Source organism: Longimycelium tulufanense (genome assembly GCF_014645795.1).
Taxonomy (GTDB): Bacteria; Actinomycetota; Actinomycetes; order Mycobacteriales; family Pseudonocardiaceae; genus Longimycelium; species Longimycelium tulufanense.
The window spans coordinates 1-45,395 of sequence record NZ_BMMK01000041.1 but is presented as its reverse complement, the minus strand read 5'-3'; the positions used below and the strand labels follow the sequence as shown (position 1 = coordinate 45,395).

Sequence of the window (45,395 nt, the reverse complement as noted above, 5' to 3'; positions counted from 1 at the left end):
ACATAGCGTCCCAAGGTTGATGCCTCCCTCTGGCTGAGCTTGCTCGCCCCGCTCCAGTTGCCAGGATTGCTTAGTTGCAACTTGGTGGCAACTGTACGCCTGGGGTGGGAGGGTGTGATGATCAGCGCACACCGGAGCCCACGGCCTGGTCACAGCGCTGGTCCCGTGACCAGCGGTGGATCAGAGGTTCGTCCTCGTTGTCCAGGATGGTGATGCCGCCGAAGTCGGGGGTCTCGTTGAGCTGATAGCTCCCGAGGACCTCGCAGAGATGGACGGCCGCTCGGCGGTTGTCTGGGTTGTTGGCCCAGTCGGTGCGGGCGGTGGTCATTCCGTTCGACGCGGTGTGGACGGTGCGGAGGTGGGGGTACCACTCCAGTGCGCTGAGGGTGTCCAGATGAGCCTTGAGCTTGGTGTCTTCCGGTCCGTACTCGGCTGTCTTGAGGGGAGTCAGTTCACCTGGGCTGTCGGGCCACAGGGCATACAGCAGAACCCCCGCCGCCAGGAGGGCAACGGGGGTGAGGATGGCGATGCGCTCGGTGCGGTTGAGTCGTCTCACGCTCTACATCTTGATCGACTGCTCTCCTGTGGGCACCGTCGTTGTCGAGCCGGTTGTTATGTACTTTACAATACCTTGCGCAAGTGATCGATTCCCTGCCTGCGCGCGTAGCGGACCTGGTCACGGGAGAGCCCGAGGTGGTCCTGGATCTGGCGGTCGGTGGCGGGTTCGTCGCGGTCGATGCCGTACCAGGCGGCGATGACCTCGCGGGAGCGTTCGGGGAGGTCGTTGAGCGCGGTACGCAGTGCGTGGATGTCGTCGGCGGTGGCGGTCTGGGCCGGCATCGCGACCATCAGTGCCTCGGGGTGGGGTGCGTCCTCGCTGGCCGGGAGGTCGGAGGTGGGTTGGGTGAGGAGCTGGACGAGTGTGGTCGCCTTGTTCTGGCTGACGCGCCCCTTCCGGCGGTCAACGACAGCGTCGGCGTGGGTCTGGACGTCACCGTCGGGGTTGTGGCGCAGGGTTTCGGCGGCCTTGCGGAGATCTTCGCCGGGCGCGGTGACGGGGATGGAGGCGCGCAGGGATGCCTTGGCCACGGCCTGGTAGAGGTCGTGGCGCAGGCGGTGTCCGATCGCGCCGGGGACGGTGATGGCGGCGGGGTCGAGTTTGGCGAGCTTGCGGAGGAAGGTGATACGGGCCTCCGATACGCCGTCGTCGATGTCCCAGGCGGCCGAGCGGGGGCGCATCTGCCGGCGCGCTACGGCCTGGAACAGCGGGGTGTAGCGGCGCAGCAGCTCGGCGGTGGCGGCCCGGTCGCCGGCCTGGTGACGCGTCAGCAGCGTGCCCTCGTCTAACTCGGCCAGGGTGCTCACGGTCTGAGGTCTCTCCTTCGTGTCGATTGCTGTGGTGATCAGGAAATGGGGTGGGCGGCCACGGGTTGGGGAAAGATCAGCTTTGTGAGCTGCCCCACCGGGTGATCGCGTCCGTGGTGTGGGTGCGGAGCTGCGCCACGATCACGCGAATGTGGGGGAGAAGGTGCTTGGCCTGGGTGATGACCTGCCGCAGGGCCAGTCGTCCTTCGTGGGTGGCGGTGTCCCCGGTGGGGTCGGTGTGGTGTCCCATCGGGCGCCGGCCCTCCTCGCTGCTGTTCGGCTGGCGGGAGGGCGGTCGCTCCCACTGAACGTCCTCCGCTGTTGAGAGGGCGTCAGCGAGATCGGCGGCTTCGGTGGCGATCTGGGCTGCCAGATCAGTCAGTGGGGTCGATGACGTCCGGTTCACGGAACTCCTCCTCGGAGATTTCGGTGTGGTGGAGCAGGGGATGGTTGGGGGCGTGGATCCGCAGCGCTCGTTCGAGATCGGCGATGCGTTGTTCCAGCGCCCGTCGGGCGTGCATGTCGATGGCGTTGTGGACATGGGTGCTGGCCTGGAGGTGATGGGGATTGATGCAGGACGGGACGCCACAGCGGTGGTGCACCGCGTCCGCGGGATCGAGATCGCCACGGGTGAGGACATAGGCCAGGCGGTGGGCGCCGACCATGCGGCCGGCGTGGCGGACGTAGGGGTAGCCCTTGGTGTTGCGGGCTCCCGTCCACAACAGACAGCCGCCGGGGCCGGGCACGGTGCGCGTCAGCAGTCCCTCAAGGACTGTAAAGTTCATTACAACGGCGCGCCGTAGCCATGGCCCCAGGAGGGGCCGTAGACCTCTCCCTCGGCGTCGATGGGGATGCCGTGCAGGCTGGTGGACATCACCTTCCCAATCTCGTGAGCGACCTCCTCAGCCTGGTTCGTCGGGGCTTGGGCGATGACCTCGTCGTGGACGGGCAGCAGCAGGTAGTCACCGAGGCCAGTGTCTTCCAGGCGCAGCAGCGCTTCGGCGAGCAGGTCCCGGGCGGTGGACTGGATCACGTAGTTCAGTGCCGCGTACATCCGGTCGCCGTCCAGGGGCAGCCGCCGTCCGGTCGGCGTGACGACTGCCCGGTCTTCGCCGTAGAGGGCATTGATCTCCAGCGAGCGGGCGTAGCGCTTCACCCCGGGGTAGGCGGTGCGGAAGTCGCTGAGGAACGTGCTCGCCGTGCTGGGGTCGATGCCGGCGTTGCGGGCCAGGGTAGCCGCGCCGCCGCCGTAGACGGTAAGGAAGTTCCCTGCCTTGGCGATCTTGCGTTGGGCCTTGGTGAACTGCTCACCCCAGATCAGGCGCGCGGTGGTGTCGTGCAGGTCGTCTCCGCGCAGGATGGCCTCGGTCATGTTCCTCTCGCCGGACAGAGCGGCCAGGACGCGCAGCTCGACCTGGGAGTAGTCGGCGGCCACGATGATGTGCCCGGGATCGGCGACCACACAGCGTCGGATCGTCCAGTCCCCGGAGGGGAGTTGCTGGAGTGGCGGCCGAGCGACGGACATGCGGGCGGTGCGGGCCTGCAACCCGTTGAGCTTGGCGTGCACGCGGTCGTTGCTGTCGCGCAGATCGAGCATGGCCTGGGCGTAGGCGGTGGACCACTTCTCGGCCCGCTTGGCCTGCATGACGCCTCGGGCGAGCCGACCCGCCGCATCGTCGCGGTGTTCGAGAGTGGAAAGGACGGCCTTGTCGACCTGCCATGCACCCGAGGGCGTTCGCTCGGTCAGCTCCGCCCCCAATTCCTGAAGCGCCGCGGCGATTTGCCGGGTGGAGCCGATGTTCTCCACACCGTAGGTCGAGGCGATCCGGCGGCCCTCTGCGGCCTGCTCGGCGAGATTGCCGACCAGGTCCTGGGCGTAGGGCACGTCGAGCCGGAAGCCACGGCGTTCCAAACGCCCCAGCAGTCGCTGAACTTCGTGCTCGAAGGAACACAATCGCTCGAACCCCCGCCGGGTCATCTCCCGGGACAGCACCCGGTGGAGACGGCTGGTCAGGATCACATCGAGCCCGGCATATAACAGGTAGATGGGGTGGTCGAGGTCGATGCGGGCGAAGCCCTCGTCCACCTTGAGCCCTTCGGTCCGGAACACATCATGGAGATCCTTCTGTGTGTCCGGAGCCTCAGCATCCACATAAGACTCCGACAGTGGCTTAAGGCCGTGCCCCACACCGCCTTCGGACTGTGCCCGCGGGTCGAGCAGGTGCGCCGTGATCCGTGTGTCCACCACCTTTGGGACCAGCTCGTCGTAGTCGGCCATGCCTGCCCGATCCAGTGCCAGGACGTCGAAGGTGGCGTTGTGGCAGATGGCTTGGTGAGTCAGCCGCAGGGCTTCCTCGGCGACGTCACCGAAGCCACGCTCGACGGGGACCACGTAGGCGCGGTCAGTGTCGCCGAGCTGTACGAGCCGCACGCGGAAGTCCGGGTGGTAGATGTCCAGACCCGTGGTCTCGGTATCGATGGCCAGCCTCTCGCGGGAGGCCGCGAAGTGCAGCACCTCCGCGGTGTCGTCCCTCGACTCCAACACCCGCACCTGAACAGGCTGACCGGCGACGCGATGCGGAAGGACCTTCACGCTCGGCCCTCCCACTCCCGCACGAACTCAAGCGCCTGCGTGGCCGCGTAGGCGGCAAGATCCAGCTCGTGGGCGGATCGACCCTCGTACTCCACCGACTCGACCACGTTGATCACTGCCAACGTGTCGATGTCCAGATTGGACAGTTGTCGCGCCACTGGCTCGGTGTCGTTGATCTCTGACGCGGCCACTCCCAGTTCAGTCAGGATGTGTCCGGTGGCCGAGATCGGCGTACCGTTGGAGTCAAAGTGCTCCAGGTCGCCGACGGTGTTGCACTCGGCCTGGTGTTCCCGCTGTGCCAACCCGGTGATGACCTCGCGGATCGTCAGCGCGGCCCGCTCCGCTGTGCGGCGCGGTAGGGGCAGCGCGACGCCCTCTTCCCGGGTCGGTTCCTCTCTGGGCACGGCGGCGTCAGTGGTCACGAATTCCTCTCTTCAAAGATGACGCGAACATGGTCCTCGCTCCTCGAACTGGGTGCGGCTTGCCGGGGGATGTACGCACGCACCTCGTCATCGTGATCACGGTCACCGGTGGCACGGCCGGCGACGGCGTCGAGGTGACGGGCGGCGACCAGTTCGGGGTCGGCGGCCCAGCGCACGTCGAGGAAGTGGAACCCCGATGCGTCACGGGCTTCGGTCAGCCCACGTTCCCGCAGGCCCTCGAACAGGGTTTGCTTCCCCCAGGCGTCACGGCCACGGCCGGTGCTGTCCATCCATTCCCGATAACGGGTGTAGACCTCGGCGCGGCGAACCTTCGCTCGCGGTGTCGCGCGCGGCACGGGCTCCAGCACTCCCGGGAAGAACCCGTGGAGGTGGTCACTCTGCGCGCGGAACTCCCGGACAGCGTTGGTGACGGTGGCTGGTTCTCTCAACCCCTCTCGGTACCATTCCGTAGCTCCACGAACGCACCACGCTAGTATTCCGGGTGCTTCTGTGCGCAATCTTTCCGCGAGATGTTGATCACGCTCGTGAGGAGCGAAGTACCGCTGGAAGTACAGCAGCTTGACGCGGCGCCACAGGCCCTCGTCTTGGCCCCGGAACTTGGGCCGATAATTGGACGCCAGCCACAGCGTGAAGGTGGGCGTGAAGGAGAAGAACTCCTTACGCAGGAACCGCGCGGTGATCTTGTCCTGGCCGGTCAGTCGCTTGAGGACCGCCTCGTCCATGGCGCGCCCCGCCGTGCCCTCGGATGCGAGGACGAGCCGACTCCCGCGGAGCGCAGCAAGATCATTGGGGATGCCTCCTGACTGCCTGGCCTCGAACGTGCTGAACGGCGTCACCTGCGTGATAGAATCGAACACATGTTCGAGCGCGGACAGTAGCACCGACTTGCCGTTGGCGCCACGGCCCACGCAGCAGATGAAGCACTGCTCACTGGTCTCCCCGGTGATCGAGTAGCCGACCAGACGTTGCAGGTAGCCGGGCATCTCGGGCTGGTCGGGGAAGACCTCGGCGAGGAACTGTTCCCAGCGCGGGCAGGAGGCGTCGGGGTCGTAGTCGAGGTCCAGGGCCTGAGTCTGGCGGTAGCGCTGGTCGTGCGGCAGCAGCGCCCCGGTATGCAGGTCTACGACCCCGTTGCGAACGGCGAGCAGGTGCCGGTGGCGGTCCAAGTCCTCCACCGCACACCCGACCCCGGGCAGGACAGTCAACTCGCGCAGCATGGCGTCGATCCCCCGGGAGCCCTGCGAATACTGGGCGTGGCGCATCGCGCCCCGATCGCTGACGCGGTTGCCGTTGTCCAGGGTGATGGTGGCGGTGGCGGCCTCGACGGCGAGCTGGCGGCCCACCTCGTGCGCGGCTTGGCGCACCGTGGCGTCCGCTCCCGCCCGGTAGACCCGGCCGTCCCACAGATGCCAGCCGACATCACGGACATACAGCACGGTGCTGCCCAACTCGTCCCGCAACCGCTCAGCGTTGCCCAGGTCGGTGGGCGCGTACCGGTGCGGCGTCACCGGCTCACCCGTGGCGGCCTCGATCGGCTCGGCCGCCTCCAGGGCGGCGTAGAACTCGGCGGCAAAGGATTCCGGGCGGGCTTCGTACCACCCGCTGACGTCGGCATCCGTCACGTCGGCGGGCACCCTCGCGCGGAACACCGCCAGGTCGTACTCCCGGAACGCCTCGCCCAGACGCTGCGCGAACGCGTCCCCGCTGGCGTCCCGATCGCCGAGCACCACCACGCGACGCTGGTGACGACGTAGCCACTCGACCAGCTCGCGCACGATCTCGGCGTTGCCCAGCGCGGCACCGCGAATCCCGACCGCGTCTACTCCGGCGCCGCAGACGGTGAGCGCATCCCCCGGCCCCTCGCAGAAGACGACGGTGTCCAGGCCCGTCTCCGCGGGAAACCATGCCCAGCGCTGCCACGCCGCGTCCTCCGGGTTGGCCGCGCCGCACCAGCGCACCGGATGCTCGTACAACGCCCGCCCCTGCACGCCCCGCGGAACCCCCGCCAGGTCTCGGAACGGCACCACCAAGCGGTGCACCGCCCGGTACGGGTCGGTGAGGTAGGGGAAGACCGCTGCGTCTCCGCCGGGGTCGACGCCGATCCCGAGTCGCCGCAGCGTGGCCTCGTCCAGCCCGAACCGGCGGGCCACATATGCCCGTGCTTGCCTTGCCTCGGGAGTGTCGGTGAACAGTCGCTCGGCGCACTCCTCCATGTAGAGGGCGAGCGCGATCTGGTCCGACACGCTCACCGGCCTAGTGGTCGTGTTCGCCGGGCGGACCGGAAGGTCACCGGGCTCCACATCGAACAGGTCCGACCACCGCAGACCAGCCGCGGCGAGGATGTCCTTCTTGGCGCAATCCTGGCTGCGGCACTTCAGCAGCACCGTGCCGCCCTCCCCGAGGGCGATCCGCAGCGACCGCCGCCCGCCCTCCTTGTCCGGATGGGCGGGGCAGAAGGCCAGGAAGCCATCGCCGGATGGCTCCGCGCCCTCGAACCGCGGCAGCAACTCGGCCAGCGTCACACATTCCTCCCTTCCGCTCGCACCATCGCGCACCGATCACAGGCCAGGGACGGCAGGACGTAGTCCCGATACAGCTCGGTGAACTGGTCAATCTGCATCGCCACCGCACCACGCGCCGCCGAGGCGTTGCGGCGCTTGACCCAGACCACCGCGAACGGGACACAGGCCCGCACGGCCTGGGAAGCGGCCTGGTCCAGGTAGGCCCACACCCGCATTCCCGCCTCGTTCTTCGCCTCGTTGGCCAACAGCGGCAGATTGCCCAGGTCTCCCACCCCCAGTTCGTTGCTCGTCCGCACCACCGGCAAGTCGAGCCGCTCGCGGAGGTAGAGCACGAGGTCACGCTCCCACCGCGACCCCTTGGCCTTGTTCGGGTTCGGCATCCGCGCGCTCACTCCTCTCGCTTGCCGGCAGGTGACGGGGACGGTGGTCTATCAAACCGCAAGGCCCCGACAATTTTCGACCACTTTCCTCCGCGTGTTGGCCTGGGCTCGGTGTTCACAATCCAGTGAACGTCCAGAACGGTGCCTGTTTGTGCTGAAATATGCGCCCCCGTCCGTCCAGTGCTGACCTGTCCACAGTTCTGTGCACCTTTTCTCCACAGGCTGTGGAAATCGTCACCGTCCCAATTCCGCCACGGCTGTGGCCATGACTTGGCGGCGACGCAGCGTCTGGGCGGCGAGTGCCAGCACGCCGGCCAGCCGCTCGGCCTCCTCGGCGCTCATGTGGGATTCGTGCACGGCCAGCTCGATCACGCTGTCGGCCACGGTGGGCGCGTACACGGTCGCCACCGCGTAGGCCAAGCCCTCGGAGTGGACGGTGGCCGACACGTACCGTGGCTCGGCCACCAACGACAGAGGCTGCGTCATCAGTTCCATCAGTTCTCGACCTCCTCGGCCGCGCCGAGCACCCGGATGCTGGTCTTGACGAACGAGCGGGTCTGCGTGCCGCCCTTCGGGGTCCACTCGATGCGCTCCAGCCCCAGTTCGGCCCACGCGGGCCCGTCGATCTCGGCGAGCGCGTCCATCACGTCCGGCAACTCACGCAGCAAGGTCCACGACCCGGACTGGTAGCGAAACAGGCCCAGTTCCGGCGCGTCCACGAGCCGGAACCCGATCGAGATGGCCGGCTCGCAGCCGGTACCCTCGCGAGCCGCCTCCTTGCGCTCCTCCAACTGCTGTGGACACGCGCACGGCTTGCCGTCGGTCTGCGCGGTGCCGTCGCAGGCGCGCAGCACACCGCGCCGCCCGAACAGCTTCATCTCACCCCGCACCCACTTCGGGCTGGGGATCACCACACGCAGGATGGCAGCCTGGGTCAGGACCTGGAGATCGTCCTCGCCGGTAGCGTCCCACTCCTCCACCGGGCCGCCGTACAAAGCGGCGATCCGACCCGCGACATCGGGGTCGCCAGTAGTGAACCGCCACTGCTCCAACGCCACCGGACGCCGGTTGACCATCATGCCACTCCGCAGGCGTCCCACGACGTCCACAGTGTCCCGTCGCTTCATCCGCTGGGTATCACCGAAGATGTCCCGCAGGGACAAGGAAAACTCCCCTCTTTCGGAGGCACGGACCGTGTCGTCCGCGCGCAACCAGGAGGTGGGTGCATCCCCGTCGGGGTGGGGAAGAAATCGAGCCCAGAAATACGAAAAGCACCCCACCATCAGGAAAGCCTGACGGCAGGGCGCAGGGAAGTAGGGTACGTCTTCAGGTGATTTTGCGGCCGCGTCGCAGCCGAGCGAGCGCGGCCGAGTTCACGGGTTCTCCCAGCACGGTCGCCTTGATGTCCTTGTCCCACTCGAAGACGCGGCGCAGTGTCAGGAAGACGTCGAACACGCTCTCGTCGACGCGCACGGGGACGAGCTGCCAGCGTGGCCGGCTTGGGTCGTCCTCATCGGGCCGCAGATGCACGACGGCTCCGGCTTCGATCTTCGGGATGGGGTCCTGGGTGCCGTCGGGGCGCAGGAAGTAGTCCGCGAAGGCGTAGGCAGTGAGCTGGAGCGCCACCTCCTCGTGCACACCGGAGCGCGTGGTCTTGTTGTCGCCGATGACGATCTCGTCACCGATCTTGGCGATCCAGTCACAGCTTCCGGCGTAGCGGTGGGTGTCCGACCAGAGGGTGGCTTCCAGTTCCAGGAACTCCGGCTGGAACTCGTCGAGGAATTCCTGGTAGCCGTCCACATAGGGGCGTAGGTCCGGGTGAACCCGGCCGATCCGGTCACCTCGGGATAGATGCTCGCACAGCTCGTGCACCTCGGTGCCGACATCCGCGGCGGCCTCGGTAAACCGGCGCGGGGCGCGCTTGAGCATGTCGACGGCGGCCTGCTTGTCGCGCAGCGCGATCCCCACCACCTCGCCGAGCAGGTCCACAGCCGTTTCGGCGGTGAGTTTGGCCGCCCACGCCGTCAGGAACGGCTTGGGCAACATCCCGATGATTGAGGTCACCCCGGGAACCCGGTCGGCCGAGGTGGGATGGATGTAGAAGCGGCTCCCGCCACGGGACACCGTGCGGATCTTGGGCGTGGTCATTCCATCCTCTCCGTTGAACGCTCGCATCGAGCGGCAACGGGGAGATGGGTGTGGTGGGGCGGCAGAGTGGGAAACGGCAGAAGGACGTCTCGGCCGAAGGTTAGTTCGGCCACGGCCGGCCACGCCGGCCAGGCGACTGCGTACGGGGGGCGTACGCTTGTCCACACACCGAGCACTGGACCGAGCCACGCTCGGCCGCCGCCTTCGACAGCCGCACGTTGAACTGGGGACCACACCCGCATTCCGCCACAACCTGGACCGTGCCGCGGGCCTTGCTCTGGTCAATCTCTGTGGCCAGCTCCGTCAGCGACGGTGTCAGATTCTGGAGCGCCCGCAACTCGGCGCGGAACTTGTTCCGGGTACCTCGTCCCAGGCCCATGCGCGCATATCCCGATGTCGTGTCCACCACAGTGGAGGGCAGCACAGCCAAGCCGACTTTCTCGGCGTACTCCTTGAACGTGCCACTGTGGTAGGTGCCCGTCGCGTTGGTGGTACGCACACCGTCACGATCTGCCAGTGCGTGTGCCGCGGCGTGGAGAAGGGACTGGAGGGCAAGCTCAGGACTCGTTTCGATACGAGGATCCAGGGTGAGGAGAACCTGTTCCTTATCTGTCCATTGAGGAGCGAGGCAGATGTGTCGCCGGCCGGAACGGCGTGTTCGACCCAGCGTGGCGGTCACGTGTGGAAGTCGCGGGTGCGCGTCGCGAAGTTTTCCCCAGGCAGCGGAGGCGATAGCGCTGATCCCGGTGGCGGTCGGGCTGGCAGACATGCGCCTAAGCTAACTACTTGTAATGTACCTTGCAACACGGAAGCCCGGACCCTGACGTTCGTCAGAGACCCGGGCCCCGATCTTGACGGGTACATGACCTACCGTCGTACCAGCGGGTACCGCTCCCGCGTCACCACATGGGTGCGGGGGACCCCCGCCTTGGTTCGACATTCCGGCACCGAGAACGTCGACCCTTCCGGCAGCGTGAGCACATGGACGACCACGTCGTGCTCACACGGTGAGGTACGAAGCTGCGGCATCACACACCCCCATTACGAACATCGATCACAGGTACTCCTCCAGCGCCACCCGCACCCGAGCGCGCAGCTGCTCCACATCACCGTCGTTGCGAATCACGACATCGTGCGGCACCAGACCGACAGCCTGCTCCGAGCGATGCGAGTTCGCCGGACCCACCCCGGGACGTACCACCCGCCAGACCACATCACACAAGGCTTCAGCCTCGTTCGGGAAGCGCACATCCGTGATTACCCAACGATCGTTCGGCCGCACGGTCATCCGGGCCGCGGCCCGCGCGATCCACACCCGCTCGCCCAGCAGGTCGCGCACGCAGTCGGTGCCCAGCCGCTGAAGTACCCGGCGCACCTCCGGGTAGCGCTCCTTCGCCCGGTCCCACCCGAGCTGAGCCACGACCTCACCGAGCCGGGCGGACGGACTCCCGGCGATAAGTGGGTCCAGCGCCAGCGCCATCTCCCGCACCGGATCCGCCAACGCCAAGGGCTGGTAGCCGAACTCCTCAACCAGGACCCGGGCGACCGTGTCCTTCCCGGACCGCGCATAGCCAGTCAGCCCGACCGCAACAGGCACAGTGCTCATGCCCTGGAAGTGGGTGTGGTTCCGATGAAATGGGTAACGTTTCGCGCCCGTTGGGCGTCGTGTTGAGCAGCCGTGCGGATGCGAGAGGCGCGGCGCAACCACATCGTACGACCATCCGAAGGAATTGGTTATTTCGAGTGAACGCCACAAGGACCACTTCCTCTTTGCCTCAGCCCTACGGTTAGGTGACGCTGGGGAGGGAAGACAGGGGGAGGAAGTCGATGTGCCCGAAAAAGTGTTCCCTTCCTGTGTCTACGGTCTATAAAGGAAGGGTGTCGTGCGAAGAGCAGTTTTGCTTATTCTTGCTGTCGTCGTAAGTCTTGTGATTGCACCGACGGCCCACGCTTCGACTGGTCAGGATGCCGAGTTTCCCGATGAGGTCAGAGTTGCCTTGGAGCACTTACGCGACACGGGGACACTGACCCCTGAGCAGAAGCAGACCATCCTGAAATATCCCAAGATCGCCGCGATGGTTCCCGATCCTGACGCCCCGGCCGAGGTCTTCGGGTACTCGCTTCCGGCCGGAGGCAACGACCAGGCGGCCGGGCCCACCACGTTGGAGTCGGCCAGTGGCGTGCACCACAACGGGCGCGGCTGCTGGATCACCCACCAGGGCGTCCGCAAGCCCTCCACGCTCGGCTTCACCCTCTACATCTACATGGCGCGGGTGGACTACTGCGTCGATGGTTCACGTGTTACCAGCGTCCACCAGAAGTACCACTACCTCCAGGACCCGGACGTGGTCGTCTACCTGCGGGGTTACACAGGTGGCACCCCGCGGGACAGTGGTACCGGGGGCTGGCGGTCCGACGTGGCGATTCATGGTCACATCGAGCTGTGCGCCGTGAAAATCGCCTGCTACGCCTCCCTTTACCCGAGGGTGGACATGGTAATCTACGGAAGCGGCCGTGCCGAGTGGAGCGCGGTGACGTGACGAGGTGAGGGGGCATGTCGTGCGTGCCGGTGTCCTCCTCGCGATTCGTATTCTTGTTGTCTGGGTGTTGACCGCTGTTCTGATCGTCGGCCTGGCCGGCGGTGTCCTGGGCTTTGGCTCGGTCGAGGTTTCCCTGTCGATCGTGCTCGCCTTGGTGGTGTCGGTTGCACTCAACTGGAAGCGAGTCAAGGCGATTCGCGGGGCGTCAACGACCTGAGTTCCCCGAAAGTGAGAGCCGTGGGGGTGGGCGCAGTGCCCGCCCCCACCTTTTCGTTTCCAGGTATGCCGGTTACCTGCTCGGTGCTGTACCTCTCCGATTCGTCGGCGAAGTCCGCCATGAGTGAGTGCCGTGGAATCAGTCGCGGCTCGATGCCGAGACGGTTTCGACCAGGCTCGGGCTGCCGGGGTCACCGACCTGGCCGGACGAGGCAACCGAGCTGAGAATCGACAGAAGGGCCGCCATGCCGGCGGCGGACAGGGCTGCGCCCCAGGGGGCGTTGAGGAGTCCGATGCCGTCGACGCCGAGGACGGCGACAAGGGTCTGGGCGGTGGTCTTGAGGGCGCGCTCGGTGGTGGCGCGCCAGAAGAGCAGGGTCGTCAGGGTTTGCTCCAGGAGGATTGTTCAGGTAGCCGGCCGAGTGCTGCTCAGCTCGCGGTGCTGCTGAGCCGGCTACTGATGGCGGTGACGATCTGGTCGGCGAGGTCGGCGTTGTCCTCGCCGAGCACTTCCCGCACGATGGCGGCCACGTCTGGGCGGAGCGCGTCGGCGATGGCCTTGGGGTCGACCAGGTCACCGAGCTTGTCCTCGATGCGCTGAAGGCGGGTATCCACGTTACGCCGCCAGGGTTGGAGGCCAGCGGTGTCCCAGTTGGTCCACTGCAGGAACTCGCGCATGGTGACCCTGTTCTCCGTGTCGTGAGAATCCGGGTATGCCGCCTTGATGGGGGCGGTTTCGTCCCAACTCAAATCGGGCTCCTTCCCAACGATCTCGTTCAGTGGCCGCAGGGCCTGGTTCATGTCCACGCCCCCGCTGATACCGGGCACTCGCCCGGAACTCGTGTACTGGTGCATGACCACCCGGGGTGTCCGGTGGCCAGGCTGGCCGGGTGCCCGTCCGTAGTGCGCCACCCACCACAGAACGTCGTGGGTGTTGGCCCAGTCCTCGCCGAGGTGGGTCTGGATGAAGTTGGTGGAGGCGTACACCAGTACGGCGTGGGTGCCGAGGCGGTCGCGCAGGCGCCGGACGAACGTCCCGCACCAGGACCGTAGGTCGGAGCCCGTGACTTCGATATCCAGGCAGGGCGGCAGGGAGCTGGGGCTGTGCGCACCGAGGCGCAAGAGTTGGTCGGCGAACGTGTCGGCTTCTGCGGTGGGCGGGTTGCCGGTATCAGGCCGGGCGAAGTGATACAGGCCGGCAGCGAGTCCGCCGTCACGGGCGCCGTGGTACTGGGAGTCCAGGGTCGGGGAGACCCAGCCGACACCCTCGGTGGCCTTGATGTAGGCGTAATCGATGCTGGCCGCACGGACGGCGGGCCAGTCGGGCCGGCCTTGGTGACTGGAGACGTCGATGCCGAGGCTTATCGTGGTGCTCCTTCGTTGCGAGGTTCATCGAGGCGTGCCCGCAGCGCTGCTACCTCGGCGACCAGTCGCTGGTTCTCGGCACGGACTTCGGCTAGCTCGGCCTTCACAGCGGCGAGTTCGGCGACGAGGTCATGGGTGAGTGCGGCACGCTCGTCGAGCAGGGAGCGGTAGCCGGCGGTGAGGGCTTCGAGTGCTTCCTGGTTGGCTGCGTGCCGGGCCGAGCGTAGGGCGCGCCCTGCCCCGACCAGGCCGCCGAGCACACCGGAAAGGGCCGGCAGCAGCGCAGCGATCGCGGTGAGCCATTGTGGGGTCAGCAGGGCGATTCCTCCACTCCCAGAGCCCGGAGGGTGGTGCGATCCGGCTCACCGGTGACGGGCAGGTTGTGGTGGCGCTGAACCCGACGCAGGGCGATGGTGGTGATGGGGCCGAGGACACCGTCGACGGGCACGCGGGTGAGGCCGGTGAGATTGATAGCGACTTGCAGGTGGCGAATCAGGTGAGGGCCCGTCATCAGGTGGGCAGGCAGATGAGGGTGCGGTCGCGGATGGTGGCGGTGGCGTCGGTGCCGGTGACGCGGCAGCGGGCACGGACCTGGTAGGTGCCGCTGGCCAGGCCGGTGTGGATGTGGGCGTAGGCCGTGCGCAGGACGGTGCCGTTGCCGGTGGTGTCGACGACGAGGAGCCCGCGGTGCTCGTCGGGTTCGGCGTGGGTGGGGCCAGTGAGGTCCCAGGAGAGCGCAGCGCGGGCGTTGGTACCGGTGACGGCGATCTCGGCACAAACGATCACAAGCAGGCGGGTGGACACCGAGATCTGGGTCTCGGGTCCGGCGTTGGTCCAGCCGTGGTCGGGCGTGAGGGTGAGGGTGGTGCTGTTGGCCGCCGTGGCCAGGCCGAAGGCGAGCCGAGACAGGGAGGAGCGCTTGCCGCTGGCGGGCTCCACGATCTCCAGGCCGTAGGGATCGGGCCCGGTCTCGGTGGCACCGATGCGGACGCGTTCCTGGCTGGTGAGGCTTCCTGCGTCGGGGTCGAAGAACTTCAGGACCGCTTTGCCGGTTTCGTCGGACTCCAGAACGGCGGTGGTACGGCCGGCACCCGTTTCTACCCGGAGACCGCCCGTGCCGCGCAGGACGATCTCGCCGTCAACGACGAGCCGCCCGGACAGCGAGGTGCTGCCGCCGCCGACGGCGTTGCGGCGTTTGAGGTCCTCGATGTCGCGCCGCAGCGCGGCGATCTCGGCGGCAAGGCTGGGAGGCAGGCGCGGATCGACGGGCACAGCTGCTCCTCATGAGACGGTGGGGATATCGGTGGCGAGGGAGACCTGGACGTCTTCTCCGGTCTCGCTGACGGTGAGTCGGATCTCGGAGACGAGGTAGGCGGCGTCGATGTCCAGCAGTCCGAGTTGGGCCACGAATCGGCCACTGTGTCCGGTGCCGTAGCTGCCCAGTCGCGGGTCAGCGTCCGGGTCGACGGTGAGGGTAGGGACGATGACGGATTCGGCGCCGCGCAGGAGCAGGGCTTCGGCCTTGCCGCGCAGGGTGGTGCGTTCGGTGATCGAGTAGTAGGACTCCACGCGGTCCAGCAGGGGGAGTCGGCCTCGGTGGGGGTTGACCGCGGTCTCGATCAGCATCTCGTCACCGTTGCCGTCGCCGGTCGCGTCGGCTCGGTTGGCCCGGAGCGTGCCGTCGCGGATGACCCGGCCCGCCAGGGCGCAGTTGCGGGCGAGGTCGAACACAAGCTCGTTGGGGCCAACTCCCGGCGGGATGATTTCGATGTGGGTGCTGATCCGGCTGCGGGCCGCGTCCCATCGGGAGACGTAGCGGAAGCAGAAACCGTACTGGTCGTCGGTCAGCAGCTCGATGAGGTGGCCGTAGGTTTTGCGTTCGTAGCCGAGGTAGTTGCGCTCGGAGGTGGCACCGAGAGGGCGGATGAGGTCGGTGCGGATACCGATGTCGCCGCCGTCCTGGGCTTGGGCGTGGTCCAGCAGGGTCTTGAGAATCAGCGCCCGGTCGCTGGTGGGAGGGAAGGATAGGTTGGTGCGCAGCAGCCGGCGGCGGAAGTAGCTGTGGAAGCCCTCGCCGCGCAGGATGACGTCCTGTCCGCCCAAAGTGATCTCGGTGGACCAGAGGATGCAGCCCGGTTGCAGGATGACGCCGTCCCTCTCGACGTAGAGGGTGGTCGCACCCTCTTCCAAGTCGTGTTCCGACAGTCCCGGCAGGAGAGCCGGATTGTTGGGGATGGTGACCTCGATAGAGCCGGGGGCGTTGATGACCTCCGTAAGCTGGAGGGCGGTGGCCGGCAGCTCACCGAGAAGATGCCCAGAGGTCAAGTCCCCGTACAAGACACGGTAGTCCGTCAGAGGTGCATTTCTCCTAGGGTGCAGGGAAAATCCGGGCTTGGAACAGTCCGTTGTAGGGAGTAGTCGTCAAGCCGCCGGTGCCGTAGATCCGACTGGCCCGCAGAATCAGCGTGTGCGGGCCGGTCAGGACGTGGCTGCTCTGGGTGGCCGCCACCGCGGTACGAACATCACCGGTGGGCCCTTGGCCCACGTAGACGTTGACGACTGCTCCCTGGGAGAGGTTGTCCACCACGACGTGACCGTCATAGCGCGTGCCGCCAGGAGCCCCGTACTCGTAACGGAAGCTGGTGTCGACCACATAGGGGTAGCCCGGGTCCGGAATGGACAGTCGGGCCAGTTCCAGCCGATCAACGGCGGTGTTGTTGTACACCCTGATGTTCGTGGTCTGGTAGACCGTCGAGGTGATGCCCCGCCAGCGGCCGGAGTGGAAGACCTGGACCGGTGAGATCCCGTGCGTGGGGATGTAGCGGAGTTGACCGAGGAAGCCCGGGTGGTCGAACTCGCTCTGGACGGTGTACTGGATGCCACCCTGCGCCGCGGTGAACGTGCGCAGGTCGTGGACCTGGTCCCGGGTGATGACCGAGGTCTTGGCCGGGACAACAACCTCGGCCAACGGCAGGAACGTGACGTCGGGGTCCGGTGTCGGTCTTTCCGGGTTCGCCGCGGGTGCACCAGCAAGGACGACGATTTCGGCCGTCGAGTCTCCCGCGGTGTAGTCGCCATCCCGCACCGCCAACCCGACCAGATCAATCCGATCGTTGACCGTGCTGGCCGGGCCGATCGGGACCGTCTCCACAGCGTCGTTGATCAGCAGGTAGGAGCCCTGCTCGGTGTCCTGGCTGCCCGCCAGCACCGCGATACCCCGCCCCACCCGCACCGACATGTCCGGTGTCGGCTGAGGCACCACCCCAAAGGACGGCAGCTCCGTACCCGACCCGACCAGCACGCCGGAGCGGCGACCGAACATGGTGTGCAGAAGCTGGCGGAAACTGGCGGCCGGATACTCGACATCTGAGAGGAACGGCACCGGCGTCCGAAGAGCCAAAACAGAAAACTCCTGACATTCACAGCGTGGCTGAACGCCACGTGATCTGCATGTGGGACGACCGCCCCGGCTGGTAGCCCACCGCCGCGCGATAGCCCAGGCGGGTCGGCTGGCCCGGCTCCAACTCCCACCACGCTGGCCGGGACAACAGCGACGCATACCGTGAGGCGGTGCCGTTCAACAGCACCGTCCGCGTACCGAAGTCCACGTCCAGGAAGTCGTTCTCGCCCAGGTTCAGGTCCAACGCCAGGACCTGGCCGGTGGTGTAGTTGATGATCCGCGGGCTGGGCACCGGGCCGACCAGCCGTACCTGCACATCGGTGGGGGCGTTGCCGGTGTTGAGCACCGTGGCCGCCCCGGAGGCACTGCGGCCGGTGGGAAACCGCACCGGGAACCGCAGCGGAAACCGCACACCCGGCGCGGGCTCCGGCGGACCCGCCACCGCGGTCTGCGGCGGGCTGAAGATCCGCGGCTCCGGGCACCACAGCTCCACCACACACTCGGCGCGCTGATACAGATAGTCTGGCACCCGCATCGGCACCGACCGGCGCCGCACCACCGCATCAACCTCCGACAACGCCCCACCCGCCACACCGGGAAACAGGAACCGAAAGGAACTCAACGGGCGGGCCGGGGTGAACGCCGCCACAAACGCGGTGAGCGCGGACTCGAACTCCCCCACGTCCCGACCCCAGACCTCGACCGTGAGAGTCACCGTCCGGCCGCCGACCACATCGCGGCCCAGGATCATCCCCGGTCGCTGCAACCGCGCCTTGTCCGCGGTGCGCACCTCGGGCGCATCCAGCAACCCGGCAATCTCAATCAGGTCATACGGAGTGCCCTCACCCAGCAGCAGTCCGTTGTAGCGGGCAGTCCAGTCCCGCCACGGCAACTCAACCTCAGCCAGGGCTCATCTCCCGATGGTCTTCACCGCAAACGCCACCGACCGGCCAATCTCATCCGGACTCGCAGTCGTCGTCGCATTGATCGTGATGTGGTAGTGGTTCGTCACCTGGGTGGCCGCGACCGCCCGGACACCCGCGTCACGGGCAAGCGGCTCTCCCATGCGGCGCGCGGTTTCCCGCAAGATCGCGAGGCTTCGAGCCTCACGATTGATGGGGATGTACGCCTCCGGGTCCCGGGGACGGTCGCCAATGACCCGCCACGTGTTGGGCTGCACCAACCGCGCGATACCGGCGGTCATGGCCCGGAGCTGGTGACCGGCGAACGTGCCACCCGCCGCGAAGGGCCAGATCGCGCCAGCCGCATTCGGGCCGAGCATCCGACCAACGATGTCCACCACCTTGCGGGCCGGACGCGAGAGGAAACTGTCCAGGGCCGAGTTCGCGGCGGTTGTGCTGGCCGTGATCTCGACCTTCTTGTTGGGCAGATCCCTGATCTTGAAGCCGAGGCGCTCCATCTCCTGCCGCTCGGGGATGGCGTTGGAGTCGACCACGATCTTCTTCTCGCCGGGGACCCGCTCGACGCTTCCCTTGAGGTTCTGAAGCTGCAGCAGCGCTTCGACCATGCCGGGCTGCAGAATTGCGGTGGCGATGTCGGAGGGCACCATCCCGTAGTGTTGGATGAGCCGGTCCACCTCGGCGGTGTTGCCGCCCGCGGCGATGGCCTGCTCGCGGTAGGAGGCGACCATCCGCTCACCCGCCTCACGAGCGGCGTTGGCCGCGGCGGTTTCGTCCTGCCCTTGGGCGCGTGCCTTGGCGTAGGTCGCCTGCATCACCTGATACAGAGACTGGGCGTACTGGTCGGTCTGGGTCAACAGCTCGCGACCTGCCGGGATGCGGGTGTTGAGCGCGCCCGTTTCGTCGATCAGGGCTTGGCCGTGCTCGCGGGCCTGGGCTGCTGCACGTGACCAGGCCCCGCCCATCTGGTCGACCAACTCTCGGGACCGGGCAACGGACTGTTCCAGCGACATTTGGTCGCCATTGAGCGTGTTGAGCGCCGTGCTCAGCGCGCGGGCTTTCTCTTCAGCTGAGGCGGTGGAGGACTTGAGCTGGTCGATTGCGTTCTTCAGGTTCAACGCGGAGGGCAGGGTGATGCCCATCGCCTGGGCTTCCCGCTGTGTGGCCTCCACGGCTCGTCGGCGAGCCTCGGCCAGCTCGTCGAGGGCCTTCTTGTTCCCGCGGATCGCCTCGGTGTTGCGGATGATGTCCAGACCCGCCATCCGCAGAGTCTTCTCGTTCGCTCCGGCGTAGGCGTTGCCCAGCTCGTCGAGCTTGTTGCGGAAACGGTCCAGCTCCGGGCCACCACTGAGCAACGCGCTCTTGATCTCATCGACGGACATGCCGACGTAGCGGGAGATCTCCGCCAGGTCTTTGCCGTGCTCGCGCGCGTCGAGCTGGACGCCGATGTACTCGCGCATCTTCGTCGTGACGATGTCCCAGGCACTCCGTTGGCCCAGAATCGCATCTACCAACACGCCGGAGTAGATCCCGTACTCCTGCGTGGCCTTGATCAGGCCCCGCTGTTCCAACTCATGGGTTGCAGCGGCACGGGTGGCGTCGGTGAGCGCACCGGTGGACTTGTCGAGCGTGGAGGCGAAGTTGGAGGTGGTAGTGACCAACTGGCGTTGCCGCGCGGCGGCCTCCTCCTGCTTGCTGGTCCACCAGGACAAGCCCGCGACTGCGGCAGCAATGGCCACGCCCCACGGCCCGCCGAGCGCACCGATCAAGCCGGTGACCGCGGACTGGAGTCCGACACGCACAGCGTTGGCCGTGCCGGCCGCGGCGGCGGTCACGGCCGTGAGTGCGGAGGGGATCCCGCGCAGCGGCTTGGCCGTGGCCGTGGTGGCGACCGCGGCGGCGTACTGCTCACCAGTCCAGGTGCGGATTGCGTTGGCCCCGCTGGTGTAGGCATCGGCGAGGCGTCCGACGATCGGGTACTTCTCCCGCAACACCTGGCCGGCGTAGGTGAGCTGGGCACGCAGCGCGGTCAACGCCCCGCCGTAGCGTCCCACCTCCTCCCCAGACATGCGGGCTAGGTGCTGCTGGAGGGCCAGGGCCTCGTTGAACCCCTTGATCGGGGTCGTGTTGCCCAGTGCCCGCATCCCGGTCCGGGCCGCCCGGCCGAAGGCCAGCCACGCCAGCGCAGCGGTTTGCAGCGGTGCCGGGAGCGCCGCCAGGATCCCGACCAACCCGGACAGCATGTCGAAAAGCGGCTTGAGCAGCACCACGGAACTGGCCGCCGCGCCCCCGAGACCGGTGAACAGGCTGATCGTGGTGCTCACGACGCCTCCGGCATCGCCGAGAGCGGTCACGATCACATCACGCAGGCTCCGCAGCAGGGGAGCGGCATACCCCACCACCTGCTTCACGGTGTGGCGTGCGCGCTCGAACCGGGTGATCACCGCGTCCAGGGCGCGACCGGCCGCCGTCCGGACCGCGCCGAAGACCGGACGCAGCTCACGGCCGAGCGCATCCCGCAGTGCCCGCACCTTGGCCAAGGTCCGATCGAGCAGGCGCGCCTGACGGGCCGATCGCAGGAAGTACACGAAGTTCTGCGCGCCGTTGGACAGCGCGGTGCCGGTACGACGAACCCAGTCGACCAGGTGCGGAAAGACAGCGGTAGCCAGCGGCTTTGCTGCCTGCGCCACCCCGAACAGGGCCATGCCCGCCTCGTCCTTGAGCCGGGTCCACATGCCCTTCCACGTCGTGGACAGCTTCTCAGCCGACCCGGCGAAGGCGATGTTGGCACTGGTGCCCTCGCGCAGACCCTCCAGGAGCATGGGGAGGTACTTGGAGGCGACCAGCTCGCCCTTCGCGCCCATCTTCTGCAGTTCTTCGACGGACTTGCCCGTCTTGGCGGCGAGAATGCCCCATCCGTTGATGCCCAGCTCGGAGAGCTGGCCCGTCATCTCCTCGGCGTAAAGTTTGCCCTTGGCCGACATCTGGGACAGGGCCTTGATGAACCGCTTGATCTCCTCCGGGCCCATGCCCAGTCCGGCGGAGACGTCGACGACGGTCTGCAGCGTGGGGATGATCTGATCGGCCGCCATCCCCAGGCCCAGCATCTGCTTCGCGCCATCGATCAGCGACTGGGTGTCGAACGGCGACTTGCGGGCCATCGCGACGACCTGGCCGTACATCTCGGCGCCGCGGCTGGCGTCGCCGAGCATGTTGGTCAGCGCAAGCTGGGATGCCTCCAGGTCGGCGACGAACTTGCCGCCGAAGTAGCCACCCACCGCGGCCACGGCGGCACCGACCTGCGCGGCCCGCCGCGACGCAGTCGCAGCAAAGGAACCGAGCTTCGAGGTCAGACCATCCAGGCCCTTGGCGGTCTGGGTGAGCGCACGTCGCACCGAGGAGGCATCACCAAGGATGGTGATCTTGACAGGCTGGCCCACTCAGCGTCCTTTGCGTGTCAGACCAAACGAGGAAGGCCGCCCTCCCGCGCTTCGCGCGTGTCGAGGACGGCCTGTTCCAAGGCAGTGATTTCGCAGATGCGCATGGCTCGCAGATCAGCGAGCGTCAAACCGGGGTAGTGCCCCAGCAGACGAGCCAACCTTACTGTCCGCTGGGCTCGGTAGGGCGCTCCACATCAGACAGATTCACCCGCAGATCGCGCGCCTGCTCAAAGGTGAAGTCAGGGTCGTTACGACGCTTGATGATCCACGCTGCGGCCCGCAGCATCTTCCCCTTCGGACCAGCAGGGTCGAACAAGACATCGAACGGGGTACCGGTGACCTCCTCGATGTCTTCCATCTCACCCACTGTGAGGTCGTTGACGTCAACGGTGACCAGCTCGGCCACGGATCTCCTCTCGGTAGTGGTCATCTGCTGTCGATGTTGCGCAGCACGCGGTAGACGGCGTCACGGAACGCCCGTCGGGTTTCCTCGTAGCGGCGTGCCATCGCGCGGTAGATGAAGCGGTTGGGCTTGATGTTCTTGGGGTTTTTCGCACGGGTGGCGGGAGCACCGAAGTGCACCGGACCCGCATACGGCACCCGCTTGCCGGTACCGGCCTGCACGACCGCCTTCGTCTCGGTGGCCGTGCCCTTCACCGTCGAGGCGAGGCGTCCGGACTTCCGAGGTGCCTCACGGGTAGCTTGGCCTGACACCAGGTGGGCCACTTCGATGTGCACACCCCGCATCGCCCGGCGCATCCCATTGCGGTCGCTCAGCCGTTGCAACTCCCGTCGCAGCTCCCGCGCCCCCTCAACTCGGACACGGAACTTCATGGCGCGGTGTCGGTGGTCACGTAGGTGAGCCGTACTGCGGGCGTGCCGTCGCCTGCGTCGAGGACCTTGAAGGGGAGTGGCTGCTGGGTGAGGTCGTCCAGGCTCATCTCGGGGGATTCACCGGAGAACTGGATGGTGGGCAGTTCGACCTTGACGAGGTGGTGGATGCCGGGGGCGATTAGGGCGCCGATCCAGGTGGCGGTGAGGCCGAGAAGGCTGCCCTTGATGTATGCCTCGTACAGCGCGACGTCCTCGAAGTCCACGGCCAGTGAACCCTCGTAGGCCGGGACCTGGCTCCGGAACGGCCTGGTCTTGCGTCCGCCGTTGGCGAGGCGGTAGCGGTCGGTCTTGAGGCCGAGGTCGCCGTTGAGTTCGAACTTGCTCGGGGCGAACTCGGTGGTGGTGACGCCGGTGAGGGCGATCTGGCACTCCGACCAGGCGAAGGGCACTGCCTCGGCCGGGTAGGCGGGGGTGCCTGCGGGCTGGGTGAGCAGGACGTCCTGGAAGTCGAAGCCAGCCTTGAAGGTAAGGTTCTGGTCGACTTCCTGGGAGAGCGTGAACTCCTTGGCCACGACTCCGGTGTGGGTGAAGGCGACGGTGCCACCAGAGGCGCGGGGCCGCAGGACCTGGACCGTGAGGGCCTTGGGGGACTCGCGCACGTCGGTGGCAAAGGTGAACTCGGTGGCAACGGGGTCCTTGCCCTCCTCGGGGACGAGAGGCTTCGATGTGACCGTGGTGAACACCGAGGCGAGGAGCAGCCCGGCGCCGGAGGTGAGCAGGTCCAGCTCGATCTCGCCTTCACCGCCCTTGTGCATAGGACGCCGTCGGTCGGAGCGGAGGGTGTGCATTCCCGGGCGGAAGCCTTGGGACTCCTGATACTCGGTCTGACGCTTCCAGGAGTCGGCCTTGCCCTCGTAACCGCGGGTGGGGGTGGCGGGCGTGCCGTAGGTGGTTTCCTCACCGAGGAGGATCGCGCCTTCCAGGACGCTCACTCAGTGCTCTCCTTGGGGGTCTTCGGCCGGCGTACCCGCCTCAAGTCGGGGTGGTCGGCGAGTGCGGCGGCCTCGTCGGGGGTCAGCTCGACCGGCGTGCCGCGCTCGACCCGCAGGGAGCGCGTGGGCAGGGTGAGGTCGACGAGGCGGAACGGGCCGGTGTACGTGTAGGTGTGGGTGCTCATGCCAGGGATGCCTTCACACGCAGGCCCAGCTCGGCGTGGGCGATGGGGCCGGTGTCGGTTTCGTTGGTGTTGAGCCGGAGGCTGGACATGGTCACCGACTTCACCCCGGGCACGGCGTGACCGAGCGTGGGGTCGGCGGCGAGGGCTTCCTCAATGCGGCCGACGATCTCGATGCAGCGACGCTCGGTACGTTCGACATCGTTGCCCAGAACCTCGGCGTGAACGTGGACGATGTAGTCCTCGTTGCGGCGAACGCGGGCGCCGCCGCGGAAGGCGGTGGGTTCGGAGTCGGACAGCTCGGTCGCGCCGAGCCAGACCGAGGCGCGTTTGCGGTCGACGCGGTCGCCGTACAGGACCTGCACGTCTGGCAGTTCTAGGTCGCGAATCTTTTTGTGGAGGGCGGATTTGACCGCGGCGATGGTGGTCCACATCAGGCGGTTCCAGGGGCGCGGTGGCTGTGGCGCAGCAGGATTGCGTCGACGTCCGGCAGGCCGGTGGGGCGGCGGTGGGAGGCGGTGGCGAAGATGATCTGTCCGTATTCGCTTTGGGCGCTGACGGCGCGTTCGGGGACGCGGGAGTTGAGGTTGGTCAGCCAGTGGCGGGCCAGCACGGTGGTGGCGAAGGCAATGTCCTCGGGAGGCGTGTCGGTCTCACCGGCCAGGCCAGCGACCAGCCATTCGCCGGTGCGCACGGTGGGGAGATAGACCCGGCTGGTGTGGGGGTTCAGTCGCCACCCGGAGACGTCCACGGGGGAGCCGGTGCGGAGGTCGACGGCGTGGTGGAGCTGTTGGGGGAAGAGCACGTCCAGCCACAGCTCGGCTGAGTGGAAGCAGACGGCTCGGACCTCGAAAGGTTTGTGTTCCCAAGAGGTCACGGTGATGTGATCGACGACGGCCTCGGCCCAGGTGAGCGCGGAGGACACCAGCTCGTCGGGGTAGTCGTGGGTGTCGAACCCATCGGCTTCGCGCACCCGGTCGATCGAGGAGTAGGGCACCCCTACGACCCCCGGGTGCGCCGAGCAGGCTTACGCGTCGGGGTCGGCTCCGCGGCCGGCTCGGCGAGGCCGGCGGCGACCAGGCGCTGGGCGACCTTGTCGTCGAACTCGACTGTCTCGCCTGCGGCGTGGTTGATCTCAGGTCCGCCGATCGCGGTGAGCATGGTGACCTTCATCCGGTCAGCTCCTTCCACAAGAACCGGAGAGCACCCCGTGCGGGGTGCTCTCCGTAGGCGGGTGGGGATCAGGCGTCGGCGGCCTGGACGAGGCGGATGGCGCGGTCGTCGGTGACGATGCCGTCCATGCGCTGGAGGAACCGCCAGGCGACGATGTCCTTGTCGAAGTCGACGTGCTCGGACCGGTCGATCCGCAGCGGCCCGGCGAACCGGATCAGGTAGCCGCGGCTCAGGTCGGCGAAGGCGATGAACTTCGCACCCGTGCCGATCTGCGGCACCGCCGTGTCGGTGTAGACGGGCTTGCCGAGCAGCATGTCCGGCTGGCCGACCTGGAGAGAGGGCTGCCACAGGTAGCGGCCGTCGTTGTCCTTGAGTTTGCGCAGGATCGCGGCGGTCAGGTCGTGCATCAGCCACGAGGCGCCGGCCCGGTACTGCGACTGCATCGAGTGGTAGGCATCGATCAGCTCATCGGCGGTGATCGCGGTGGACGCGGCAAGGGTCTTGCCCACCTGGCCGTGGCTGAACAGGCCCTGCGGCTCGTTCTCGGCGTTGCCCTTGCCGGTCAGGAACAGCCGGTTGAACCCGTCGGCGAAACCGGGGCCCGCCTGCCGCACCAGGAAACTTGCGAGATCGAAGTTGGCGTCGGCCAGGATCTCGTAGGTCGCACGGATGGTCAGACCGTACTTGCGGGCGCTGATCCGCACGTGCTGACCGAACTTAGGCTCGCTCGCCGGAATGGTCTGCCCCTCGCCCACCAATGCGGCGGCGCTGTAAGCGGTGACCTTCGGCCAGTAGTAGTCCTCACCCGACTCGGTCCGCAGGATTTCTGCGCCCGCCGTCATCACGCTGGACAGGTCACGGATGTACTCGAACAGCCGGCCGTAGACGTCGCGCTTCTTGACGTCGGGGTCCTCGGTGCGGTTGAGGTTCCGACTCTCAGCCAGCGTGAACTCCGCGGAACGGACCTCGCCGTCCAACAGGCCACACAGCCGCTCATCCATCTGGGACGTCAGCCCACGATCCTCACCAGCCGGGCCGGCCGGGTGGGCGCGGTCAGCCACCTCCGCGGCGGCCTGGGCACGCTGGCCCTCGGCCAACAGCTCCCGGATCTGGGCGTCCCCGTCCGCAATGGCCTTCGTGAGGCGCTGCTCAACCTGGGTCTCATACGCGGTCGGCTCCCGGCCCTCGGTGGCCCCGGCCAGTGCCCGCAGCTCCTCCACAGCTCGGCCGCGCTCCTCGTGGACACGGGCCAGCCGCTCAAACAGACTCATATTTCCTTTCACAAACGCCCGAGGGCGTGAGACGGCGGCCCCGCGCAGACGGCGGGGCTCAAGCGGTCAGACAGAAGGGGAGGGCGTTAGGCGACGCCGAGAATGCGACGGTGCCGGCGCGGAGCCGGGCCGGCCGGCGGGGCGTGCTGGGCGCGGAAGTGCGCCAGCGAGCGCAGGGCGGCCTCGGTGTCCGGGTAGGCCGGGGTGGTTACCGGGCCGACGTCCATGACGGTGAAGCGGTGCAAGGTGCGCTCTAGGTGGCCGTCGCGCTCCTCCCACGAGTCGCCCCCGCTGGGGGTGGCGAAGCGGAACGAGGAGCCACGCAGGTCCCCGCGGCGCAGTAGCTCGGCCACGTCGCGACCGGCGTTGGTGTTCGGCAGGTCGATCTCGTACCGCCCGCCCCGGGTATCCGTGGACAGGCGCAGCGTGCCCGAGGAGAGGCGGCCGAGAAGCTGATCGGCGCTGTGGTTGAACGCGGCGATGACGTCCCCGTTCCACGGCTCCCACCGCGCTGTCGGCTCGATGCGTTCGACGAACCCGCCCAGGTCGTGGGACCAGGAGTCGTAGACCCAGGCGTAGCCGACCAGCGTCAGTCCACCGTCGTCACGCTCGGCCCACTCCACAGGCACATCGACGCTGCGGGATTCGAGGTTCAAGCGGCGGCGTCTCCTTGTCCTCGTCGTAGGGCGGGTATTCCGGGTCCGGTTTCTCGTCGACCTCGTCCATCGCCTCGGGTGAGCCGGCCGCTGCGGCCTGCTGCGCGAGGATCAGCGCTTCCAGACGGGCGATCTCGGCCTTCCATTCCTGCTCGGCGGCTTGGCCCTCGGCACGCTCGTTGTTGGAGCCGAGCGGCCCCATGTTCAGCGGCACGTAGGGCACCGAGCCGATCCCCTCGGGATGCGGGGGCAGATCGTCCTCGGCGCGGATCTCGTCCGGAGTGCGGATGCCGTACTGCACGAGCTGGATCGCTGCCTGGGAGCGTTCGGTGGGGGAGCCGCGCAGCAGGTCGCCCATCTGCAACCGGATCTCGAAGTCCCGGGTGCGGTCGGGCTCGGACCGGGCCAGTCGGGTCATAGCCGCTTCCAGACGCGAGACCCAAGGTCGAAGGCAATGTTGGGCGAAGCCGATGTTCTGCTCCGCCAAGCCGGAACCCCAGGAGGTCGAGCCGGTGGCGTCACCGATCAGGTGCGGAGGTACGAGGTACAGGCGGGCGATGTCGGCGACACCGAACTGGCGCACAGCCAGAAACTGGGCTTCCTCCGGGGAGAGGCTGATCCTCTTGAATGTCGCACCTTCCGACAGCACGGCGACACCACCGGTGTTGTCCCGGCCGTGTGCGGCGCGCCAGCGCTCCATCAGCTGCCGAGCAGCTTCAGTGGTGAGCCTGCCCTGGGCCTCGATGATCCCGGAGGGCATGGCGGAGTTGCCGAAGAACCGGGCACCGAAGCTCTGGGCCGCCAACGTGACCCCGATGGCCTGCGCCGCGGCCCGGATTGGGGACAGGCCGTAGTGCTCGCCGGGCATCGGGATGCCGACCAGGTGCTCCAGGTCCCAGGTCGGCCGCAGCGTCTCCCCCGCGATCCGATAGACCCGCTGGCCCTTCTGGGCGGACAACGACACCAGGCCGGGGTCCACTACGGTCATCGACTGGATAAGGCCGCGGCTGTTGCGCTGGATCAACCAGTAGGCGTTGCCGTGCAACAGCAACGACACCATCGTCTGGGCACGGAACTCGATCTGCCCCGAGGAAGCCAACGGCCCAAAGGGTTCCTCGACCCACATCGGCACCCGCTCGGCGCGACGCTGGTTGCTCGCATCACGCCGATGGGCAGTCGCCGGCAGGGTCGAGATCGTGGAGGAGATCAGATTGACGCACGCGTACACCGTCGAGAGCCGCAACGCCGTCTCCGGCGTAACCTTCATCCCGATCTGGGTGTCATAGGAGCCGACCAGGAGTGAGCGGATGGGCTCGGTGAACGAATCGAGGTCGATCTGCCGCTGCTCGGAGCGCACCCCGAGCAGCCGGGACAACCAGCTCATCGACCACCCGCCCCAGCGGCCGACTCGCGGGCCGCGTGCAGCACCACAACGCCGCCGACAATCCAGGTCAGCGGCGGCCAGATGAGCCACAGACCCACGAGGACACAGGCCACGCCCGAGAGGGCGAGCAGCGCGAGCAGAGCACGCACAGGGGACAAACTCCTTGCAGAATCAGAAGAACAGCTCCGGCGTACCGGGCTCGGCGTAGAACAGGGCGCGGTAGAAGGCGATCTCGGCGGCGATCGCTGCGTCGATGTAGCGCTTGGAGGACCGGTATTCCTTCGTTGGCCGGGCGCCGCGATGGTCTTCCTTGATCACGACGTTGCGGACGTGCCGCTCCAGTACCGGGTCGCCGTTGTGGCTGAGCCGCTTGTCTTGGGCGGCCCGGGTGAACTCGGTGTGCGCGGGGATGATCCGAGCCAGGCTGGCCGTGGGGAACTCGACGATCGGCAGGCCGGCGTCGGACAGCTCTTGGAGCGTCATCTCCAGGCGGTAGGGGTCGGCGGCGACCTCGGCCACCCGGTAGGTGCGGCACGCCTCGTCGAGCACGTGGGCCAGCTCGGCGTGGGGCAGCCGCCACTCGGCATCGCCCTCGGGTGCCTCCCACACCCGGACCGGTGCCAGGTGCAGGTCCCGGATGCGGCAGGCGACGATAGCGGTCGCATCGCCGGACCAGGACCCGTCCAGGCCCAACACGACCTCGTCCCCGGGCTGGAGCGGGTCATCGGTCTTGGCCAGGCTGGGCCAGAGCGCGGACACGTTCCAGCTCGTGCCGCCCCGGACCCACTGGTTGATCCGGTAGGTGCGCCACTGGAACTCCGAGGTGGACTTGCTGGGGGCGTGGAACTCGGCCTCGCTCAGCAGCTCCCACGCCGGGTTGTAGCGGCGCCAGACCTGCGGGTCGTAGGGGTCGACACTCTCCTCCGGGGCCGGCCCCCACCACCACATGGTGAAGCTCGGGTCGTCGACCTCGCCCGAAAGGACCCTGCGGCCGTACTCGTACAGCTCGAAGTACGGGTAGCCATCCAGGTATGGGCCGGCGGTGGAGATCGCGATTGTCAGCGGCTGTTGCCGGGCCGCCGAGCCTAGGCGCATCGCCGCCCACAGGTCATCCGTGCGCGCCTGCGCCAACTCGTCGTAGATGACGGTGGTGGGTGACAGGCCCTGGGCGGTGCCCGCGTCGGCGGACAGCACACGGTACTCGCCGCCGGTGCGGTGGCAGTGGATGACGTCCCGGTGGATCGTGCACACCCGCGACAGCCCCGGGCTCGCGCGGATCATCCGCTTGGCCTCGTCGAAACACAGCCGGGCCTGCTGCCGATCGTTGGCGACCGAGTAGACACGAGGGTTGGGGTCGCCCTGGTCGGCAATCAGGCCATACACCGCCAGCGCCGCACCAAGCTGGGTCTTGCCGTTCTTACGCGGCATCCCGATGACCGCGGTGCGGCGGAGGCGCCGACCAGCAGGGTCCTCGGCGTAGACGTCGCGGATGATGTCCTTCTGGAACTCCAGCAGCCGGAACGGTTGGCCGGCGTAGGAGCCGCCGAGCGTGCAGAACCGTTCGATGAACTGGATGACGCGCTCGGCCTGGGGGAGCCGAGACACGCGTCACTCCTTGTCAGGCACACAAGAAACCCCGCCCAAGATCGGGCGGGGTCACGGGGAAGCGTTTGGGTCAGAGTGTCGCGAGGGCACCGAGGACCGAGCGCAGCCACTCTAGGCCCTTCGGGGTCACATAGGTGGTGTAGGCGGTGAACCGGCGACCATGGGCGTCCCAGGTCGGGTAGGTCTTGAGCACGAACCGGCCGGCGTCGATGTGCCTCTGCTGCGGCACGTTGCACCGCCCACCCAACTCGTTGGTCACATACATCAGCACGCCCAGCTCCCGCAGCCGCGCGGTGAACCGGTTCGGCCCATGCCCGAGTACCTTGGCCGCCGCATTCAGCGGGTGACAGCCCGCGGCCGACATCGCAGCATCGAACGCTTCCACCTTCGGGGCATCAGCGGTGATCTTCGCGGCCTGCTCTCGATTCAGGGCGATCATCTGTTCCAACGCCTGCGTGGTCTGCTTGAGCAGCGCGGGCAGCTCCACCCCACGCTCCACCGCCGCCTCGGCCACGTCGTAGCGGCCGGTCCGGCGAAGCTGGGGCAGGACATCACCGGCGAGCCAGTTCTGGAACGTCACCGCCTGCGGCTTGTTCGACCGCATGATCAGCCGGTAGGCGCCGGACTCGTTGACCACGGACAGCCGCTGGGGGCCGCCAGGGGTGTAGACGGTTTCTACCCCCTTCCACTCCGCCGGGACCTGCTTGGCTAGGGCGTCGCTGGGGTTGGTGATCCCCAGAGCCCAGCAGATGTCGCGGCCCACAAACCACGGTTCCCCGTCCCGCAGGACGGCACGCACCTCGGTGCCGCCGAACTGGAAGGTTTGGGTGTCGTTCACGTGAAAGCTCCTCTCCCACACGGGCGTGTCCCGTGTACTGGCGAGGAGGTGGGTGAGGCGATCTCCAGGTGGGGACGAAGTGTGAGTGAGGTCATGCCGTCTGGCGCGGACGGGTAGGCACGAGCCCTTCGGGTCGCCAGATCTCCTGTGGACGGCTTTCCCAGGTTCGCGCTCAGCGCGAAGGATTCGCGCTCCCGGACCTCACGGGCGGAACCGCAAAGGTGTCACCCTGCGCAGGTTTGGCACAGCGGCCCGGAGCGGACGCGTCGCCGGTTACGGGAAGCGCCCCAGCCCCACCGACAGCGTTCTGGTGGCACCCCGGACTGCCGTGCCTCCGCTGCCAGGTTCTCGATCTCGGCGGCCACGTCGGGGAACCAGAATCGGATCTCGTCCAGCTCGCCGGGTTTGGCGAAGGCCCCGCACAGACACTCACCACTCATGTGCAGCAGGTCAGCCACCGGGTTGGTGGGAACCTCGAACATGCGGCGGTAGGTGTTGAGATCCACCTTGGTCCACAGCGCCAACGGCGAGGCCCAAATCACCGAGCCTTCCCGCTCGTGCAACGGGATCTCCTGGCGTCGCCGGGACTCCTCCCGGCGGCGACCTGCGAGGAAGACCACGCGCTGTCGGCGCCCGTTGTCCACCAGCTCGGCGCGGGCCTGGCGCAGGCCGCGTTCCTTGAGCCGCTGGTACATCTTGAAGTGATGCGCCGGGCCGGGAAATCCCTGATCCAGTACCAGGTCGCGATACCTGCTGCCCGTAGGCGGACGCTTCTCGATCAGCGGCAGGCCCCAGGCGCGGCAGGTGTCCCGGACGAACTGCCGGGTCTGCTCGATCCCGATGCCGGTGTTGGCGTGAATGGCGTGGGTGGCCCGCTGGCGCATCAGGTGGGTCAGGACGGTGGAATCGTTGCCGCCGCTGAACAGCACGCACACCCCCGCCAGGTGCCTACCACCAAGGTGGTGATCGAGCGCGTCATCCACGATGACGTGCGCGCACTCCATCAGCTTCCGGACACGGTGTTCGCGATCCGGACGCGGTAGCGAGGCGATGTCCTCCGCAGGACAGGAGAGCGACTGTTCGAGCGCGGCGAGATCAGCTCGCACACGAGTCATTGAGAAAGAAAGTCGTCCAATTCAGAACGCAGCTCGGCCGCACCGAGGCCAAGCCGGATACGGGAGTCAGGGTTGAGGCCGAGCCGGTCTTCGAGCGCGAGCATTCGGGACTCCACGTCAGCGAGCAGCTTGGCCGCGGGATGGGCCACGAGCTGGCCGGTGGAGCCGGTGGTCACGTGGCCCTCCTCGCGCAACAAGGCGAGGTAGAGGGCGCGCCGGTCGGCCAGCGAGCAGTAGCGCTCGATGGTCAGCGCGTCGGTGGCGGTGTAGACGGACTCCCCCCGCCGCCACAGCTCTGACCACAGCTCGCGCCCGGTGATATCGAGGGTGGCGGGCGGTTCCGGGATGATCGTCGAGCCAGTGGAGGCGGCGGGGAGAGGGTTGGTGCGCTGCTTGGCCGTGCGGGGCCGTCCCAGCCGGTTCTCTGGGGCCTTGGCTCGGCTCACAGCGGGTCCTCTCAGGTGGATCAGGTCAACTCGGCGCACTCCCAAGCGATTCGGGGCAGACAGGGGGACCCGCGCGGTGGCCTGCGACCGGACCAGCGCCCTGGAGAGGAGGGCAGGAAGCTGCGGGAGGCCAACCGGCGGGCGATCACGGAACGTCACCGCAGGGTGACGAGAGTCAGAAAAAAAAGTTCGATGTTCAGGGCTCGCGGAAAACCCGGCGTCACTCAGCACGAATCTGCCGGCGGCGGCCCGGGGAAGGGAGGACACCCGGCTCGAACTTCACAACCGCACATGGGTGCATATGCAATATCTCGATGCCGTGTTATGTGCAGAACGTGACCAAGAGTGACGTGTATCACAATCTTGAGGTCAACGTGTGAAGGCCGAACGTCACGTCGCTGACCAGCGGGAACGGTGCGCGTCGGTGCGTCCGGGGAGCGTGCCGCGTCCCTGGCGGGCACGCTTGGCACGGCGTCGCTCGGCCCGTGCGCGAGCCTGGGCCGTCGTCACCGCGCGATGACACGAGCGGCACAACGCGCGGACGTTGTCGGCCGTGTCGGTCCCGCCGTCCGCTAATGGCCGGATGTGGTCGACGTCCAGGGCCGTCGCGGAGAACCCGTTACCGCATAGGGCGCACACCCCGGTCCCTGCCCGATTGAGTGCGCGCCGGAGGCAATCCCGGGCACCGTCGCCCGGGGTATCCGCTCGAACAGCAGCGGCCCGCCGGTAGCGAGGCCGGTCAATAGCGGGAGCGCAGGAGGGGCAACGGCTCCCGACACGGGTCGGCCGCTGACAGCCCAGGCAGGGCCGAGCAACACCCACCTACCCTCCCTGGGGATGCTGTTTCGTAGCGCGGCGCCGTAGCGGCCGAGTCGGGGCGTCTTCCGCTCTCACCTGAGATATGGGGGAGGGTGGGGAATCGTGAGCCTTGCTAACGATCCGGGTAGACGAGAAGACCCCCGGGCGCGCTTGCCCGGGGGTCGGTCTCGGATCGTGCTGTTCCGTTGTGGGTCGCTGGGTCCTACCGCGGGTCGCGGAGGATCTTCGCTACGACGTCAGCCATCGTGAGCGTGTCACCGTTGCGGTAGACCGTCGCCAACCAATCGTTGAGCTGACCATCCCACTTGATGTGTGCGGCGTAGACCTCCGCTGGCAGATGCGGAAGCTGGGACCGCACCCAGGTGAACGCACTCTCCAAGGAGTCGAAATCAGGGTGGTCTACCGCAAGCGGACCGGACACGGTCCGAAACTCGACCTTGAATCCTGGCACTAGTTTGCTCCCCTCACGTCACCGCAGCCATGTTCTGTGGCGTACCGCTTTACCGCGTCCGCGACGTTCCCGCCGCGCGTGACCTCGACCTGATCCCACTTCAGCCACGTTCCGCCCGTGACCGTCATGTAGATGTGGACCAACTCACCGAACAGATAAACCGCTTGGTACCGCTCGCCGTTGTGGCCGGACCATTCCCAGGCTAGGAACCTCACCGCGTCGCGCTCCGGTTCCACTCGCGCGGTTTCCGGCGATCAACGCGGGAGAGTTGGACAGCGGTTGCCTTGGCAGTGTCGGCCGCATCGCGGCACACCACGGTCACGGCGCCCGTGATCCAATGCTCTCCGGATTCGTCGTACCACCACACGGTCAACTGCTCCCCAAAGTCAGGAAGAACGTACATGGTTCCCCTCAGCCGTTTAGATTGAACACGTACACGCGGCCGGCGATCTCGCAGGAGTGCGTGTCCATCTCCAAATCGCGAGCGAATGCGTCAACATCAAAGGTGAAGTAGTTGGTTACATCAGTCAGTTTGTCCAAGACCTCGAAGTACCCAAACTCTCGCGCGAGGTCTTCCGCGTAGTCTCTAAAACTGTTCCACTCGCCACGTGCCCGATCCTCGAACTTGCTCAAGTCGTCGAGATCGATACGGGACACACCACCCGCGTTGTCGGACAACACATGCACGTATGCGGCGAACGCGGCACCATGTCGGGCGATACCCTGAGCGATCGCGCTGACGTGGTCGAGGCTCTCCCATTCGTCCAGCGACAGGCCATAGAAGCCGTCGTCGTCGTGAATGGCATACTCCTCTGCGTCCCGGAACCGGGAAGCCTTCAACATCCTCTCGATATCCGATCGGATGCTGTCTACGTCCTGGTCAGCGTCGATCCACTCGCCGTGCAAATAGCCGTTCGTGTAATCGGCGAGCGAAGCGACATAGATTTGGGGAGTATCCATTAATTCTCCCAGATCACCAAGTACGAAAAGTGGACACCCCTGGCCAGGGTGGCCAGCCCCGGGCAACCGGCCGACCCAGTCGACCGGGGCTGACCATCACGGCCCGGATGTAACGCGGTTACGCCTCTTCGAAGCTTCGAATGCCGAGCTTGCGCGTGTCCTGTCGCCAACGGGCGTAGTGCTCCCGGGCGTGCAACACGCACAAGGGCACACCGTCACCGATGCGCATAGCCATTACGTCGCAATAGTCACAGATCGGCCGACGCTGAACCCGAACAACCGCAGCCCTAGGCGCGCGTTCGAAGGCGAGAATCATGTGAACGGCAATATCCCGACTGGTCGCAGCGGTGGTAATCGTGATAAGGCCGTTGTCGTGCTGCAAGGTCACGGCGTAGTCGGTGCAAATTATCTCGCTCACTCGGCTTTCCTCTCAGTAGACGGTGAACCCGATTCGGGTAGAACCGCACTCCGGACAGTGCGGTACGTCTATTGAGTCGCCGCACGGCCACCCGTCCAGACACTCGTCACGGGTCAAGGTCGCCCAGTCAAACGATCCGCTCTCGCCGGTGTCGTGTTCCCAGTCGCACGACGCGCACCCGACGGCAGCGCACGACACGTCCGCCGTATCGAGGCACCGGTAAAACGCGTGCTCCCGGAAACCTTCGGCGTGGTCTGGATCATTGGACAGCCACACGATCCCGCGAGTACGGGATGCGTACTGACCCACCGAGATCACCGCATACACACCGGGCAACGCCGTGCGCAACCGACGCCACTTCCAACCGGTCTCAACCGTGACCCGCTTGGCGACAGCAACAATGTCGACCCGCACCGTGTCACTCACGTAGTCGTCAACGGCGGTTTCCCACCCGTCAAGGCGCGTCAGACACTCCGCATGGGACCAGTGGCGCCACTCCGCGGACAGGACACCGGCGAGACCTTCCGCGCGTGCTTCCGGATCGCGGTCCCGCGTGGGACGCTCGGCAAGCAAGGTCAACGCGTCGTACCATTCCTCCGCCAGCTCGTCAGCGTCGACCAGCGGACCGCAATACTTGTCAAAGCGTGCTATGTCAACCATGTAGACCCTCCGGTGGGTGCCCTCGACCTACTTTCGAACATGGGTTCGGAAGACGCCGAGTGGGGAAAGGAATTCAGTAGACGATCCCAGGACGCGGGATTTATCAGCCGTTCAGAACGAGTACCCGCCTACGTTCATCATCGGGACGTTCGCCCGTTCCGCGGTTTCGTCGCTGCGATCAGCGACGCGGCAAACGTTAGGCCGCGCCCCGGAAACAGCGCAACCGACCAAACCCGCCAGAAATGTCCAGGTTCACCGTGTACTCATGCCCAGATGTATATAGGTTGCGTTTCGCAATCATGAGGGCTGAGGTGACATCCTTTCCAGAGTCAAAAACCTTTCGTCAGCCCCGCGCGCGCACGCGGGAGGCTTCACCGAATCCCCTACATATGCGCGTGAGTGGTAGCGTGCGGGATCGTTGAAAAACAAATTGCGACGAAAGCTCCGTCAACAGTGCGGGGCGGATCAGCGGAAGCGGCACCGACCGTCGGTCCGGCGGAGGCAAGGTGCGGGGGCGAGGGCGTGGCGCTGTTGGCGAGGGGCGGGGTCAGGATGGTGGGCAGGCTTGTAGGAGTAAGGCCGGGGCAAGAAGGTGAACGTACTCCGTGGAAGGCGCGGCGCGGGCAGGTTGACGGATGCCAGCAGGACCCAGAGACGGTCGACGGCGAGACGGCCACGACCCAGGACGGGTGACGAAGTGACGGTCTTGGGACCTGGTTTTGGATTACTGTCCTTACTATGTAGGTAGGGGAACCAACTACAAACTCAAGACCATCACTCTGTCATTGCACCGGTGCCCCGACACCTCGAAAACATGGTCCGCGTCACCGATGAAGTGACAATCTGTAGAGACCCTACAAAGCGGCGACTCGCCGCCGGCTTCCTGAACCTCGCGCCGCCCATCCTCGGCGACACCGAGACCAGCCATTTTCAGAACCCCCTGGTTTTCAGGACCCCCTCGTTTCCGGGACCCCCTCATACCGGGAAGATCCCCTTACCGGGTTGGACCCCCATATCGGGTCCGCGAGGCTGTCCCGCTTTGCGATCACACCCGGGCATGTGGCCGGCTCGTGGGATGCTCGGAGTCGGCCGAGTTCCGCGGCGAGCTCTTCTGGGCCGAGGAGTGCTAGCGCCCATAGCGCGCTGACCTCGCGCGCGAACCGCCACACACTGGCGGACGAGGCGTCGGGCAGGTGGAAGGGCATCACCGCCACGCGGTGCGTAGCGAAAGGTTCGGTCTCCAGGTAGCGGAGTCCGCCAGTGCCGCACAGGTAAGTCGTGCTTCCAGTGACGGCAGCAAGGCTGGCCAGACGTTGCGACCGGCCTGGACGGGAGGGGAGAACACTGCTGTGCAGAACTTCCCCGCTCCATCTCACTGACGAAAGTAGGGCGCGAACCGAGACCTCGGCGATGTCGGCCGTGCGGTCTGTGGTGGTGAAGCGTTCGAGGACAGGGGCGAGGACGTCCTGCACGGCTTTCCAGCGTCGGCTCCGGCCGTAGAACTGCCGGACGAGACCCGCCACACGGCGCCGGCACTGTACCGGTTCGGCAAGTTGGGCGTCGCGGATCAACGTTGAGCGACCACGAGGCAGGTGCGTGGCCACCGACAGCCACTGCTGCCGGTGTGGGTCGTCCAGCATCGCCAGCCGGGCACGGTGCTGGTAGTCCCGCCGTGCGAACTGCACGTCGTCGAGAACGATCCACCGGTCGGCCGCGTACAGCTTGGCCAGAGTCGATAATCGGGGGAACACGTTGGGCTGATGGATTGCGACCGTGCCGCCCACGGAGGTTCCTTTACGATGTGAGGAGGCGGGAATCGAACCCGGCGTGCACCAACCGTTCGTAGGCGGCCTGCACGCCAACCGGGACATCCTGGGGGATGGCGTAACCGATCTTCGGGTATTCCAGGATACGCTGGAGATCTCCAACGAGATCGTCGATCACTAGCTTTTCGTTCCCGATTGTCGCCACGTACTCCTGGTAGCTGAGTGGCGCCGAGGCGCAGATGATGGAAACCTCGGGCCACCGTTTGGCGCAGGTGGCGTAGGCCCGGCGCTCCATGTACCTCATGGTGATCAACATGACGGAATCGGCCGCGATCCCGGCCTCTTGGAGCACCTTCCGGGACAGCTCAATGTTCTGGCCGGTGTTGGTAGCGCTCGGTTCGGTGAAGATCGCGGCCTCCGGCACACCCAGCTCCAGCGCCCGCTCCTTGAACGCGGAGGCTTCTCCTTGCGGGAAACGGTTGGCGCTGACCACGCTGTTCGCGCCAGTGAACACCACCACGGGGAACATGCCCTCGTGGTAGAGCCTGGCGGCGTGCGCGGCAACGCCGAGGTCGTAGCAGCCCAGGGCGATGGCCGCAGAGCAGGGACGCAGCTCGTGCCCCACTTGGTGGTAGGACCAGATGAGTTCAGCGTCACGGCGGTGGGCGTCGGTGACGACGTTGTCCACGCTGGGTGCCACGAAGATGCTCCTTGTTCCTCGGCGTTGGTCTTCCTGTTCGGCGGACTGCCTGATGCTGATGATGCTTGCGGCCTGGTGCATGAGGCCATGCTGCTCCGCCAACTGGAGCGAACGTTCCAGAGTCGTGAACCCTTCATCACGGGTTGCAGGGTCGCTGAGCAATAGGTGCGCGTGAGCGGTGTCTCGTCGGACCTGCTGCATCGGCGAGTCGCCGCAGGGGTGGTCCAAGGCGACGTCCATGTATTGGGTGGCTCGGGTGAGATCGCCGAGACCCCGGTGCGCCAAGGCTAGCTTCTGGTGTGCCAGGGACCAGTCCTCGGCTTCATCCAGGCGGACGAATTTACCGAGCGCGGAGGTCATCATTGGCACGGCCTCGTCGTTCGCGCCAGCTTTGCTCAAGGCGGTACCGACCCAGAGCTGGGCTCGCGCCCGGTCGCGAGGGCTTAACCGCGGATCGTCCGCGAGCATTCGGTACCGGCGGGCTGCGTCGTAGAGATGGCCGGACATCTCGATGACCACCGCGAGAAGGAGCTGCACTTGGGCAACGCGGCGCTGGTTCTGAAGTTGGGTGAACACCTGAAGGGCTCGCCCGTAGTCGGCTTGCGCGGACCGTGGACCGCGAAGGATTCCCTGGTCGGACCGGAGATGCCCGAGCAGGACGAGGGAACGGCCGTAGAGGTACAACCCGTGGTGGTCCAAGGATTGCGGGTCGCACTGAGCGAGCCACCGGTTGGCCAACTTCATTCCCAGAGGAAAAGCCTGACGGCTCAAGCACATTAGGACGCGGTCTAGATCTTCTTCCCAGGTTTCATAGTCCATGCTGCCGGTGGCAAGCAGGGGAAGTGAGTCTCGGCTGCCTGCCGTACTTGCTGGTGAGCCGTACAGCAGCTCGATCAGTTCGTCCAGAGTGACGCCCAGCAGCTTGGCCATCTTCGGACGGAGGTGGGGCTGCGGCTCGTGGTTGCCGCTTTCCCACCGGACCACGGTGGAGGCCGCGACCTCCAGTGCTGCTGCGAACTTCTCCTGTGTGTATCCGGCTGTCTTGCGGGCGTGGATGAGACCTGCTCGCCGCGCCATACACACCATCCTCCCCACGAAAGTGCGAGTGGCCGAACAGTAGCGGAGCGTGGTTCCCCCAGTTCAAGGCCGGCAGTGCCAGGTTTGTGCATGGAAAGTGCGCAGAGCCCCGCTCTGGAGTCTGGCCTCGTGAGCGACTGTGCTTACTCACCGTCAGTGCGTGACTACAACCACGTCGGGTTTGGTTCTCCGCCCACCCCGAAGGGCGTTCGAGGACCGACCTGACACCACGGGGCGGTGGGGCCAGGTCTCTGGTCCTTCACCTGGTCTCACCGTCCCCTGAAAGCGGCGGTGGCGTCGGGTGCGCTCCTCCGACGTCGTCCACAGCCTCGGCGCCACCGCCTTCCACCAGTCGGAGGGGTTGCTCGTGTCGGCGGTAGTTGAGACCTCGTTCTGGTTCACGCCTACCCAGCAGGAAAGGGACGTCGAGTGCACGGTGGTTCTCCCTCGGGTCGGTCGGCACCGGCGGCGCAGAGAGGTCGGCCGTTCCGGCGCGATCCGCCGGGTGATGCGGTTGGACGACCACCTGCTGTGCTGGAAGCGGATCGATGGGAGGCGACGGTGACGTCCCTGCTCATCCTCGCCGTGGCACTACTGCTGGTGTTGTGGGCGCTCTGGGACTTCGCGGACGGCCCGCACCGAGACGGAGGCGGTCAACGGTGAGCCTGGATCTGATCCCACTGTCGTGGCAGCCGCACGACGGTCGCCGTCACGCCTATCCCGGCAGCCCGCGCGTTGAGGGGGTGGCGGTGACGAGCCTGTGCCAGGTACCGCTGATCGTTCGCTGGTACCCGCCGCAGTCGGAGGAGTGGCTGTGGCCGGAGTGCGATGCCTGCCATGTCGCCGCGCAGGCCAGGGCAGAACAAGCCCAACTAGACCGGCTGCGCCCGATCGAGATCTCGCTGCCAAGTTTCGGCACTTGACCTGACAAGGACGTCGCTGTGGCCAATTCGAGAAGTGACACAGACGTTGACGGGCGGAGGTCGGTTCTCGCTGACGCTGGCCAGGTCATCTGGCGTGAAGCGGAAGCCATCGCCTCCGTCACCCTCGACGAGCGGTTTCTTGCCGCTCTCGACCTTGTTCTCCGTGCGCCAGGCCGGGTGATCACCGCCGGCTCCGGTACCTCCGGGTTCATCGCTCGACGGTGCGCACACCTGCTGTCCACCGCCGGCACTCCGACCCTGTTTGTCCACCCCGGTGACGCCTTGCACGGCGGGCTGGGTGCGGTCACCAACGGCGACGTGGTGCTCGCTGTCTCCAAGGGCGGCCAGACCGTGGAGCTGAACATCTTCGCGGCCAGGGCCAAGGAGCGGGGTGCGAGCGTGGTGGCGTTGACCTCGGCCCCGGACAGCCCGCTGGCCGCCCAAGCCGACCTGGTGATCGCGCTTCCCGCGACCGCCGGGGCCGATCCCGGCGGCGTGCTGGCAATGGGATCCAGCCTCGTCGCCGCTGCCTGGGGTGACGCCCTCGCATGGGCATTGATGAAGCTGCGCCGCTACCCGTGGGACCACGTTCTCCACTCCCACCCGGCCGGGGCGGTCGGTACTCGGCCGGTGCCCAGCCCAAACAAGGAGGAAAGCCCGTGATGAACTCTGTGGTGACGCGCTATTGGGTCAGGCCCCACCCCGACTACGGCCTCCGCACTGCTCTGGAACTGGTGGCCGAGGAGGCGGGTGTGGGCATCTGCTCGCTCGCGGGTGCGACGACCCTGCGGATTCTTCCCGGTTCCGACCGCATCCGAAGCTACCGCGACCGGGTGGGAGCCAGCTTCGAGGTCATCGACCAGGGCACCGACGACGACGGCGAGTGGGCCATCGTCGACCTTGCCGTGCCAGAGGAGACCCTGCTGCGCGCCGGCAACGCCATGGCGGCCTGGCTCACGGTGTTCGCCGGGGACATCTTCGGCCTGCGCTGCATCCGCCGGGCCACCGCACTGGGCACCACGCTCGCCCCGGCGGTGGCGGAGTCGTTGGGTGGCCCGCGCTGTGGCTGGCCCGGCCTCGCCCGGCTGCTGGGTCATGACCGTCAGGACCTGTCGGGGGTGATCCTCAAGCCGAACCTGGGCATGAGTCCGGAGGAGATCGCGGATCTGGTGGGGCGCCTGGCTGACTGCGGCATCGACTTCGTCAAAGACGACGAGCTGAACATGTGCCCTGTCGACGGAGAATTTGAGAAGCGCATTCGGCTGGCCCAGGAGGCGATCGGGGACCGGCCGACCCTGTACGCGGTCAACATCACCTCCCCGGTCACCTCGATCGTCGACAACGCGCACCGGGCTGTGGATGCCGGAGCGAGCGCAGTCATGGTCAACGGATTCATCGCGGGTCTACCTGTCCTGCATGAACTGGCCCGCGCGGACATCGGGGTCCCCATCCATGTCCACCGCGCGATGGGCGATCTCTTCCTTCCCCGCAGCGAACACGGCATCACCTTGCCGCTGCTCTCCCTGCTGGCCCGTCTCGCGGGAGCGGACCTGTACCACATCGGCACCCCAGTCGGTGCCTCCGCACCCGAGGAGATCCGGGAGGCGTTCCAGGCCCTCGTCACGCCGATCGGTGGCATCCCCCACCCCACCGTGCCAATCTCGACCCGCGCCAGCGTCTCCTCACGTCTTCGCACGCGCGACGCCCTCGGTGACGGGCCGTTGATGCACATGGCCTGCGGCGCCATCTGGCTGCCGCCCGTCGGGATCACTTCCGCCGCCACTGCGTTCGCCCGCGCGGTCCGTGGCCAGTGGGGCATCGAGGAGTCCCTACTGGCTGACTGGACCGAGAAGCGGGTGATGACCCGATGAACCACACCATGATTGAGGCCCGTGCCTGGATCAGTGATCTCGCTCGACTGATCCACGACCAGGTTGACGGCACCGTGATTCTGCTGGGCAGCCTGGCCAACCGGGAGTACGTCCCGGGGTACTCCGACATCGACCTGGAGTGGGTCTTTCCCGACAGACCATCGCCGGATGTGCTGAACCTGCTGCGTACCAGTGTGGCCAAGGTCGTCGACAACCAGCCTTACGTGCTGAACCTGCGGCCCATTCGCTCCTACGAGTTCCCTCGCTCCTACCCGCCGATCGGCAGCTACGACTTTGTGCGCCGCTTCGCGCTGAAGGAGGGCGAAGTGCTGGCGGGCGGTCCTGAAGTTCTCGATCAGATCACGCTCGCGACCCACGTACGCCGGGCGGAGCGGTTGATCAGCGTTGACCGCCTGGACTACTACCTGCGCCGACTGCGTCGTCTGGCGATCAACCCGACCGCCATCACCACCGTCACCACCGAGTCGGTGCGGTTGCTGCTCCAGCAAGCCACCGCCTACACGCTGCACGCCTGCCGTTATGCCAACGCCACGCTCTGCGGGACGGTCGCCTGCCCGCTGGCGGAGACAGCCCGCCTCGCCGTGACCCTGCCCCTCCCCGCCAGCTTCGCCGAACACGTCGAGGCGGCCGTGCGCGTCCGCAGCGCCTGGACCCTGACGGTGAACAGCACGGACCTTGACGGCGCCCGCGGCTACCTCCTCAACGCGATCAGCGCGGTCGAGACCGTCCGTGGCGCCGTCCCCGCCCACCTCGATGCCCCACCGATCGAGCTGGACTACCGAACAACAAGGAGCTAACCCTCTCGGTGTGGAGGCCGACCAGCCTGCCTAGGCTCGCCGCAAACAGGCTGGTCAGCCCCCGCACACGAGAAGGACCTCCGCGTGCTCCCGCACATCGCCCTGGTCGGCTCCGCCCGGAGCGGCAAGGACACCGTCGCCCAACATCTACTCACCCGGTACGGCTATGTCCGGGTCGCGCTCGCCGATCCCGTCCGCGACGCACTCCTGATCATCAACCCCCTCGTCGCCACCACCACGGGCGAGGTCGGCCGGCTCGCCGAACTCGTCGCCGCCCACGGCTGGGAGGAGGTCAAAACTCTGGTGCCGGAGGCCCGCCGGCTCATGCAGGTGCTGGGCACCGACGTGGTCCGCGCCCTGATCGACCCCGACGCCTGGGTACGGATCGCCATCAGGACCGCGGAGAAACACCACGCCGCAGGGCAGCCAGTCGTGGTGTCGGACGTGCGCTATCCCAACGAAGCCGACGCCTTCCGCACCCACGGCTACCTGCTGGTCCGCATCACCCGCCCCGGGCACCGCTCCGACGACGCCCACTCCTCCGAAACCACCCACCACACCATCGACTGCGACGTCGAACTCACCAACACCACGGTCACTGCCCTGACCGCCCAGGTCGATCAGCTCATCGCCCAACACGAACACGCCTGATCACCTGCCCGGCGGCCACCAGCAGATCCCAGCCACACGAAAGGTGAACCGCCGTGAGCACGATGCAGGAAGCTCTCGAACACCTTCTCGCCGCCAAGGAAGCCCTCCCCCAAGGCATGGCGCAGCAAAGCTTACAGGTCATGGAAGAGGCCATGGGCCGGTTAGCGCAGGCCGGCGTCGCCGACAACCTCGGCGGTCTGCTGGAACACACCCGCGGTGGGTTCGAGACTGCTCTGCAGGGCTGCGCCCAACTCGCCCAGGAACTCGACCAACGCATCGCCCACCTCCAGGCCGCCATGGGCGGCGGTGGATTTCGCTAGTAGCGGTCCACCCAGCCACACCCCGAGAGCGCGGCCGACGCCGACGCGGGCACGACCACCCGTCGATCCAGGCTGGGGTGAGCGGGCCCGAGCCGCCCTCCCGGTGCGTGTCGGCGGCAAAGGCCCCACCCACGGCCGCTACATCGATCCCGACGGGGTCGACCACCCCGTCCGTTCGGGAGCGGAGGATGACGGACTCGATCGCGAGCTGGCGAAGTTCATGGTCGAACGAGGTCTGGTTCCACCACAGATGACGAACCCCGGTGGTGCGACACACGTCGAGCTCAAGGTGGCTTACCGGATGCGGTCCAGCAACACCCCGTATGCCGAGCTGGCCATCAACAACAAGATCGACCGTGAACGTTGGGGTTGCCATGAGCTACTGCCCAAGGTTCTGCTCCCCGGGCAGACTCTGGTCATTCACGACAGCACCGGCACCCACACCTACCGAGGAAAGCCACAGTCATGACATTCACGCTGGAGCTCTACCTGCAATCCGAGGTCGAGGACGTCCTGCCGATGACCGCACGCACCGCCGAGGAGGTCGACACGGCGATCGACCGGATCATCGCCGCTGCTGCGACGTTCAACCACAACCCCACCGCCTACGTGGTCGAAGGACCGAAGTGGAACGACATGCCTGGGCACGGCCTGAAGTTCGATATCAACCCTGATGCCAAGGTCGCCGCCCTGGCCTACTTCGGCCCCGACTTCGACGGGCCTTCGGTGACACTGTCCGAGCCGGCACCCGAGGGTGCTCCCACCCTCTACCGTGACATCGACTCCGCCACCCCGTTCCCGACCAACTCCGCCATCACCCTCGACCAACTCCGAGCCGCCGTACACGAGTTCCACCAACGTGGCGGGGCACGACCCGAGTGCGTGAACTGGCAACCGGCAGACTCCTGGTGACGACGATGACGAGCTTGCCCGCTAATTAGTAGGGAGAACCGGGCTTAGATCATCAGGTCGCTTCGGTGTCTGCTTAAGTGTCGGCAGCCAGCAAAGTTTGGTGATCGTTCTGTATTGAGTCGAGGCGAGGTCGGAAAGTGACGAGGGCGGTCTACGAGCCGCGTTTCGCCATGTTGGCACGCCCCCGCCCAATTCTGTCTGGTGGCCCATCCACGAGTTTATGGAGACCGGCCACGCCACCCCCGCTGGGTGCAGTAACAGGACTGGGCCGGTCCTGTCTTCTAGGATTCTTAACCCCCAGATTCCCGTAGGCGGTGGAATAGGTTACGAGATCCTCCCGAGCGGCATATATCACCGGGTATCGGTGTACCCTTCGCGGTCGCTATCTCCCGAACCTTCTCGTCGACGCTCTCTGCCCAACGAAGTATGTTGAGTAGTGATACTCCCTCGAACGAGATATCCTTCTTGGTGTACTCAATTCGACCAGGGGCGATGTCTGGTATGCTTTTTCGAAGCTCTCTAGCGGCTTTTCCTCCCGGGTTTTCCCAGTGGTCCTCCAGGTCTCGCAAGAGTCGCATTAGTTTCGCGTCCTTGAAACGTGGGAGGTTGTCTCTGGGGAGTAGGTCGATAAACTTGAGTAGTTGGCGGGCGGCGAGTAGAAAGAAGTACTTGTCGGCAGCCAGCGTTGTTATATCTTCCGGGGTTAATGACTCGGTGTACGAGTTGGCAGCGACATCAGCCCACTCGGCAGGGCTCCCCGCGTCTTCAATGTCCTTGCGGAACTGGTCGTCCGTCCATGCCTCGTGGAAACGATCGAGGGCATCTTCGAGGCGTGTCGCTTGAAGGCAGACAATGGATGCCCACATTGCGGCCATGGAGCGAAGCTCACCTTGGTCAAGTTTTTGACTCATCGCGCGCCTTCTTGCTCAACCTGCGTTCACGCAAGTGTGCAGCGTGACGTGCTTGCTCGCCTGTTGATCTGAGGCTGGGGCTAAGGGCGCATCTGCGGGAGTGAGGGGACATGAGGAGTGTGCCGAGGCTCACAGGTAAGGCTGGTGGAGCTTGTTTTTGCTGGTCAGGCGGCCAGGGCGTAGCTGGAACGGGTTTGTGAAAACTTGCAGTGCTGCTCCCAGCAGTCGAAAACGAGAAGTGGCGTCGTGGAGATCGACAGGTTGGAGTGGTGGTCGTAGAGCTGGTGGACCACGAGTCGCTTGCCGATGG

The 45,395-nt window shown here is 66.6% G+C and carries 58 protein-coding genes; 11 read left to right on the top strand and 47 right to left on the bottom strand.

Features of this window, described 5'->3' with window-relative positions:
- Positions 1–121: 121 nt before the first annotated feature.
- The 14 genes from IEY55_RS27540 to IEY55_RS27475 all read right to left on the bottom strand — a co-directional run bounded on the left by IEY55_RS27540 (position 122) and on the right by IEY55_RS27475 (position 11,057).
- Complete coding sequence (locus tag IEY55_RS27540; protein WP_189061482.1) at positions 122–556, bottom strand: hypothetical protein; 435 nt, start codon at positions 554–556, stop codon at positions 122–124.
- 65 nt (positions 557–621) lie between these two features.
- Positions 622–1,365 (bottom strand): sigma factor-like helix-turn-helix DNA-binding protein, encoded by a 744-nt coding sequence (locus IEY55_RS27535; RefSeq protein ID WP_189061481.1) that lies wholly within the window; start codon positions 1,363–1,365, stop codon positions 622–624.
- 76 nt (positions 1,366–1,441) lie between these two features.
- The gene (locus IEY55_RS27530; protein WP_189061480.1) at positions 1,442–1,771 is read right to left on the bottom strand and encodes a DUF7169 domain-containing protein; all 330 of its coding nucleotides are present in this window, start codon (positions 1,769–1,771) and stop codon (positions 1,442–1,444) included.
- Positions 1,740–2,150 (bottom strand): HNH endonuclease, encoded by a 411-nt coding sequence (locus IEY55_RS27525; RefSeq protein WP_189061479.1) that lies wholly within the window; start codon positions 2,148–2,150, stop codon positions 1,740–1,742. Before IEY55_RS27525 ends, IEY55_RS27530 begins: the two co-directional genes overlap by 32 nt.
- Complete coding sequence (locus IEY55_RS27520) at positions 2,150–3,958, bottom strand: DNA polymerase (RefSeq protein WP_189061478.1); 1,809 nt, start codon at positions 3,956–3,958, stop codon at positions 2,150–2,152. Before IEY55_RS27520 ends, IEY55_RS27525 begins: the two co-directional genes overlap by 1 nt.
- The gene (locus IEY55_RS27515; RefSeq protein WP_189061477.1) at positions 3,955–4,380 is read right to left on the bottom strand and encodes a hypothetical protein; all 426 of its coding nucleotides are present in this window, start codon (positions 4,378–4,380) and stop codon (positions 3,955–3,957) included. Before IEY55_RS27515 ends, IEY55_RS27520 begins: the two co-directional genes overlap by 4 nt.
- Entirely contained in the window at positions 4,377–6,923 is a 2,547-nt protein-coding gene (locus IEY55_RS27510) for a phage/plasmid primase, P4 family (protein ID WP_189061476.1), read from the bottom strand. The genes IEY55_RS27515 and IEY55_RS27510 overlap by 4 nt, the downstream gene beginning before the upstream one ends.
- The gene (locus tag IEY55_RS27505) at positions 6,920–7,303 is read right to left on the bottom strand and encodes a hypothetical protein (protein WP_189061475.1); all 384 of its coding nucleotides are present in this window, start codon (positions 7,301–7,303) and stop codon (positions 6,920–6,922) included. The genes IEY55_RS27510 and IEY55_RS27505 overlap by 4 nt, the downstream gene beginning before the upstream one ends.
- 234 nt (positions 7,304–7,537) lie before the next feature.
- Positions 7,538–7,798, bottom strand: a complete 261-nt coding sequence (locus IEY55_RS27500; RefSeq protein WP_189061474.1) for a hypothetical protein — start codon at positions 7,796–7,798, stop codon at positions 7,538–7,540.
- On the bottom strand, positions 7,798–8,466 hold the full coding sequence (locus IEY55_RS27495) for a recombination directionality factor (RefSeq protein ID WP_189061473.1): 669 nt from the start codon (positions 8,464–8,466) through the stop codon (positions 7,798–7,800). Before IEY55_RS27495 ends, IEY55_RS27500 begins: the two co-directional genes overlap by 1 nt.
- A gap of 163 nt (positions 8,467–8,629) precedes the next feature.
- Positions 8,630–9,451: a PD-(D/E)XK nuclease family protein gene (locus tag IEY55_RS27490; protein ID WP_229686806.1), complete on the bottom strand. Its 822-nt coding sequence runs from the start codon at positions 9,449–9,451 to the stop codon at positions 8,630–8,632.
- A gap of 100 nt (positions 9,452–9,551) precedes the next feature.
- Entirely contained in the window at positions 9,552–9,950 is a 399-nt protein-coding gene (locus IEY55_RS27485) for a hypothetical protein (RefSeq protein WP_189061472.1), read from the bottom strand.
- 368 nt (positions 9,951–10,318) lie between these two features.
- Positions 10,319–10,480, bottom strand: coding sequence for a hypothetical protein (locus IEY55_RS27480; RefSeq protein WP_189061471.1), 162 nt, complete (start codon positions 10,478–10,480; stop codon positions 10,319–10,321).
- 25 nt (positions 10,481–10,505) lie between these two features.
- Positions 10,506–11,057 carry a deoxynucleotide monophosphate kinase family protein gene (locus tag IEY55_RS27475; protein WP_189061470.1) on the bottom strand — a complete coding sequence of 184 codons (552 nt, stop codon included), beginning with the start codon at positions 11,055–11,057 and terminating at the stop codon, positions 10,506–10,508.
- A gap of 469 nt (positions 11,058–11,526) precedes the next feature.
- Here IEY55_RS27475 and IEY55_RS27470 point away from each other — a divergent pair, with 469 nt between their 5' ends.
- Together IEY55_RS27470 and IEY55_RS27465 are read left to right on the top strand one after the other, a co-directional pair.
- Positions 11,527–11,991, top strand: a complete 465-nt coding sequence (locus tag IEY55_RS27470) for a hypothetical protein (protein ID WP_189061469.1) — start codon at positions 11,527–11,529, stop codon at positions 11,989–11,991.
- A 19-nt stretch (positions 11,992–12,010) separates the two neighbouring features.
- On the top strand, positions 12,011–12,208 hold the full coding sequence (locus IEY55_RS27465) for a hypothetical protein (RefSeq protein WP_189061468.1): 198 nt from the start codon (positions 12,011–12,013) through the stop codon (positions 12,206–12,208).
- Positions 12,209–12,346: 138 nt separating this feature from the next.
- Here the strand turns inward: IEY55_RS27465 and IEY55_RS33125 are convergent, their stop codons facing one another.
- From IEY55_RS33125 to IEY55_RS32835, 32 genes are all read right to left on the bottom strand, one after another.
- Positions 12,347–12,583 (bottom strand): holin, encoded by a 237-nt coding sequence (locus tag IEY55_RS33125; RefSeq protein ID WP_373290071.1) that lies wholly within the window; start codon positions 12,581–12,583, stop codon positions 12,347–12,349.
- A gap of 53 nt (positions 12,584–12,636) precedes the next feature.
- Positions 12,637–13,560: a glycoside hydrolase family 25 protein gene (locus IEY55_RS27455; RefSeq protein WP_268239368.1), complete on the bottom strand. Its 924-nt coding sequence runs from the start codon at positions 13,558–13,560 to the stop codon at positions 12,637–12,639.
- Between the two features lie 8 nt (positions 13,561–13,568).
- On the bottom strand, positions 13,569–13,832 hold the full coding sequence (locus IEY55_RS27450) for a hypothetical protein (protein ID WP_189061467.1): 264 nt from the start codon (positions 13,830–13,832) through the stop codon (positions 13,569–13,571).
- A 50-nt stretch (positions 13,833–13,882) separates the two neighbouring features.
- A complete protein-coding gene (locus IEY55_RS33120) occupies positions 13,883–14,083 on the bottom strand; it encodes a peptidoglycan-binding domain-containing protein (RefSeq protein ID WP_373290070.1) in 201 nt (66 codons plus the stop codon).
- Positions 14,083–14,844, bottom strand: a complete 762-nt coding sequence (locus IEY55_RS27440) for a hypothetical protein (protein WP_189061465.1) — start codon at positions 14,842–14,844, stop codon at positions 14,083–14,085. Before IEY55_RS27440 ends, IEY55_RS33120 begins: the two co-directional genes overlap by 1 nt.
- A gap of 9 nt (positions 14,845–14,853) precedes the next feature.
- Entirely contained in the window at positions 14,854–15,897 is a 1,044-nt protein-coding gene (locus IEY55_RS27435; protein ID WP_189061464.1) for a hypothetical protein, read from the bottom strand.
- A 43-nt stretch (positions 15,898–15,940) separates the two neighbouring features.
- Positions 15,941–16,972, bottom strand: coding sequence for a hypothetical protein (locus IEY55_RS27430; protein WP_189061463.1), 1,032 nt, complete (start codon positions 16,970–16,972; stop codon positions 15,941–15,943).
- A gap of 19 nt (positions 16,973–16,991) precedes the next feature.
- Entirely contained in the window at positions 16,992–17,864 is an 873-nt protein-coding gene (locus IEY55_RS27425; protein ID WP_189061462.1) for a phage distal tail protein, read from the bottom strand.
- A gap of 18 nt (positions 17,865–17,882) precedes the next feature.
- Positions 17,883–21,332, bottom strand: a complete 3,450-nt coding sequence (locus IEY55_RS27420) for a tape measure protein (RefSeq protein WP_189061461.1) — start codon at positions 21,330–21,332, stop codon at positions 17,883–17,885.
- Positions 21,333–21,492: 160 nt separating this feature from the next.
- Positions 21,493–21,738: a hypothetical protein gene (locus IEY55_RS27415; protein WP_189061460.1), complete on the bottom strand. Its 246-nt coding sequence runs from the start codon at positions 21,736–21,738 to the stop codon at positions 21,493–21,495.
- Between the two features lie 20 nt (positions 21,739–21,758).
- A complete protein-coding gene (locus IEY55_RS27410) occupies positions 21,759–22,166 on the bottom strand; it encodes a hypothetical protein (RefSeq protein ID WP_189061459.1) in 408 nt (135 codons plus the stop codon).
- Positions 22,163–23,158 carry a phage tail tube protein gene (locus IEY55_RS27405; protein ID WP_189061458.1) on the bottom strand — a complete coding sequence of 332 codons (996 nt, stop codon included), beginning with the start codon at positions 23,156–23,158 and terminating at the stop codon, positions 22,163–22,165. Before IEY55_RS27405 ends, IEY55_RS27410 begins: the two co-directional genes overlap by 4 nt.
- Positions 23,155–23,343: a hypothetical protein gene (locus IEY55_RS27400; protein ID WP_189061457.1), complete on the bottom strand. Its 189-nt coding sequence runs from the start codon at positions 23,341–23,343 to the stop codon at positions 23,155–23,157. Before IEY55_RS27400 ends, IEY55_RS27405 begins: the two co-directional genes overlap by 4 nt.
- Complete coding sequence (locus tag IEY55_RS27395; RefSeq protein WP_189061456.1) at positions 23,340–23,774, bottom strand: hypothetical protein; 435 nt, start codon at positions 23,772–23,774, stop codon at positions 23,340–23,342. The genes IEY55_RS27400 and IEY55_RS27395 overlap by 4 nt, the downstream gene beginning before the upstream one ends.
- On the bottom strand, positions 23,774–24,337 hold the full coding sequence (locus tag IEY55_RS27390) for a hypothetical protein (RefSeq protein ID WP_189061455.1): 564 nt from the start codon (positions 24,335–24,337) through the stop codon (positions 23,774–23,776). Before IEY55_RS27390 ends, IEY55_RS27395 begins: the two co-directional genes overlap by 1 nt.
- 2 nt (positions 24,338–24,339) lie before the next feature.
- Complete coding sequence (locus IEY55_RS27385) at positions 24,340–24,513, bottom strand: DUF7302 family protein (protein ID WP_189061454.1); 174 nt, start codon at positions 24,511–24,513, stop codon at positions 24,340–24,342.
- A 68-nt stretch (positions 24,514–24,581) separates the two neighbouring features.
- The gene (locus IEY55_RS27380; protein ID WP_189061453.1) at positions 24,582–25,784 is read right to left on the bottom strand and encodes a phage major capsid protein; all 1,203 of its coding nucleotides are present in this window, start codon (positions 25,782–25,784) and stop codon (positions 24,582–24,584) included.
- 86 nt (positions 25,785–25,870) lie between these two features.
- Entirely contained in the window at positions 25,871–26,440 is a 570-nt protein-coding gene (locus tag IEY55_RS27375) for an HK97 family phage prohead protease (protein ID WP_189061452.1), read from the bottom strand.
- Complete coding sequence (locus IEY55_RS27370; RefSeq protein WP_189061451.1) at positions 26,388–27,824, bottom strand: phage portal protein; 1,437 nt, start codon at positions 27,822–27,824, stop codon at positions 26,388–26,390. The genes IEY55_RS27375 and IEY55_RS27370 overlap by 53 nt, the downstream gene beginning before the upstream one ends.
- Positions 27,821–27,973: a hypothetical protein gene (locus tag IEY55_RS27365; protein WP_189061450.1), complete on the bottom strand. Its 153-nt coding sequence runs from the start codon at positions 27,971–27,973 to the stop codon at positions 27,821–27,823. Before IEY55_RS27365 ends, IEY55_RS27370 begins: the two co-directional genes overlap by 4 nt.
- A 22-nt stretch (positions 27,974–27,995) precedes the next feature.
- Positions 27,996–29,429, bottom strand: coding sequence for a terminase large subunit domain-containing protein (locus tag IEY55_RS27360; RefSeq protein ID WP_189061449.1), 1,434 nt, complete (start codon positions 29,427–29,429; stop codon positions 27,996–27,998).
- 70 nt (positions 29,430–29,499) lie between these two features.
- Positions 29,500–30,267 (bottom strand): phage antirepressor KilAC domain-containing protein, encoded by a 768-nt coding sequence (locus IEY55_RS27355; protein ID WP_189061448.1) that lies wholly within the window; start codon positions 30,265–30,267, stop codon positions 29,500–29,502.
- A 224-nt stretch (positions 30,268–30,491) separates the two neighbouring features.
- Entirely contained in the window at positions 30,492–31,382 is an 891-nt protein-coding gene (locus IEY55_RS27350; RefSeq protein ID WP_189061447.1) for a phosphoadenosine phosphosulfate reductase domain-containing protein, read from the bottom strand.
- Positions 31,379–31,828 (bottom strand): phage terminase small subunit P27 family, encoded by a 450-nt coding sequence (locus tag IEY55_RS27345; RefSeq protein ID WP_189061446.1) that lies wholly within the window; start codon positions 31,826–31,828, stop codon positions 31,379–31,381. The genes IEY55_RS27350 and IEY55_RS27345 overlap by 4 nt, the downstream gene beginning before the upstream one ends.
- A 390-nt stretch (positions 31,829–32,218) precedes the next feature.
- Positions 32,219–32,467, bottom strand: a complete 249-nt coding sequence (locus tag IEY55_RS33115) for an HNH endonuclease (RefSeq protein WP_373290068.1) — start codon at positions 32,465–32,467, stop codon at positions 32,219–32,221.
- A gap of 382 nt (positions 32,468–32,849) precedes the next feature.
- Positions 32,850–33,098 (bottom strand): hypothetical protein, encoded by a 249-nt coding sequence (locus tag IEY55_RS27335; RefSeq protein ID WP_189061444.1) that lies wholly within the window; start codon positions 33,096–33,098, stop codon positions 32,850–32,852.
- Positions 33,098–33,334 (bottom strand): hypothetical protein, encoded by a 237-nt coding sequence (locus IEY55_RS27330; protein ID WP_189061443.1) that lies wholly within the window; start codon positions 33,332–33,334, stop codon positions 33,098–33,100. Before IEY55_RS27330 ends, IEY55_RS27335 begins: the two co-directional genes overlap by 1 nt.
- 175 nt (positions 33,335–33,509) lie before the next feature.
- Positions 33,510–34,058, bottom strand: a complete 549-nt coding sequence (locus tag IEY55_RS27325) for an antirestriction protein ArdA (RefSeq protein WP_189061442.1) — start codon at positions 34,056–34,058, stop codon at positions 33,510–33,512.
- A 118-nt stretch (positions 34,059–34,176) separates the two neighbouring features.
- Positions 34,177–34,476, bottom strand: coding sequence for a hypothetical protein (locus IEY55_RS27320; protein WP_189061441.1), 300 nt, complete (start codon positions 34,474–34,476; stop codon positions 34,177–34,179).
- Positions 34,477–34,488: 12 nt separating this feature from the next.
- Complete coding sequence (locus IEY55_RS27315) at positions 34,489–35,136, bottom strand: hypothetical protein (protein WP_189061440.1); 648 nt, start codon at positions 35,134–35,136, stop codon at positions 34,489–34,491.
- Between the two features lie 947 nt (positions 35,137–36,083).
- Positions 36,084–36,920 (bottom strand): WbqC family protein, encoded by an 837-nt coding sequence (locus tag IEY55_RS27310; protein ID WP_229686805.1) that lies wholly within the window; start codon positions 36,918–36,920, stop codon positions 36,084–36,086.
- Positions 36,921–36,930: 10 nt separating this feature from the next.
- Complete coding sequence (locus tag IEY55_RS32835; RefSeq protein ID WP_189061438.1) at positions 36,931–38,679, bottom strand: ElyC/SanA/YdcF family protein; 1,749 nt, start codon at positions 38,677–38,679, stop codon at positions 36,931–36,933.
- A gap of 301 nt (positions 38,680–38,980) precedes the next feature.
- Between IEY55_RS32835 and IEY55_RS27300 the strand changes: the two genes are divergently transcribed.
- From IEY55_RS27300 to IEY55_RS27260, 9 genes are all read left to right on the top strand, one after another.
- Positions 38,981–39,244, top strand: a complete 264-nt coding sequence (locus tag IEY55_RS27300) for a hypothetical protein (protein ID WP_189061437.1) — start codon at positions 38,981–38,983, stop codon at positions 39,242–39,244.
- Between the two features lie 94 nt (positions 39,245–39,338).
- Complete coding sequence (locus tag IEY55_RS27295; protein WP_189061436.1) at positions 39,339–39,602, top strand: HC3 family zinc finger protein; 264 nt, start codon at positions 39,339–39,341, stop codon at positions 39,600–39,602.
- Positions 39,603–39,620: 18 nt separating this feature from the next.
- Positions 39,621–40,265 (top strand): KpsF/GutQ family sugar-phosphate isomerase, encoded by a 645-nt coding sequence (locus IEY55_RS27290; protein WP_189061435.1) that lies wholly within the window; start codon positions 39,621–39,623, stop codon positions 40,263–40,265.
- Positions 40,265–41,473: a RuBisCO large subunit C-terminal-like domain-containing protein gene (locus IEY55_RS27285; RefSeq protein ID WP_229686807.1), complete on the top strand. Its 1,209-nt coding sequence runs from the start codon at positions 40,265–40,267 to the stop codon at positions 41,471–41,473. Before IEY55_RS27290 ends, IEY55_RS27285 begins: the two co-directional genes overlap by 1 nt.
- On the top strand, positions 41,470–42,291 hold the full coding sequence (locus IEY55_RS27280) for a hypothetical protein (RefSeq protein ID WP_189061433.1): 822 nt from the start codon (positions 41,470–41,472) through the stop codon (positions 42,289–42,291). The genes IEY55_RS27285 and IEY55_RS27280 overlap by 4 nt, the downstream gene beginning before the upstream one ends.
- A gap of 84 nt (positions 42,292–42,375) precedes the next feature.
- Positions 42,376–42,942, top strand: coding sequence for a deoxynucleotide monophosphate kinase family protein (locus IEY55_RS27275; protein ID WP_189061432.1), 567 nt, complete (start codon positions 42,376–42,378; stop codon positions 42,940–42,942).
- A gap of 53 nt (positions 42,943–42,995) precedes the next feature.
- Complete coding sequence (locus IEY55_RS27270) at positions 42,996–43,262, top strand: hypothetical protein (protein ID WP_189061431.1); 267 nt, start codon at positions 42,996–42,998, stop codon at positions 43,260–43,262.
- Positions 43,159–43,731 carry a DddA-like double-stranded DNA deaminase toxin gene (locus IEY55_RS27265; RefSeq protein WP_308424790.1) on the top strand — a complete coding sequence of 191 codons (573 nt, stop codon included), beginning with the start codon at positions 43,159–43,161 and terminating at the stop codon, positions 43,729–43,731. Before IEY55_RS27270 ends, IEY55_RS27265 begins: the two co-directional genes overlap by 104 nt.
- Positions 43,728–44,174, top strand: a complete 447-nt coding sequence (locus IEY55_RS27260; RefSeq protein WP_189061429.1) for an Imm1 family immunity protein — start codon at positions 43,728–43,730, stop codon at positions 44,172–44,174. Before IEY55_RS27265 ends, IEY55_RS27260 begins: the two co-directional genes overlap by 4 nt.
- A 290-nt stretch (positions 44,175–44,464) precedes the next feature.
- Here IEY55_RS27260 and IEY55_RS27255 read toward each other — a convergent pair whose 3' ends face one another.
- Complete coding sequence (locus IEY55_RS27255; protein ID WP_189061428.1) at positions 44,465–45,049, bottom strand: hypothetical protein; 585 nt, start codon at positions 45,047–45,049, stop codon at positions 44,465–44,467.
- Between the last annotated feature and the right edge of the window lie 346 nt (positions 45,050–45,395).

Bases quoted from the DNA above. Each gene is read 5' to 3' on its own strand.
- IEY55_RS27525 (WP_189061479.1), bottom strand. From the start codon at position 2,150: ATGAACTTTACAGTCCTTGAGGGACTGCTGACGCGCACCGTGCCCGGC.
- IEY55_RS27505 (WP_189061475.1), bottom strand. From the start codon at position 7,303: ATGCCGAACCCGAACAAGGCCAAGGGGTCGCGGTGGGAGCGTGACCTC.
- IEY55_RS27500 (WP_189061474.1), bottom strand. From the start codon at position 7,798: ATGGAACTGATGACGCAGCCTCTGTCGTTGGTGGCCGAGCCACGGTAC.
- IEY55_RS27490 (WP_229686806.1), bottom strand. From the start codon at position 9,451: ATGACCACGCCCAAGATCCGCACGGTGTCCCGTGGCGGGAGCCGCTTC.
- IEY55_RS27480 (WP_189061471.1), bottom strand. From the start codon at position 10,480: ATGCCGCAGCTTCGTACCTCACCGTGTGAGCACGACGTGGTCGTCCAT.
- IEY55_RS27475 (WP_189061470.1), bottom strand. From the start codon at position 11,057: ATGAGCACTGTGCCTGTTGCGGTCGGGCTGACTGGCTATGCGCGGTCC.
- IEY55_RS27470 (WP_189061469.1), top strand. From the start codon at position 11,527: ATGGTTCCCGATCCTGACGCCCCGGCCGAGGTCTTCGGGTACTCGCTT.
- IEY55_RS33120 (WP_373290070.1), bottom strand. From the start codon at position 14,083: ATGACGGGCCCTCACCTGATTCGCCACCTGCAAGTCGCTATCAATCTC.
- IEY55_RS27410 (WP_189061459.1), bottom strand. From the start codon at position 22,166: ATGAAGTTCCGTGTCCGAGTTGAGGGGGCGCGGGAGCTGCGACGGGAG.
- IEY55_RS27400 (WP_189061457.1), bottom strand. From the start codon at position 23,343: ATGAGCACCCACACCTACACGTACACCGGCCCGTTCCGCCTCGTCGAC.
- IEY55_RS27395 (WP_189061456.1), bottom strand. From the start codon at position 23,774: ATGTGGACCACCATCGCCGCGGTCAAATCCGCCCTCCACAAAAAGATT.
- IEY55_RS27385 (WP_189061454.1), bottom strand. From the start codon at position 24,513: ATGAAGGTCACCATGCTCACCGCGATCGGCGGACCTGAGATCAACCAC.
- IEY55_RS27380 (WP_189061453.1), bottom strand. From the start codon at position 25,784: ATGAGTCTGTTTGAGCGGCTGGCCCGTGTCCACGAGGAGCGCGGCCGA.
- IEY55_RS27370 (WP_189061451.1), bottom strand. From the start codon at position 27,824: ATGAGCTGGTTGTCCCGGCTGCTCGGGGTGCGCTCCGAGCAGCGGCAG.
- IEY55_RS27350 (WP_189061447.1), bottom strand. From the start codon at position 31,382: ATGACTCGTGTGCGAGCTGATCTCGCCGCGCTCGAACAGTCGCTCTCC.
- IEY55_RS27325 (WP_189061442.1), bottom strand. From the start codon at position 34,058: ATGGATACTCCCCAAATCTATGTCGCTTCGCTCGCCGATTACACGAAC.
- IEY55_RS27315 (WP_189061440.1), bottom strand. From the start codon at position 35,136: ATGGTTGACATAGCACGCTTTGACAAGTATTGCGGTCCGCTGGTCGAC.
- IEY55_RS32835 (WP_189061438.1), bottom strand. From the start codon at position 38,679: ATGGCGCGGCGAGCAGGTCTCATCCACGCCCGCAAGACAGCCGGATAC.
- IEY55_RS27285 (WP_229686807.1), top strand. From the start codon at position 40,265: ATGAACTCTGTGGTGACGCGCTATTGGGTCAGGCCCCACCCCGACTAC.
- IEY55_RS27280 (WP_189061433.1), top strand. From the start codon at position 41,470: ATGAACCACACCATGATTGAGGCCCGTGCCTGGATCAGTGATCTCGCT.
- IEY55_RS27260 (WP_189061429.1), top strand. From the start codon at position 43,728: ATGACATTCACGCTGGAGCTCTACCTGCAATCCGAGGTCGAGGACGTC.
- IEY55_RS27255 (WP_189061428.1), bottom strand. From the start codon at position 45,049: ATGGCCGCAATGTGGGCATCCATTGTCTGCCTTCAAGCGACACGCCTC.